This is a genomic window from Candidatus Zixiibacteriota bacterium (genome assembly GCA_034003725.1).
Lineage (GTDB): Bacteria > Zixibacteria > MSB-5A5 > GN15 > FEB-12 > WJMS01.
In genome coordinates this window covers 1-57,401 of record JAVEYB010000008.1, presented here as the reverse complement: position 1 = coordinate 57,401, position 57,401 = coordinate 1, and the positions used below count along the sequence as shown (strand labels likewise).

The window sequence follows — 57,401 nt, the reverse complement described above, 5'->3', positions numbered from 1 at the left end:
CTCCGCGAGGTAACAGGCACGGATGTAGGCACATCGGCTGATTTTCTGCGAGTCTTTGACCTGGTTCATGTTGCATTCATCGGCAGATTCCGCCGCAAAGTGAATGAATTCCGGAGTGTTCGTCACCAAAACCCGAGAGTGATGAGGCGCCCCTGTGCTCCCCGCCGTCCTCTCCGGCTGCACCGGCTTGCGCAGTTACCGCGACTCAGCCAAAAAGACGTTGGCGTCCGGGGATGGCTGCATTATATTGTTGAAAAGCTGATCCGTTCGGACAGAAGAAGTTACAGCCGCGCGCCAACTGCCGCGGCGCCGAACTGGATCCTCTCATGCCGTCTCCATGTGTTCTGCACGCTGTTTGCTGATCATGAGGGAAAACAGTACCATCATAAGCCCTGGAAAAGTGTCTATGGCCAGACATTCGCGTGTTCTGATACTGATTGTCGCGCTGATCATTCTTGCCGCGATGACCTCGCGGGCCCAAGTCGACCCCGGCGTTGCCGATACCGTCCGCGTCGATTCGGTCGTCACCTATACGATCAGCGGAGGAGTGATCCTTCCCGTCTACCTCACCAACGATCAACCGGTTTCAATCGTCGAAGTGACGCTGCTCCACAGCTCCGATGACGTGGTACTGGATTCGATTTCGTTTGTCGGTACACGTCTGCAATCGGCGTCGTTTCCCACCCGCCGCAAGCTCAGTGACACCACCCTCACGTTTGGCGCGGCTCCCTCGGTGGAACTCCCCGCCGGGTCCGGATTGATCGGAAAGCTCTTTTTCTCCTTCGGCCCTTCCACCATGCCGCAGCTGGTAACCTTTGATACCGTCACCGTCACGACGCCTACCAACATCGTGTATTCAAACACTCTCAAAAGCGGCAACGACCCGGTCTACGTCCCGCAGTTCGTGCCCGGTTACATAGAAATACAGGACCCGCCCCCGTCGCTCGACTCGTTGTGGGTCGACGATGCCACGGGGGTGCCGGGACAGACTTTCTTCACCGACCTGTATCTCTACAACGAACGAAACGTGCTGGACTTGACTGTTACCCTCGACTATGGCTCTGACTATATCAAGATCGACTCGATGGTCTACACCGGCACGCGGGGCGCCACCGCGATCGAGAAGCTGTTCACGCCGGTATCGTCGCTGCACCGACTTCGCCTCGATCTCGGCTGGACCGAAGGCACTCCCCTGGCCCCCGGCGCCGGACCGATCGGCCGGATGTTTTTCACCGTGGACTCCGCCGCCGTTGACACCAGCCTCAGGATCGACACCGCACAGGGACAGCCGACACTGCTGACCTTTACGGCCTCCGCGGGAGGCGAACAGATTATCCCGATCTATCATCATGGAACGGTAACCCTTCAGGTCCCAACCGATGTCGGCGACGAACCGCCGAGTGTCCTGCCCGCGCATTTCTCGCTCGAGCAGAACTACCCGAACCCGTTCAACCCGAGCACGTACATCGAATTCAGCCTCCCCCGGGCCGGCCATGTCTCGCTTGACGTCTTCAACATCCTCGGCCAGCGCGTTCGCACGCTGCTTGACCAGGCCATGCCCGCCGGCTTCCATCGCGTTGTCTTCGACGGCCGCTCGTCATCGGGTGACGAGTTGTCTACGGGCGTCTACCTGTACCGGCTGAAAACCGACGATAACGTCGCCAGCCGCAAGATGATCCTTATGAAATGATGCCGGTCGCGCTGACCGCTGCATGACCTATGAAGAAGGCCTCCCGGATCGGAAGGCCTTCTTCGTTTGGGTGAGATAGAGGGGTGTATATCAGGTCTGCTGGTTGAGACGAAAACTGTTCAAAGCTATCTCATCATTCTCTTTATTCTCACGCCGATCGGCTTCCTTATAGAACCGATCTTTCTGCCTCTCCTTGAGCTTCTCGTATATCTGGCGTTCCTGCGATGCCTTGACGAGACGCTGCCGCCGTTTCTCCGCCTCGACTTCGTATGCCCGAAGCGTCTCCCGTCCGACCAGCGTGTCGCGTTTGAGCTTCACGAGGTATCGAGAGCACAGCTGCAGATACGTCAAAGACAGATTCCCCACCTGCCGGTCGCGCTGACTGTCCAACATGGTCGAGCGGGAATCGTCGATCCGGCGAAGCTGCTCCTGCTGATCGAACACCTTCTGCAGCGCCTCGGCGTGTTCCTTCTGCCGCTCCCGCTCGCGGTGCCGCTTGATCTTCAAGAGCGACTCCATCCGATAGCGGAATCTTTTCACTTCTTCTCCTCCGCCACCGCCAGCAGGTGCGATAGGTCGGCGACGCTGCGTTCGTGATCGGTCGCTTCCATCATATCCTGCCGAAGAAACGTATTGAGATCATCGATTTTGGCAATCGCCCGGTCGATCTTCTTACTCGATCCCTTGACGTACGCGCCGACATTGATAAGGTCCTCGGATTCACGATAGGTCGCGATTATCCTGCGAACTTCAGCCGCCAGTTCCTTTTCCTGCTCCGTCGCAACCTCGGGTGCAAGGCGACTGACCGAGTCGAGGACGTCGATCGCCGGGTACTGGTTCATGGCCGCGAGCCGCCGCGACAAGGACACGTGTCCGTCGAGTATCGACCGTACCGCGTCGGAGATCGGCTCGTTCATATCGTCTCCCTCCACCAGCACCGTGTACAGGCCGGTGATCGAGCCGTGTTCCGTCATCCCGGCGCGTTCCAGAAGCACCGGCAGCATGGCGAACACCGATGGCGTGTACCCCTTGGACGCAGGAGGTTCACCGATAGCCAGTCCGACCTCCCGCTGCGCCATCGCGATACGCGTCACTGAATCGAGCAGCAACAGCACGTTTTTCCCCTGGTCCCGGAAGTACTCCGCAATCGTGGTCGCCGTCATCGCGCCCTTGATGCGCAATAAAGCGGGCTCATCGGAACTGACCGCCACCACCACTGAACGCTTCAGCCCTTCAGGTCCGAGATCACGCTCGATGAACTCACGAACCTCGCGTCCCCGTTCGCCGACCAGGGCGATAACGTTGACGTCGGCCGATGTTCCCCGGGACATCATCCCGAGCAGGACCGACTTGCCGACACCGGAGCCGGCAAATATGCCCATGCGCTGTCCGCGACCGACCGGCGTGAGCAAATCGATAGCCTTGATCCCGGTCCGCAATGGCTCTGTAATGCGCCGCCGCGCCAGGACCGGTATTGACCGCGCGCTGATCGGCCGCGTGCGCGTGCAGTTGTGCGGACCTTTGCCATCGATCGGCTGTCCAAGCCCGCCGAGCACCCGCCCGATCAACTCGTCGCCGACCGGCACGCGAAGCTGCTCGCTGGTGGACGTCACGATCGCCCCGGGCGTGATGCCCGTCAACGGCCCGTACGGCATCAGTAGTATCCGGTTGTCCCGGAACCCCACCACCTCCGCCTTGATACGGCTGCCGTCATCGCGGTTCTCGATCTGACAGAGCCGACCGATTGACACCGATGGTCCGGCGGATTCCACCACCAGCCCAACCACCTGCGTCACTTTGCCGAATTGCCGGATCGTGCTCGCCCGCGCAATCCGTTCCGCGTACATGTCGTAGGCAATGGGGTTCACGACTGATCCTCGGCCGCACGAACGGACTCCGCGATAACTTCGAACTGCGACTCCAGCCGCGCGTCGACATCGCCGTTCGGCGTCTCGATGAAACAACCGCCGAATCGAACCCGCGGATCGGGCTCGATCGTCAGTTCCTTGATCGCTGTCGAGTTCACGAGAAACCGGTCGATATTCTGCTCGACCACCGGCAGATGGTCCGGGTGAACCTTGATTTTCAATTTAGAGCGGTCGACAAGCGTGTCGATCACGCCGGCGATCAATTGCGCTGTGGATTCGCGGTCTATATCGATCGCCTCAAAGGTCACTTTCCTGCTGATCTGCACGACCAGCTCCAGAATCTTCTGCTTGGCTTCCTGCAGTATCGACTCGCGCTGGGACACCGTGTCCTTGATGGCCGCGTCGAACGTCGCAAGCACTTTGCGTGCTTCGTCCCGCCCCAGTTCGAGCCCCTCCCGGTAGCCCCGTTTGTGTCCCTCGGCGAATCCCTCCTTCCGCGCGCGCTGCAGTTCCCGCTGATACACATCCTCGATCTTGAACACCTGTTCGATCGGAATCAGCTTGGAACCGTCGACCGCGGTCATAACCGAAACCATCGGGAACAGCGCTCCCAGGGTCTTCTCGGCTTTGGCCTCCGCCACCGCGTCGCGTTGTTGCTCGCCGATCAAAATGGTCGGGGCGCTGCGGACATGTCGAATGATACTAGACAATAATATCCTCTTTGCCGCCGCGGCCGGCGATGATTATCTGTCCCTCTTCCTCGAGCCGTCTCACCGACTCCACGATACGCGACTGCGCCGCCTCGACGTCCGATAGGCGGGTCGGGCCCATAAACTCCATCTCTTCCTTGATAAGCGTGGCCACACGCTCGGAAACGTTCGAGAAGATTTTCTTCTTGACCTCTTCCGACGTTGCCTTGAGCGCCAGCGAGAGATCCTTGGTCTCCACTTCCTTGAGCAGGCGCTGAATCGACCGGTCGTCCAGCAACACGATGTCGTCGAATACGAACATCATGTTTTTGACTTCCGCGGCCAGGTCCGGATCTTCCGCCTCCAGCGACTGCAGGATATTCTTCTCCGCGCTCGTCTCGATCAGGTTCAGTATTTCGGCGATCGCCTTGGCGCCGCCCGACGCCGACAGGTCTCGTACCGCCGACGCTTCGAAATGCCCCTCGAGCGTCGCTTCTATTTCCTTGAGAATCTCGGGCGAAATCTTCTCCATCGTGGCGATTCGCAGCGCCACCTCCGCCTGCAGTTCCGGCGTCAGTTCGGAGATTACCGCCGCCGCCTGTTGCGTCGCCAGCTGCGTCAGGATAAGCGCGATTGTCTGCGGATGTTCGTTGGCGAAAAAGCCCGATAGCTGCTTGGGATCGATATCCTTCAACAGCGAAAACCCGCGCGATGCCAGCGATGATTCCAGCCGCTTCATGATCTCGTGCGCCTTGCGCGCACCAACCGCCTTTTCGAGAATCTGCGATGCGAAGTCCACGCCGCCCTGCGATATGTACTGACGCGCCATGAAGATCTGGTAACACTCGTCGATTACCCTATCCTCGATATCCGGCGGAACATCACGAAGATTGGCGATCTCGATCGTGATCCGCTCCAGTTCGTGCTCGTTCATCCCCTTGAGCACCAATGACGCCACTTCGGGACCAAACGCCACCAGGGCGATCGCCGCTTTCTGCTGCGCTGTAAGTGATTCGTATTCCATATCGCCGCCTAGTCAATCATCATGGTTTTGATGACTTTTGCGATTTCCTCTGGCCGCTCTTCGGCCGTCTTCTGCATCTGGTCCACAAGACGCGGTTTCCGCTTCTCGGCCTCGATTATGATCGGCGGCTCTTCCTCGTCCTGGATCGCCTGTACCGTCACCGGCTGAGGCTTGGGTGCCGGCGGCGGGGGCGGCGGCAGGATCGCCGCAAGCGCCTTGAAAAGCTTCGAGGACTTCTTCTTCAGGTACAACAATCCGAATATCAGTAACAGGACCAGGCCAACCTTCTTGGCGATCTCCCAGTAAAACTCACGCACGTACATCGAGTCGAGCGCCTGCTGGTCGTTTTCCAGATTCTGCCGGTCAAATGCGATGTTGACCATCTCGATCTGGTCGTTCCGGGTCTGGTCGAATCCTACCGCGTTCCGTACAATCGACGCCAGCCGGTCAAGCTCATCCTGTGACCGAGGCTGGTATATCTGCTCTGCGGTACCGCCGGACCCCTCGACCGCTGAATAGGTGCCGTCCACCAGCACCGCGACCGACAGCCGGTCGATCGTCCCGACCGCATTGATAATGTGCTCAACCGTCTTGTTTAATTCATAGTTTGTGATCGTCGTTTCCGTGCCCTCGTCGGACGTGCTCTCCGACGCCTCCTCGGCCTTGTCCGAGGATGTCGCCGTCTGCCGGGTCCGTTCCTCGGATCGAATCGACGGTGCGTTGGGGTCGTACGACTCGGCCGTGCGCTCCAGTTGCTGGAAATTCAGGTCGGCCGTGACGCGAATGATCGCGTTCCCCGGTCCCAGCACGCCGTCCAGCATCGACTGCGCCTTGTCCTCGAGATAATCTTCCACCTGCTGGCGCACTTCGAGCTGCGATGACGACAACCCCGCCAGCCGATCGTCCTCCTGCCCGGAGGAAAGCAGATTGCCGTCATAATCGACTATGGTGATGTTGCCGGGCTTGAGACCCTCCACCGATGACGCCACCAGGTGCGAGATCCCCTGCAGCTGACGCTTCGACAGGCCGCTCACACCGGACAGCTTCAGCACCACCGACGCGGTCGGCTCTTTCTGATCCTGCCGGAACAGACGTTCCTTCGGCATCACGATATGGACACGGGCCGCCTTCACCTCGTTCATCTGCGTGATCGTGCGCGTCAATTCTCCCTCGAGCGCCCTGCGAAAATTGAGATTCTGAAGGAAATCCGTCATACCGAGGTTGTTCTGGTCGAATATGGAATACCCGACCGTGCCCGCGCTGGGAAGTCCTTCCGACGCCAGCGCCAGACGTACCCGGTACACCTCTCCCGACGGCACTTCGATCGTCCCGCCGTTGTCCTTCAACTGGTAAGGGATCTTCTGCTCGGTTAAATAGGTGACGATGTCGCCCGCTTCCTTCTGGTCGAGATCCGTATACAGCCGGGCATACGTCACCGACCCCAGCCACCCGGCCAGCAGGATACCGCCGACAATCGTACCCGCGACAATGCCCAGCAACAACATCACCTGGCTGGGCGTCATCCGGGAGGTGAACTCTCCGAGATTCTTGAACAGACTCTTGAGGTATTCCATAGTACTTCCTATTTACAGTCCCGACGACAGTCCCTTGCCGCCGTTCGCCCGTGACCTTTTACATCGGCATACTCATCACTTCGTTGAAACCGGTCAGCAGCCGGTTTCGAATCTCCAGCAGCAAATCCATCGCGACGCCGGCCTGCTCGAGCTTGATCATCACGTCATGCAGTTCGACCGGATCGCCGTTGAGCAGCGCTTCCTGCACCGCGCCGGCGTCGACCTGCAAATCGTTGACGTTGTGAAGCAATTGTCCGAGCAGGTCGGTGAACTTTCCCTCTTTCGGCGGCGCCACCTCGGACGGAGTCACGATAACCGGCTTGACGCCCGCCTGCTCGATCAGCCCCGGCACCAGCCGGTTGATCGGATTTATACCGCTGCTCATGATCAGACCTTTACGTCTACCAGTCGACCCACCGTCGGCCGTGCATTGCCGCCCGATCCCGTGAAACGACCGGTCTCCTGGAACCGCGCAAACAACAACTCCATCGCCTTGCGCTCGGCCTCACTCAAATACTCGGCATAACTGCCCGACGGCCCCTGGACCGCGAGCTTCGAACCGAGCGACTGCTGCGGCTCGATCGCCAGCTCGGCGCGCGCGGCCGCCTGCGGCGTCGATGTCGCGGGCTGCTGCGACGCGCTGTCGCGACGTGTCAGATGCTGGTACGTCTGAATACCAAGCGGATTAACCTTCATTTCCTTATCCCCTTCTCACTATATGTCGAGAGCGTCCTGCGCCATCTTCTTGGCGGTCGAAATCGCCACCGTGTTGGCCTCGTACGCTCGCGAGGCAGACATCATATCTACCATTTCATTGATGATCTCGATATCCGGCATCTTCACGAACCCCTCCTCGTCCGCCTGCGGATGCGACGGGTCGTACACGAGACGGAAACTCGACGCCGGGTCGCGCACTTCTTCCATCTCCGCGGTCGACAGCTCCAGCCGGTCGCCCGTCTTCAGGACGTGCCCCGGACGGTGCGCCGTGTTGGTGCGAACGAGTTTGGTATCGGGACGTTTCAAAGCGTTGTTGAAGCTGTCCTGGAATGTTTCTTCCTTGACAAGCACACGCTTGCGCCGGTACGGCCCGCCTTCCCGCGTTTCGGTCGTCTCGGCGTTGGCCAGATTCTGCGCCGTAACGTCCATCTTGGCGCGCTGTATCGTCAAGCCTCGGGCGGAAATATCGAATGATGTCAGCACCGATCCCATGACGCCTCCTTTACCTGCTGGTGATCGCCTTCCGCAGACCGTCAAACTTCTTTTGCAGCAGCCGCGCTGCCACCGTAAACATCAGCTCGTTCTCGGCCATGCGCGTGACTTCCTGATCGATGTCGACCGAGTTCATCTCGCCGACCTCGACATTCGTGCTGTGCACTCTGGGAGATTTCTGCGGATGCTGACCCAGCGGCAGATGACCGGCGTCGGTGGTGTATCCAACCAGGTGCGACGTATTGCCGTTCGCTCGCTGGATTTCCTTCTGAAAATCAATTCCCTGCGATTCGTAGCCGGGCGTCGACACATTGGCCACGTTGCTCGATATCAGCTTGTGGCGGAGCGACGTCAGATTGAGAAAATTGCGGTACTGCGGCACCCCGACCTTGCTGAAAATCATCTGTGTCAGCTTGTTTTCCATAATTCACCCAAAAAAGCCACACGACTTCAACGGCGAATTAAGCAAGCCCCGTGCCAGAGCCCCGGGCGTCTCGTCTAACGCCTTAACACCAAACGAATTACGGATAGATTGCGATAACCGGCCCGGCGGGTGAATAACGTGCCGGCGGAAAGAAACTCCCGCCCGATGGGAAGATTTTACTTCTGCGCCGTCATCTCGTATAACGACGACGATGGTTCCTTGAGGGTCAGTTCCATGGTCAACACGACAATGTCGACACGACGGTTACGGGCCCGGTTCTCAACCGAGTTGTTCGGCGCCACCGGCCGAAACTGACCATACCCGAGCGCGGAAATCCGACTCGGTGGTATCCCGTGAACATCCGTAAAATAACGGACCACTTCCGTCGCCCGCGCCGACGACAACTCCCAGTTGGACGGGTACACCGCCGTGTTGATCGGCGTGTCATCGGTATGCCCCTCGATCCGAAGGTGATTCGGAAGCGGTTTGGCCATGTCGGCGACTACATCAAGCACCCGCCGCGCCTTGGGCTCCAGCGACGACGACCCCGGTTTGAACAGGGCCGACTCCATGACATGGACCACCAGCCCGCGCTCGGTGACCTCGGTGGCAATCTCCAACTCCTCGTTGGCGGACTTGAAACGCGCCTCCACATGCCGCTGAATCATCTTCAGATCGCCGATATTCAGCAAACCGTGACCGGTCTTCGTCGCATTCGCCTGCTCCTTCAGAATGCTCTCCCCGCCGCGCAGTACCCCCGTCAGCGCCTCGGTCATCTTTCCGAATTTCTTGGCGTCCAGCTGCGACATCGAGTACATCACGATGAAAAATGCCAGTAGGAGCGTGATCAGATCGGCGTACGTCAGAAGCCACCGATCGAGATTCTCGTCGTCCTCTTCTCCGGAACGATACTTGCGCTTCATGTTACTCGTTGTCCTTCCGCTCGACCGGCTCGATGAACGACAGAAGTCGGCGGCGGATATTCCGCGGATTCTCACCGGACTGGATCGCGACAGCGCCCTCGGTGATCAGTTCCAGATGCGCGGATTCCTCGTCGAGTCGCAAGCGAAGTTTGTCGGACACGGGCAGAAAGAAGATGTTGGCCAGACCCACTCCCCAAAGGGTGGCGATGAAAGCGGCCGCGATTGCCGCCGCCATACGCGATGCGTCGCTGGTGTTGCTCAGTGTGTGCACCAGACCCAGCACGGTGCCGAGTATCCCCATCGTCGGCGAAAACCCGCCCGCCTTGCGAAAGAAGTAAATCCCTTTCTTCTCCCGCTCGGCCGCGTACGCGCTCTCGATTTCCAGTATGTCTCGAAGCGTGTTTACTTCCGTGCCGTCGACCACGAGCTGCAACGCTTTCTTGAGAAACGGATCGCGCTCCCGCCTCAGATCGTTCTCGAGCCCCAGTATTCCCTCCCGCCGCGCTTTCTCGGCGAGATGGACGATCCGTTCAATCGTGTCAGTGAAGCGATAGCTCGTTCCGGACAGCGCGCGACGCAGATACCCCGGAACCTGGCGGACCGTGTCCATCGAGGTCGTCACGATCGTCGCGCCAAGCGTCCCCCCGATCACGATCAGCATGGGTGCACCGAGAAAGATGGTGGCGAAGTTGCCGCCCTCCAGGTGGTACGCGCCGCCGATGGCGGCCACCGCCAGCAACATCCCGATAATCGTTGCGAAATCCATGCGTATTTTATCCGGTGCCGGTGTCCAGAATTCGCACATCCATCCAGTTGGCTGTACGTACCCCTTTTATCGGCATGATGTAAGGTTTCTGTACCGGGGAGTGAGAGCCGCCGGCGGACCCGAAAGCCCGCCGGGGATAATCAGTTGGTGCCGGACTCGACCATGTCGGCCGGCTCGCCGTCGAAATCCTTGAGAATATTGCGTATCGTTCGCGTCGTGATACCCAGCATCTCCGCCGCCCGCGTCTTGTTCCCCTGACACTTCTCAAGCGTCTTGAGAATCAGGTAGCGCTTGCCGTCCTCGAGCGTCATCGGAACCTGCAGCCCCGCGCCGTTTCCGGCCTCGCCGTACGCCAGACTGGCCGGAAAATCGTCTTCGGTCAAATAGTCCTCGCGGCACGTTATGACCGCCCGTTCGATATAGTTCTCCAGCTGCCGGACATTGCCCGGCCAGTTGTATTTCATCAGCAGCTTGAGCGCATTGTCGTCGATCCCCTTGACCGACCGCCCGTTCTGCTCGTTGCTTTTCTGGACAAAGTGAGTCGCCAGAAGCGGAATGTCCTCTTTCCGCTCTGCCAGCGTCGGGATATGGATCGGCACCACATCCAGCCGGTAGAACAAGTCCTCGCGGAACCGGCCCGACGCTATCTCTTCCTTCAGGTTGCGGTTCGAGGTCGCTACCAGCCGCACGTCCACCTGGATCGTCTGCGACGACCCCACCCGCTCGAACTCACGCTCCTGGATTACGCGCAAAAGCTTCGCCTGCAGATTGAGCGGCATCTCCGAAATCTCGTCCAGCAACAGCGTGCCGCCGTCCGCCAGCTCGAACCGACCACGGGTCGTCTTCTTCGCATCCGTAAACGCGCCTTTCTCGTACCCGAACAACTCGGATTCCACCAGATTCTCCGGCAGCACGGCGCAGTTCAATCGGATAAACGGCATCTCCCGACGGTTGGAGGTGTAATGTATCGCTCTGGCCACCATCTCCTTGCCGGTTCCGGAATCGCCCGTAATCAACACCGTTGCCCGCGCGTCGGCGATCGTCTGGATGCGGTCGAATATCTCCTTCATCGCCCCGGACTTACCGATAATGTTCTGGAATCGATACGCCAGGTCACGCTTCAGGACCGCGTTCTCCGCCTTCAAATTGAGCATCTCGGTGATTCGCTGAAGAATGTGTTCCAGCGTATCCGGCAGGACCGGCTTCAGCAGAAAGTCGTGCGCGCCCTTCTTGATCGCGTCCACCGCCGTCTCCACCGACCCGTACGCGGTCATCATCACCACCACTGCCTCCGGCGTGTGCTGACGAATGTGCTCTAATAGCGTGATGCCGTCCATCTGCTTCATCTTCAGATCCGTCAGGACGATATCATACGGCTGTTCCCTGATCGCATCGAGTGCCTCTTCACCGGACAACACCGACCGGCAGGCGTACCCCGCCCGCTGGATCGTCTCCACGAGAAACTCGTTGACCAGGCTGTCGTCGTCGACTACCAGAACCGAATACGTCATCCGCAACACTCCCTATGCTTCGTGAGACCAGGTCGGCGTCGCCGAGGGTGTTTCGATCCGTACAGGCAGCAATAAGGTGAACACCGCGCCGCCCGACGCGCCGTTATCTGCAAATATGTCACCACCGTGTGCTTTCATGATCTTCCAGGCCATCGCCAGGCCCAGGCCGTTGCCGCCCGGCTTGGTCGTGAAAAACGGCGCAAACAGCTTCTCCCGCTGTCCCTCGGGCACCCCCGGGCCGTTGTCCGCAACCGTGACCTCTACCGCCGTCTGGTCCTGCGCCAGTATCAGCCGGCCGCCGTAATCACGCGCCGCTGTCGTGCGTGGCAGCTTCCGGAATCGGATCGTGATGACCGGCTTGTCGTCGTGCGCCTCTATGGCGTTCGTGAACAGGTTGAACATCATCTGCCGCAGGAGCATCGGGTCGCACGTCACCAGCACGGCGGCTCCGTCGTCGGCGACCTGCGAGCGAATGTCAAATTTCACCCCCCGCGCCAGCTCCGGCTGATCGTAGCGAAACTGCTCCACCGTGCGGCGGACAAACGTCCCGAAATCGACCGGCTCGCTGTTGACCTCGTCGAATCGCGTGTAATTCAGAAGCGATGTCACCGTCTGGTTGAGCGATTCCACCCCCCGCGATATCTTCGCCACCAGCTTCTGGCGCGGATCGTCCGGCGCCAGATCCCGCTTCAAAAATGCCGCGAAACCGCTGATCCCCGTCAGCGGATTCCGAACCTCATGCGCGATCGTCGCCGCCATCTCCCCCAGCGCCGCCAGCGTGTTCAACCGCGCCAGCTCCTGTTCCATCTGCTTCATCTTCGTCAGGTCATGAAAGACTTCGATCGCCCCGGTGGGCCGATCGTCGTCGTCATGCAGGATCGCCGTCGATACCGATACCATCAGTCGTCCCCCGTCGGCCGACTGCCACACCTTGTCGATTCCGGACACCGCCTTCCCGGATTCGGCCGCCCGCAATGCATTGGCATCGCTCGGCTGGCCCGGTGGCAACAGCTCGCGGTACTGCCGGCCAACCACATCACGGGCGCTCAGGCCAAGCAGCCGCTCCGCCGCCGGATTGAAATGCGTCACCCGGCCGTCCATATCGACCGCCACCACTCCCGCCGTGATTGCATCAAGGATGTTGTGAAGAAACGACGTCGCCTTCAGATTGCGCTGTGTCGCATCCAGCAACTTCCCGTTGGTCTCGGCGAGCAGACGGTTCTGTGCGGCGAACTCGTCCTTCAGGGTTATGTATTGACGCTGCAATGAGTTAACGACACGACTGAACGATGCGTAGGACTCGGTGAAACGGCTGATCTCGTCGCCCTCCATGGCAGGAAATGCAGCCGGGCTGTAGCGCTCTTCCATGTACTTCCTCATCCAGTTGGCTGAGTGCATGGTGGGCGCGAGCGCCCGCGGATTCAACAAAAACTTTAGCTAAAAATAGCTTAGCAGCTCGTCGGACACCGTATCAATCGAGGTGATGTGATCGGCAAGGTTGGCTTCGATTACCGCCCGCGGCATCCCGTACACCACGCACGATTCCTCGTTCTGCGCTATCAGGACGCCGCCTCGTTCCTTCAGATTGCGCGCGCCGACCAGCCCGTTTGAACCCATGCCGGTGAGCATCACACCCATCGTCGCACGTGCGAATTCGTCGGCCACGGAATTGAAAAGCACGTCGACACACGGATGATACAGTGTCTCCTTCGGCTCCGGAGACACCCGAATCAGGGCCTTCGTCCCGCGCTTTTTCACTGTCAGGTGCTGACCGCCCGGCGCAATCAACACGGTCGCCGGCTCCAGTGTCTCACCGTCGACCGCCTCGCGAACGCTCACCTTGGACAAACCGTTCAATCGGTCCGCAAGAGACTTCGTGAACATCGGCGGCATGTGCTGTGCAATCACAACCCCTACCGGCAGATTCCCCGGCAGGGCCGGAATCACCTTCTGCAGCGCCGGCGGCCCGCCGGTCGATGAACCGATCGCAATTATATCGATCGGATGCTGCCGCTTGCCGACCACCCGGGGCCTGTCGATCGACACATGCGTATAACTGCGCGTCGCCGGGGGCGCTGCAACCGGGGCGGCGGTCGATGATGCCAGCCGCGAAAACTGGCGCTGGCGGTACATCGCCATCAGGCGGTGCTTCCGTTTGACGATGTCCTTGATCTTCGTCAGAAGATCGTCCCGAATCTTGACGATATCCAGACTGACATACGAACTTTGCTTGGGGATGAAGTCAACCGCTCCGAGCTCCAGCGCCTCCAGCGTCGCCTCGGCCCCCTCGGTTGTAATCGACGAGATCATCATCACCGGCGTGGGACACTTGAGCATGATTTCGCGAAGCGCCGCCAGCCCGTCCATGCGCGGCATCTCGATATCCATCGTTACCAGATCGGGCTTGAGCAGGCGGACCTTCTCCACCCCCTCTTCCCCGTCACGTGCCGTGCCGACCACCTTCAACGCCGGGTCGGACTCCAGCATCATGCTGATCGCTTTGCGCATGAACGCGGAATCGTCCACGACCAGTATGCGGATGGTTTCGATCGGTTTGTCGATGCTCACGCCGGTAGCTCCCGTCCGCCTCAGTTGACTTTCCGGGCCAGATTGAACAGCCCGATCAGATCGACAATCAGCCGAATGCGTCCGTCACCGAGGATCGTCGCCCCCGCGATTCCCTCGGCCCCGCCCAAATAGTCTCCGAGCGACTTGATCACCACCTCTTCCTGACCGAGGAAGCGATCGATATTGATACCGAGCTTCTTCTCGGCCAGGCCGACCACCACGATATACGGCTTTTCGGTCAGGGTGAAACCCGATGCCTGCGTCCGAAGGATGCCGCCCATATTGACCACCGGAATGATTTCGTCGCGCAGCCGGAATACCGGCCGCTGGTTGACATAGTAAATCTGCGCGTGGTCCGTTTTGACCGTCTCGTGCACCGACGAGAGCGGCAGTATGTATACCTCGCCGTCGGATTCAACCAGAAGCCCCTGGATAATCGCCAGGGTGAGCGGCAGCTTGATCGAAATCGTCGTCCCTTCACCCCGCGCCGACTCCAGCTCGATCATGCCGTTGAGCTTCTCGATATTGGTCCGAACGACGTCCATCCCGACCCCCCGTCCGGACACATCCGTTATCTTCTTCGCCGTGGAGAAACCCGCCTCGAAGATGTAAGAGAACACCTCCCGGTCGGCCATCCTGTCCACCTCCGCGCGACCGGCGAGACCGCGCTCGACCGCCTTCGTGCGGATCGCATCAACATCCAGCCCGCGACCGTCGTCACGGATCTTGATCACGATATTGGAGCCTTCCTGACTCGCGCTGAGCCAGACCGTGCCCTTCGCCGGCTTGCCGGCGGCGACACGCTCCTCGGGCGGCTCGATCCCGTGATCGCACGAATTCCGGATCAGGTGCACCAGCGGGTCACCAATCTCCTCGATCACGGACTTGTCCAGTTCGGTGTCCTCTCCGGACATGATCAGTTCGATCTGCTTGCCCGCGTCGCGGGACAGGTCCCGAACCTGCCGCGGAAACCGGCTGAAGACCTTTCCCACCGGCTGCATGCGCATCTTCATGACGGCCAACTGCAGTTCCGTGGTGATATAGTTCACCGCCGCCGCCGACTGGTTAACACGCTCGAAATCTTCAACCCCGGCCTCCGGGCCAAGCTTGCTTACCGTCTGCATCAGCGAATTCCGGCCCAGCACCAGTTCGCCCATGAGGTTCATCAGCGAATCGAGCCGGTTGACATCCACCCGAATCGTCTGGTCGCCGGTCGCCTTGCGCTCGTGACCAACCCTGCGCGCCGGTGACGTGCCCGGCTCGCTCGCGGACGCCTCACTGACAACCTCGGGCTCGGAGTACGATTCCGTGTGCTCTATTACCGGCGCGACCGGCGCAACCTCCGCGGTCCGGACCGCCGTCGGCGCGGCCTTCGATGCCGCCTGCCCGCCGATCGCAGCTTCCAGACGCTGTGTTATCTCGGTCAGATCGATCGTCTCGCCGTTGCCTTCTCGCACGTTGCCCAGCAGCTGCTTCAGAATGTCCACCGACGCCAGCAGCAGGTCCATGATTTCCGCCGTCACTACCATCTCGGACTTGCGCAGCTTGTTGAGAACGTCTTCCATCCTGTGCGTCAGGCTTGACACCTGGTCGAATCCGAGAAAGCTCGACGTTCCCTTGATCGTGTGGGCGGCGCGGAATATCTCGTTGAGCAGATCCAGGTCGTGCGGCGACGTCTCCAGTGTCACGAGATTGGTATCCAGCGAATTGATCAGTTCGTCCGCCTCGACCATAAACTCGTCGATTATCTCCTTCATGTCGTCGAGACCGATATCCATATCGCTGCTCATATATATCTCCTGGACGGCTCAGCGCCGTTTCTTCTCACGCTCGAACAGTGAATCGATATCTTCCTGCTCGGTCCGTTTGTCCGCAAAATCGGCGTGGGGATCGAACACCCGCAGCCGCTTCTCTCTGACGTCGCCCTGGTCGTCGCCGATCTCTGCACCCTGACCGTTGAGCGCCGCGACTATCCGCTTGAGCTTCTCCTCGATATCTTCCAGCAGCGATGCCGCGTGGTTCATCTGCTGGGCCGTGATATCCTGAAACTGCAGGGCGTCCATGATCATGTATGCGTCGTTCAAATTCGTTTCCGCCTTGCTCCGGATGGCGTCGATCACCCCGACTACCTGTTCGTGGCTCCCCCCGTCGACCCCCTTGCGGATCTCGCCGAGACCCGCGATGATCTCCTCCTCGCGCTGGGTGATACGCTCCACCCTGTCGAGCATCTGGTGCGCCGCCGCCTCGGTCTGCTCGCTGATCTTGTCGAGTTGGTCCGTGGCCATCGGCACCTTTTCCTGCGACTCGACCAGCGGGTTTTTCACCTGCCGGAAACTGTCGACTACCTTGATGACGGCTTCGGATAGCTCGCTGATCTCGCGCTGTATCTTGGCCTGAAGCGTTTCTGGGCCGGACATAGTTCTCCTCCTCGAATCCGTGCTGCCTTATCCTGCCAGGATGGACTCAATTTTCTCTTTGAGTGTGTCCGGCGTGAACGGTTTGACGATATAATTGTTGACCCCCGCCTTCATGGCTTCCAGTATGTCGTCCTTGACCGAACGGGTCGTCACCATCAGAATGGGAAGGTTCTTGTATTCTTCCATCGACCGCAGCGTCGTCACGAACGTCAGTCCGTCCATCTCCGGCATGTTCCAGTCGGTGATCACGAAATTCACCGGCTCGACCTTCATCTTGGCCAGCGCATCCTTGCCGTCGTTGGCCTCGACCACGTTCTGAAACCCGGCACGCTTGAGCGTGTTGATTATGATGCGCCGCATGGTAGGGCTGTCATCAACCGCAAGTATCTTGAGGTCCGCCACGCTTCCTCCTTACCAAACGCTGATTGTTCTCTCACTTCAGGTACTTCGAAACCTCGGACAACAGCAACTGCGACTTGAACGGCTTCACCAGATACGAAGTCGCGCCCACCTCGATGCCCCGCTGCCGATCCGCTTCGCCCTCTTCCGAAGACAATATGATGATCGGCGTCTCGCGGTGCTGATCGTTGCTCCGAAGAGTCTCGATCAGCCCGTACCCGTCGAGGTTCGGCATATTCAGGTCGGTTATCACGAGATCTACGCTCTCCGCCAGGTTCGACAGCTTCTCGATTGCGTCCATGCCGTCGCAGGCGGTCACCACGTTGTAACCGCCGCTCTTCAGGGAGAAACTCACGAACTTCACGACAGTCGGAGAATCATCGACGACGAGAATTGTCTGACTCATTGCATCAGTCCTGTATGTTTAGCCCGTATCTTCATTTTCCCGCGGCCGCCGGCTGCTTGATCTTGCTCAACAGGTCCAGCGCCCGGCTCGCGCCGCCCCCCTCGCCCCGAGGCGCCGCCGCCGTGCGCGCCGTTGATACCGCGCCAGATTTGGTCGCGGCCGATTCGGACGCCTCTTTCTGGTACACTAGCGCGTTCTTGAAATACACCAGCTTGAACGCTTTCGATATGCCGTGCAGCGTCTCGGAATGCCCGATATACAGGTAACCGCCCGGACGAAGGTTGTTGAAAAAGCCCCGCACGAGCTGCTTTTTCACCTCGTCGGAAAAGTAAATCATCACGTTCCGACAAAATATCGCGTCCATGTTGTTCATGAACGACACCTTGCGCTGGTCATTCAGGTTCAACTGCGAATACTTCACCAGCGCCTTCACCTCCGGATTGACCCGGTAGCTCTCCCCCGATTTCGTGAAGTGCTTCGCCAGAAGATATGACGGCACGTTCCGTAGCGTCAGCCCCTGGTACTCCCCGTGACGCGCCTTCTGCAGAATCTCCTCGGAAATGTCCGATGCGAAAATCTCGACATTCCAGCCCGCCAGAAGCGGCTTCTCCTTGATCATGATCGCCAGCGTGTACGGCTCCTCGCCCGACGAACACCCGGCCGACCAGATCCGAATCGAACGACTCCCCTCCGCCGTCTTGTCCTTCACGATCAGCGGCAGTGCTTCCTCCGAAAACGACAGCAACTGCGGCTCGTTGCGATAGAAACTGGTCTCGTTGGTCGTGACCAGGTCCATCAAAATATTGAATTCCTTGAGCGACAGGTCGTACTTGACGTGATAGAAATAGTCGCGCACGGATTTGATGTCGAGTTGCTCCATCCGCTTCTGCAGACGGTTCTTCACGAGATACATCTTGTTCTCTGCGAAGAAGATGCCGCTGCGCTCGTGAATGAAATCACGAATCATCGTGAATTCTTCCGGCGTCATCTGAAGGTCTGGCGTCTGACCGGTAATCATGTGTCCGCCCTCTGTCCCTCTTTCCCGGTGTAATGCCTCTACCGGCCGTCTTTGTGGACGGTCGCTTCGATCAGCTTGAACAGCTGATTGATATTGAACGGCTTGATGACATAATCCTCCACCCGCGCGCGAAGCGCCGATACCGCCGAGTCCACCGACGGATACCCGGTCATCAACACGACCGGCATACCGGGATAGGCGCGCCGAAGTTCACCTGCCAGCTGCAGACCGTCCATCTGCGGCATCTTAATATCGCTCAGGACCAGGTCTGCCGGCTTCTGCCGGAGCATCTCCAGCGCTTTCGCGCCGCTCTCGGCCACCGTGATCTCCCAGCCCTGGCCAGTGAAAAAGTCGTATAACAGGTCGCGAATCAGCAACTCGTCATCGACGACCATGATTGACGGCCGGCTCATGTACGGCCTCCCAGCTGATCGACCGCCATCTGCGCCGCGGCGGCGAGATCCGGATTCCGCTCGTCCCGCAAACGCTCCAGCGCCGGCAGCGCCGACCGGTTGCCCAGCTGCGCCAGCGCCTTGGCGGCGGCGATCCGTATAATGTCCTGGTCGTCGTCCAGGTACGGCATCACGTACTCGCCCAGCCGACGCGTCCCCAGCTCTCCGATCGTGCTGATCACGTGATACTTCACCCACACGTCCTCGTCTTCGAGCAGCAGGCGTACGTCGTTGATCGCCTCCTCGCCGCGAAGCGTCAGAAGCGCCGTCACCGCCGCCTTGCGTACGGCGGAATTCTCGTCCGACAACGCCGTCACGATCGGTCCGATATTCTCCACGTCGCCGATCCGCGTCAGCGAATTGAGCGCCGAACGCCGGATCGCCGGATCCGCATTGTTGATCGCCGACAACAGCGGCTCCACGACGTCCGCCTCGCCTATCCAGCCCAGCGCCGTCACCGCCAGTCGCTGCCGTTCCGGATCGTCGTGGTTCAAATCACGCGTAAAACGCTTCACCACCGACCGGCCCCCGATCACGATCAACGCGCCCATCGCGGAATCGCGTACGTCGGGATACCGATCGTCAAGTCCCGCAAACAAAAGGTCCGCCTGCGACTCCGTGCATAACCATCCGAGAGCGGAGTACGCCGCGGAACGGACATGACCGATCGGATCACTGGTCAGCCGCGCAAGTGTCGTCACGGCCTCGGTATGGCCGGATATCCCCAGCACGTGCGCCACCCGCTGTCGTACCTCCGGGTCGGGATCGCTCGCCAGCGGCATCAATTCCACCGCCAGATTTTCGTCCGCGAACTGCTTGATCACGTCCAGCAGCTTCAGCTTCAGGCCCGTCGAGGCCGTTTTCAGCTTCTCGGTCATGAATCGCGCCGCACTCGGCCCGACCTGTCCGAGAATCGTCGTCACCTCCGTCAGCGTCTCTTCGTCCACGTAGTCTACCACGTCAAGCAGACCCTTGATAACGTCGCTGCCGTACCAGTGCGTCAGGCGACCCAGTGTAAATCGCGTGACATCCTCGTTGCGGTTGCGTATCCCGTCGAACAGGAACTGCTGAAACTCGTTGAGCGGCAGATCGACCTCCATCCGCCCGTTGTGCCGTTCGCTGATCCGGATTATCGCCATCATCGTCGCTTCCGCAATGAGTCGGTCGGCGTTGTTCAACATGGGCATAAGCTGCTCAACCGAATCCATCGCGCCGATCGCGCCGATCGCTTCCACCGCCGCGTACGTAATCATCGGATCGGATGAACGCATGCAGGTATACAACGACTCCAGCGCCGACTGATCGCCGATCTTGCCGAGCGCCTCGACCGCCTGCAGGCGAACGTCCTCGATCTTCTCGTACACCGCCAGCAGGTGCCTGACGGCCCGCGGCGAACCGATCTCGCCCAGCGCCTCGGCTGCCGAACAGACCACGTTCCCGTTGTCGTCCCACAACCGCTCACACAACGCCTCCACCGCCCGCTCGTCGCCGATCAGACCGAGGATATCGCAGATGAACTTGCGAACGTCGTGATCGTCCGCCGTGAGATGATCGATCAGCGGCAGCACCGCGTCCTCACCGATCTTCACGAGAATCTCCGACGCGAGGTTGCGGGTGCCGATATCGTCGTGACCTAAAAACCTGATGAGAAGCTGTACGGCCGTCGCGCCGTTAAGCCGCGACAGAAAATCCGCCGCCAGCTCGCGAATACCGAGATCAGGGTCTTCCATCGCGATCACCAGCCCGGCGACCGCCTCATCCTCGGTATAGGTCCCCAGCTCCTTGACGGCTTCTTCGCGCTCGAAGTAATCGGGCGACTGCAATTGCGACAGCAGCTCCCCGATCCGGTCTATGACTGTACTCATCGATGTACCCCTCCGGTTGCGGGTGCGCTCATATCAGGAGGGGGTTACCGACGGCTGATACGAGGCCAGCGCCTCTCCCTCCGTCGCATAAATCTCGAAAATATGCGACAACTGCGTAATCTCGAATATCTCCCGGACATAGCTGGCAAGATCCGACATCGTGAACCGACCCTTCAACAGCCTGATCTCCTTCATGATTGACACCAGCGATCCCAGCCCGGAGCTGTTGATAAACTCCACCTTGGCGAGCGTCAGGTGAATCGATGTCACGTTGCGGTCCAGGTACCGCTTGATCTCCTGCTTCAACTGCGTGCCGCTGGCCAAATCCAGCCTGCCGTTGAGATTCAGGACGACGATGCCGTTCTGTTCGTGCGCCGAGATATCCATGCTTTCCTCCAGACGGATTTATGTCGATATCACTTTCTCGTTCTTCCGGTCAAACTCGATATGCACGTGGAGCCCCCCCGAGGATGTTTCCATCAGTTCGACACGGTCCGAATAGTGCCGAATCAGGCCCATCCCGCGTCCACTCTCCGACAGCTGATCCGGAGGCTGCTGGCGGTCGATGCCCGCCAGCCCTCCGCGACCCTGATCCTTTATATCGGCTATGACCTGCGAATCATTCACTGACAATTCGATCCAGATTCGCTTGAGCGGATCGTACCGGTTGCCGTGCGTCAACGCGTTCGTGAACGCCTCGGAAACCGCCACCAGGACCGCCTGCCGAAGACCCGCCGACAGCCCCTCGCCCTCCACGGCCGACGTCAGCTCATCCATCATCCTGCCTTCCGATTCGGGCACGGAGGCATAGGTAAACGCATACCTCGCCATCGTCACTCCACCTTCAACTGAAGAATCGTAAAATCGTCGTGTGTCTCCTCACCGGTCCCCTCCTGATAGCGGTCGACCCACTCCTTTACCCGAAGGCAGAACTCGTGAGGCGGCAGACCGATCTCAGCCGAAAACACCTGTTCGGCACGCTCGCGTCCAAACAGGTTGCCCGAAGAATCCTCGGCTTCGGTCAAACCGTCGGTGAACAAAAACAACCGGTCGCCCGAACCTAACGGCCGGCTCCCCTCCTTGAACGATATCCCCTCAAACTGACCGACTATCGGCCCCCCTTCGGACAGCTCGCATATCGCTGTCTCCGCATTATCCCAGTACAGCCCCGGAAGATGACCCGCGTTGCAGTAGGTCAGCCTCTGGGCTTCGAGATCAAACCGGCAGAAAAACAGCGTGACGAACATCTCCCGCTCGCCGATCACGACGGTTGCGAGAATGTCATTCAGCTTCGCCGCCAGGGCCGAGACGGTGATGTCGGGATGACCGTCGATAATGGTATTTATGATTCCCGAACAAGCCGACATCACCAGCGCTGCCGGTACTCCCTTGTTGGAAACGTCGCCGATTACCGCGATAAACCGCGAATCGTCGATCGGGATGATGTCGTAGAAGTCCCCCCCGACCTCCCGCGCCGGAAAATATACCGCCCCTATCTCCATTCCCGGGATCTTCCACGATCCGTGTGGAAGAATCGTCTCCTGTACCTGCCGCGCTATCGCCATCTCCTGCTCGCGCCGCTGCTGCTTGAGCTGCTCTTTGATCAGCAGCGAATTGTCGAGCGCAACCGCCACGAAATTCAGCAGCATCTCCAGCGCCTCGCGGTCGTTCTCATCGAAATTCCCGCCGAACGACTTGTTGACGATCGCCATGACGCCCAGACATTTGCCGCTCGTCTTGATCGGCAGCGCTATCAGCGACTCCAGCCGCATCCCCTCTTCAGACACGAGATCCAGATCCGACAGCACCACCGCCTCGCGGCGCGTGAATACCCACGTCGGCAAATCAAGCTCGTCACGGTACATCAGTGTCTTCAGGAACTGCTCCCCCACCCCCCACGCCACCTTCTGCCTGAGCGAGCCCGTCTCGTCCGTCATGACAAGCCCCACCTCGCCGTCGACCAGCCGCAGTGCCATATCCATCACCACCGACAGCACCGCATCCGTCTCGTGGATCGATGTGATGACCGTGCCCATCATGGCGAGATCGCGAAGCTGCGCCTTTTGCGCCGCCAGCCGATCTTCAAGCTGCTCTATTATATGGCGACTGTCGGCCGTCGTCTTCATACGAAGGCTATCGGCGTAAACGTCAAAGGGGTTGAGCCAACAGGGATCTCGACCACCTGTTTCAAAGTGAAACAGCGCCGGCAACCACCGCCCCAAACCGCGCCACCCCCGCTTTTGTGCGTGGCGACAAGTCCTGTCCTATTTGTGCGTGGCGTACGTCCCCGTGCGCCGCGCCACCCCCCGCGCTCGTGCGCGGCGTACGTCCCCATACACCGCGCAACCTTTCGTCTCTCTCGTCCCACCACCGAGTCGCCCACCCCTCCGGGGTGGGTTGTAGAGCTGTTGCCGTAGAGTGTGCCTCCTGATCGAGTCGCCCACCCCTCCGGGGTGGGTTGATCCGGGTACAAACCGGCGACATAGCTAACAGGTTAGATTGGGAACTGAGCCCAGGGAGGTGATCCGTGCCCCGAAAACAAGGCGCCCTCTGCACGACGCCTCATCCGCTCCCCGCCAGCCGAACATCGACCGACCGGTGCCCGGCGCAACCGTGCCCCGCGGTCGTACTCCGCCCGGCTCTTACTTCTGGCGGAACTTCAACCGAATCGGCACGCCCTCGAATCCGAACCGCTGGCGAAGCTGATTGATCAGATAGGCGATATAAGACTTGTCGACCAGCTCGGGATGATTGGTGAAAATGACGAACGTCGGCGGAGCCGTCTCCGTCTGCGTTATGTATTTCATCTGGATAAACCGCCGCTGCTTTGCGGGCGGCTTGCGGTGCGCAAACGCCGCCTGAAGGAAATCGTTCAACTCAGTGGTCGAAATTGTCCGATTGTGCTGCTCGTAAACCTTGTCCACGAGGTCGAGCACTTTGAACACGCGCTGGCCCGTCAGCGCTGAGATGAATATGATCGGCAGAAAGTCGTACTTGGCAATCCGCTCGCGGATCGTCTTCTCGAACCGCACCGCCGTCATGTCGTCCTTCTCGATCACGTCCCACTTGTTCACCGCCAGTATCCCCGCCCGGCGCGTCTCGATTATCTGCTCGATTATGTGCTGGTCCTGAACCCCGATCCCGGCGTCGGCGTCGGTCAGTACGATCGAGACGTCGCTGTTCTCGATCGCCCGCGTGGTGCGAAGCGTCGTGAAAAACTCCAGCGACTCCTTGACCTTGTATTTCTTCCGAAGGCCCGCGGTGTCGATAAACACGTACCGGTACGCTCGCCCCTCTATCTCCACCGGCGTATCGACCGCGTCGCGCGTCGTCCCGGCGATCGGCGACACGATAAGCCGATCCTGCCCGATAAGCTTGTTTATGAACGACGATTTGCCCACGTTCGGCCGGCCCACCAGCGCCACCCGAATCACCCCCTCCTCTGATTTTTCGTCCTCATCCGGCACAGGCAGGCGCGCCACGATCGCATCCAGCATCTCGCCGATCCCCCGCCCCACCGTGGCCGAAACAGGCAAAGGCTCACCCAGGCCGAGACTCAGAAAATCGTAAATGTCGTTCTGCAGGATATCGTTGTCGGACTTGTTGGCGATCAAAAGACACGGACGGCCGGTCTGGTGAAGCCGCGATGCGATCTGCCGCTCCGTCGGATCTACCCCCACTTGCGTGTCGACAACCAGCAGCACCAGGTCACATTCGCTCAGCGCAAACTCCACCTGGTCCGCGATCAGCTTCTCCATCAGATCGGCGCTCCCCGGCACGATTCCCCCCGTATCGACCAGCCGAAACTCCCTCCCCGCCCAGTCGCACACCGCATAATTCCGGTCGCGAGTAACCCCCGGCTGTGAATCAACCACCGCCAGCCGCTGCCGGATACAGCGGTTGAACAGCGATGACTTGCCGACATTGGGCCGGCCGACAATTGCGACCGTGGACAGTCTCATTGGAACGCTTCTCTGAGGGTCGCCGCCAGATCGTACTGGCCGACATGCACGGGCTTCTGAATAGCCCGTTCGAACTGCTCGAGCGAAAGATTGTCCAGGAACAGATCGTCGTGATTGAGGCAGTTGGGAGGCAACACAACCGCGTCGTACTCGTACTCCCGGCTCCGGGCATGCCGAAGCAGATCCTGCCCCGTCAAAAGGCCGGACACCGTCACCCCCTCCCCCCAGAAGTGGTTGTCAACCGCTTCGAGTCGCGCATCGAACCCGAGCTCCTTCTCGACAAACGGCCAAACGTCGCGCCGAAGAAACGCGTACGCCGACCGCCCCGTCAGAAACAAGACGCGCCGGGTCGAGCGCAGGTCGCGAAGTCGGTGTCGCCGACGGTTGAAGCCGGTGATGAACTCGCGGCACATGCCGATGCCGTTCTCGAACTGACTCATCTCCTCGTAGTCCGCACGCGCCGGAAATGCGCGTTCCGCGATCACGTAAAACTCGTCCGCCGCCCATACGAAACGGGTGCCGAGGTCCGAATGGAACTCCCGCTGCCGCGACTCGATATAGTCGATTATCTCCCCCGCCTCCTCCGCACCGTACGTCCGAAGCTTCGCCAGCCCCTCACGGAACCTGGTCAAACCGACCGGCACCACCGCGAGAGTCTCGACACCGGGACACAACTCTGCGAGTTGGTCGATCGTGTTGTCCAGCTGCCCGCCGTCGTTCACCCCCGGACAGAGCACCACCTGCGTGTGGATCGTGATTCCGTTCTCGGACAGTTCCTTCAGCCGGGGAATGATCGGCGCGAGCTTCTCGTTGCGAAGCATACAGCGGCGCAGCTTGTCGTCGGTCGCGTGAACCGACACGTAGATCGGAGACAGCCGCTGCTCGATTATCCGCCTGATGTCGTCATCGGTCGTGTTGGACAGCGTGATGAAATTGCCGTGCGTAAAGGAAAGTCGATAGTCCTCGTCCTTGAGATACAACGACCGCCGCATCCCCTGCGGCTGCTGCAGCACGAAACAAAAGATACAGTCGTTCTTGCACAGCTTGATCTTGCGGTCGTCCAGCGTAATGCCCAGTTCATACGCCGAATAATCGTCGAACTGAAACCGAACCTCTGCCCCGCTGGGATCCGCAAAAACAATATCAACGCGCTCGTCGGTCGTCTTGAACCGAAAGTCGATCTCGTCGCGGATCGAACTTCCGTTCACCGACAGCACGGTGTAACCCGGACGGACATAGCCGAACAACGGGGATTCGGGGTCTATACTGAGTACTTTCATATTCTCTGCGTCGTTTTTCGGCATGTAAAAAAGCGGGCGATGGGAGTCGAACCCACGACGTCAAGCTTGGGAAGCTTGCATTCTACCGCTGAATTACGCCCGCTTCGTACCGTATAATCAGATAATCTATTCCGGGGTGCGGGCCTTGTCAACAGCCTTCTAATGACGCCGTCCCGAGACCCGGACCACCACGATCGAGATCTCGTAGAGGACATACAGCGGAACCGCCAGCAACAATTGCGTGAAGACGTCGGGCGTCGGTGTCAATATCGCCGCTACGATCAGAATGACCACAATAGCATACCGTCGAAACCGCCCCAGCGCCCGCGAAGATATCAGGCCCATCTTGCCCATAAAGTAGGCCAGGATCGGCAGTTCGAACCCGAATCCGAACGACAAGAGCAGCATCCCCGCAAACCCGAGATAACTGCTCACCGTGATGATCGGGCTGAGAATGTCGCCCCCGAAACCGATCAGAAACTCCAGCGCAAACGGCAGCACAACGAGGTAACAGAAACCCGCTCCGATCAGAAACAGTAGAACGGACAGCAGGATCAACGGCAGCACCATGGCGCGCTCGCGCCGGTACAGCCCCGGCGAAATGAACATCCACAACTGGTAGAAGATCACCGGCAGCGATCCGCCGATACCGAATATGAGCGCTACCTTGATATACGCGTAAAACGACCCGGACACTTCCGTCACATGCAGCTTCACCTCCCCCAGCGGACGGATCAGAAAGCGCATGAGATCTTCGGCAAAATAAAACGCGACCCCGGAAAGGATCACCACGGCAAGTATCGATTTCAGGATTCGCCGACGGAGTTCTTCGAGATGATCCAGAAACGGCATCGCGTTGCCTGCCGGGTTGTCGCTGCCCGGATCGGGTTGGTCACGTGGGGTCATACGGGGAAGAAACGTTTGTGCGGCGCGGCCTGTCAACCTGAATGTCTCGACCGACATCCGGCGAACCATCAGTCCATCAGGCGCTTCAACTCTTCGAGGAATTCTTCTTTGTCCTTGAACTTGCGGTAGACCGAGGCAAAACGCACGTAGGCGATCTCGTCGAGCACCTTGAGCTTCGCCATGACCATCTCCCCGATCTCCTGGCTCGAAATCTCGGGCTTGCCGCGCGTGCTGATCTCCGCCTCGATCTCGTCGACCGCCTGCTCCATCTGCCGGCTGTCGACCGGCCGCTTGTTGCAGGCCAGTTTTATCCCCTGCATCAGCTTCGTTCGGTCGAACTTCTCCCGGCGATTGTCGAACTTCACCACCGTCATCCCGGAACGCTCGACATATTCGTAGGTGGTATACCGCTCCCTGCAGCCGAGACACTCGCGGCGACGACGGATCGCCCAGCCGTCCTGCGACGGACGGCTGTCAACCACCCGGTTCTCTTCATGTCCGCAGTGGGGACAGCGCATGGCAACCCGCTGAGTTTACGACTCCGCTGATAGGATTACTTCGACGTCTCGTCCTTGACCCACGCGACATACTCGGGCAACCCGCCGGCCAGCGGCACCGAGATGACTTCGGGGACGTCGTACGGATGATTCTCTTTGACCCACGCCATTAGTTCGGGGAATCGGTCCTGGGTAGTCTTGACGAGCAGCAATGACTCCTCGTCCTTCTCGACCTCGCCGTCCCACCAGAAGTACGATTCTATCTTCGGGACAACATTCACACACGCGCAGAGCCGGTTCGCCACGAGTTGCCGGCCGAACTGGCCGGCCTCGTCGCGCGGTATGGATATGAATACGACGCGAATGTTCTCCATCACTTGTTTACCTCCCGGCCGAGCCGTGTTTCGATCGACCGCACCTTGCCGGTCAGTCGGTTGCGCGCCCCTTTACGATCGTCAATTGTCATGACGATGTAGATGCGACTGTGTTTTCGACGGAGCATCTTGCGAGCCCGGTTGATTAGCGGCATAATCTCGTCCCACTCCCCCTCTATCGCCGTCGCCATCGCTCCCAGCCTGTATGGCAGACCCGACCGGTCGATCAAGTCGATCACCTTGGCGACATCGGTCGAGGCCGAGTCGGTCCCTTTCGACGTCGGGAACATGGCGAGACTGACTATCATGCCCTCACCTCGTGCGGCCGCTCGGGATAGAGCGGGAAGCGGTCACAAAACGCAGCCACTTCCTCCGCTATGGCGCCGAGCGCCTGCTCGTCCTTGCGGGCCTTGATGCCCCGGTCCATAAACTCGGCGATTTTGCGCATCTCGTTCGCACCCATCCCCCGCGTGGTCACCGCCGGCGTCCCCACCCGGATACCCGAGGTGACAAACGGCTTCTCCGGATCGAACGGCACCGTGTTCTTATTGACCGTAATACCGGCCAGGTCGAGCGCCTTTTCCACCTTCTTCCCGGTGACATTCGGAACGTCGATAAAGTTCAGCAGGAACAAATGCGTGTCGGTCCCCCCGGCGACCAGCCGGTAACCGTGTGACTTCATCGCCTCAGCCAGCGTGCGGGCGTTGTCGATAACCCGCTTCTGATACTGCTTGAACTCCGGCGTCAGCGCCTCCTTCAACGCTACCGCCTTGGCCGCGATAATATGCATCAGCGGCCCGCCCTGCAGCCCCGGCATCACCGTCCTGTCGAGATCGGCGGCGTACTTCTCCTTGCACATGACCATGCCGCCGCGCGGACCGCGAAGGGTCTTATGCGTGGTGGTGGTCACGAAATCGGCGATCGGAACCGGCGACGGGTGCAGGCCCGCCGCCACGAGCCCCGCGATATGCGCAATATCCACCATCATATACGCGCCGACCTCGTCACACGCGGCACGGATACGTTCAAAGTCCCAGAATCGCGGATACGCCGACGCCCCCGCCACGATCATCTTCGGTTTCACCTGCCGTGCTTGCTCCAGCAGGCTGTCGTAATCCACCGTCTCCGTCTCGCGATCCACCTGGTAACCGATAAAATTGTACAGGATGCCGGAGAAATTGATCGGGTGACCGTGCGTCAAATGGCCGCCGTGTGACAAATCCAGTCCCATCACCGTGTCGCCCGGTTTCAGGACCGTGAAATAGACTGCCATGTTGGCCGATGAACCCGAGTGCGGCTGGACATTGGCGTGCTCGGCGCCGAAAAGCTGCTTCGCCCGCTCTCGAGCCAAATCTTCGGCCACGTCCACAAACTCGCAACCCCCGTAGTACCGCTTGCTTGGATAACCTTCGGCGTACTTGTTCGTCATCACCCCGCCGCAGGCCTCCATCACCGCCTCGGAGGTGAAATTCTCCGATGCGATAAGTTCGAGCTTGGACGACTGGCGGTTGGTCTCCTTGACCATCGCCTCATATATCTCAGGATCTACCTTCTGCAAGTACGACATACGTTCCCTCCGAATCTCCATTGTTGCAGCTAATCTATGCAAAAGCCGATGCCGGGTCAAACGGATACGGACAACCCCCGTTCAACCCGATTGCGGCCCAACAGGAACACGTCTTCGAAATGGATATTACGCCCCGCCCGCCTTACGGAGTCCGCGTGACTTCTCGAAGGTCATTCCGGCACAAATACCCGGCAGTTTCGCTGTCAAATCGATGGAAATACTGGAGCCGGCCCCTTTATAGACTGAAGGAGGCGATATGCGGAATTGCTCTGTGACACAATCCAATTCCACCCTAAGAAACGGCCCGTGGGAGAGAGAAGATAACAAGGGAACCCCAAAAATGACAAAACAAAGCCATTTCGCTCTAAGCCGAACGCGGATACACTTGTACGACGAAGTTTTGGTCTGTGGAGCGATCTCAGGTCGGGTAGGTCAGGCGGCGTGCCCGCCCGACAAATTGCCTGGTAGGTCAGCTCCGGTCGCGATTGCAGATCAGAACGAGTTTTCAGGTGCACTGCGAGCGACCGGTGCTGACGGCGCTTGTCTGACCTGCAATCAACTAAGATACACGCGGATACACTTGAACGACGAAGTTCTGGTTTCGGAGAGGTATCAGGGAGGACCCACAGAGCTTGTCATTCCCTCGAAAGCCGCTGGGTGCGCCTGTGGCGTACGGGCTGGGAATGACAGAATTGAAGTGTTCGTCGATGCCGGTCTCAGCAGCCTTCCCGCTCGGCGGCTTTAATCTTGTCGAGCCGGGCCACGTGCCGCCCGCCCTCGAACTCCGTCTCGAGGAACAAGCGCACTATCTCGTCGAGTTTGTCGAGTTGCGAATACTTGGCGGCCAGACTCATCACGTTGGCGTCATTGTGCCGCCGGGTGAGGTACGCCATCTCCGGTTCGATCACCAGGCCGGAGCGCACGCCTTTGACTTTGTTGGCGGCCATGTTCATGCCGTTGCCGGTCCAGCAAATATTGATTCCGCGATCGACCGTGTGATCCGCGACTGCATGAGCGACCTTGAGTCCGAAATCGGGATAGTCGACCGACTCCGTGCCGTCGGTGCCAAAATCGGTCACCTCGTGCCCCAGAGACACGAGGATCTGTTTGACCTTCTCCTTGACCTCCACCCCTTTGTGGTCGGCGCCGACCGCAACTCTCATCGTGCCGTTACCTTACTCGGTTTGGGGATCGGAGTCAGCCACCCGTACCGGTCGTCGACTCGTCCCTCGATAATATCGAAAAACGCCTCCTGGAGACGCCGCGTAATCGGCCCCGCCTTCCCTTCGCCGATCTGGATGTTGTCGACGAACGAGATCGGCGTAATCTCCGCGGCGGAGCCGGTGAAAAACACCTCATCGGCCAGATACACCGCTTCACGGGGAACGTTTTGTTCGATCACCTTCAACCCCATGTCCTCGGCCAGCCGCATGACCGAACTCCGGGTGATACCCGGAAGGATCGAGGCCGTAAAGGTCGGCGTGATCAGCGCGCCCTTGCGCACGAGAAAGATGTTCTCGCCGGAGCCTTCGGAAACATGCCCGGAAACATCGAGCGCGATCCCCTCGACATAACCGTGATTCAGCGCTTCCATCTTGATCAACTGGCTGTTCATGTAGTTGGCGCCGGTCTTTGCCATCGCCGGAAGAGTGTTCGGGGCCATCCGGTTCCACGACGAGAAACAAACGGAAACGCCTTTCTCCAGGGCCTCGTCGCCGAGATACTTCCCCCACGGCCAGGCCGCAATCGCCACCTCAATCGGGCACTTCGCCGGATCCACCCCCAGCGTATCGTACCCGCGGTACACCACCGGTCTCACGTAACACGCCTCGAGCCTGTTCATCGCCACCAGATCCAGTATCGCCCGATCGATCTGGTCGGGTGTAAAGGGGATCTTCATGCGATAGATCTTGGCGGAATTGAACAACCGCTCGGTGTGCTCGCCGAGCCGGAACGCGCGCGGACCGTCGGGGCCTTTGTATACACGCATGCCCTCGAACACCGATGATCCGTAATGCACGACATGGGAAAGAACATGAATTCTGGCGTCGGCCCACTTGACGAATTCGCCGTTCATCCAGATGTATTCGGTCTGCGGAATAGACATGAATTACTCCTGCACTGGTACGCAACCGGACTCATTTCGGCACAAAATAGGCGACTGACTCGGACAGAACAACGGAAATCGTCGACCCGCCCCGCCTCGAGTACACGCTGAAGAACCGACCGCCCCTAATGATCAGTGCGGACGAACCGCCAGACCGCCGGCAGCAGGACCGACGCGAGTGCGACTTTCACCAGCGCTCCGGGAATAAACGGCGTCAGCCCGGCCGTCAGCAGAGCGTCGCCCGGCACAAAGCGCGCAAGCCAGGCCAGCCCGCATATGAAAATGATCGCGGTTCCGATTGACATCGCAAAAACCGAACGAATGACCGTCCGGTCCCAGGCATGGTCGGCCAGATAGCCAACCGTCCAGGCTGCGGTCACGAAACCAAGCAGGTATCCGCCTGTCGGTCCTGCAATCACGCCGATACCGGCGCTGCCGCCCGCAAACACGGGCAGTCCCGCGGCCCCTTCCAGCAGATACGCCAGCACCACGACCGTACCTCGCACTCTGCCGAGTGCCATCGCGATCAAAAGCACTCCGAACGTCTGTCCCGTAATCGGCACGGGCGAAAACGGAAGGGAAATCGAGATGTACGCGCACGCAACCAGCAGGAGGTTAAACCCGAGCAGGAGAGGAACTTCCATCCACCGGGATTTGGGCTGAATGAGCGAATATGCGGTACCGGGTACGGAAATCTGCATGGCGCCTGTCCTTGTGCTGAATCTGTCCGTGTATTGACCGGCAATGCCGGTCACGCGTCAAGAATCGACCAATCTGATCCAATATAACGGCCGGGGCCGCTTCCGTCAAAGCCGTTTTCTCGCCCCGTGCTAGGTATGCTGGACCGACTTGATCAAATGACGGGCTATCACCAGGCGCTGGATTTCCGACGTTCCTTCGCCAATTTCGCAGAGCTTGACGTCGCGCCAGATACGCTCGGCAGGATATCTCCCCGTGTCGTAACCAACCGCCCCGAGAATTCCGACTGCTTTGGCGGCGACACGTGTCCCCACTTCCGAGGCATACAGCTTGGCCATGGCCGAGTAATGCCCGAACGGCACGCCGGCGTCCTTCATCCGGCTGGCCTCATAACACAGCAGACGGGCCGCCTCCAACTCCGTCGCCATATCGGCCAGCTTATGCTGGATACCCTGGTTGTATGCGATCGGTTTTCCAAACTGCACGCGCTCCGCGGCGTACTTGAGCGCACATTCATACGCCCCCTGTCCCAAGCCGAGCGCCATCGCGCCGATCGAGATTCGCCCGCCGTCGAGCGTGATCAGCATCTGCTTGAACCCTTCGCCAATCTCCCCAAGCTGGTTCTCGAGAGGAACTTTTAGATCGTCGAAATGAAGGAACGCCGTGTCGGACCCGCGCAGGCCCAGCTTGTTCTCCTTCTTGCCCACCGCATACCCCGGCCAGTCCTTCTCCAGTATGAAGCAGGTTATCTCGCGATCCTCCGGATCGTCCGACGTGCGCGACGATGCTATGGTGGCGAACGCCTTGGTGGCCGATGTGATCCAGCATTTGCTGCCGTTCATCAGCCAGTGATCGTCCTTCTTGTACGCGATCGTCCGCGTTCCCCCGGCATCCGAGCCCGCATCCGGCTCCGAGAGCCCGAACGCGAGCAATTCACCCTGCGCGGCGCGCGGGAGATACCGGCGACGCTGGTCTTCCGTACCGAACTTGAGAATGGGAAAACAACCGAGTGAATTGTGCGCCGCTAACATGATACCGGTAGATCCGCAAACCCGCGAGGCCTCTTCGACCGCAATCGTGTACGAGAGCGTATCGGTCGGCTTGCCGCCGTATTCCTCGGGAATAAGCATACTCAGATAGCCTTCGCGCGTAAGCGGCCCCATATGCTCGTCGGGGAACCGCTGCTCCAGATCGAGTCGGGCGGCCAGCGGCGCTATCGTCTGCTCCATGAAGGCGCGTGTCTTTTCCCGGAATTCGAGATGCTTTTTCTCCAGCACGGCTTACTCCCTCAGCAGGTCTCTGGAAATTACCATACGCTGGGCCTCGGAGGTCCCTTCGTACAACTCCGTCACCCGGGCGTCGCGGAAATACCGCTCCACCGGGTACTCCTTGATGTACCCGTAGCCTCCATGAATCTGCACCGCTTCGTTGCAGACGAAATTGGCCATCTCGGAGCAGTACAGCTTGGACATCGATGCTTCCCGATGACAGGGTTCGCCCGCATCCTTCAGCCGCGCCGCCCGGTAAGCCAGCAGTCGGCCGGCGTCGATTCGCGTCGCCATGTCGGCCAGCTTGAACTGGATCGCCTGAAAATTGCTGATCGGCTGGTTGAACTGCCGACGCTCCTTCGAGTACCGTAACGCCTCGTTGAGCGCCGACTGAGCGATACCGATTGCCTGGAACGACACCCCGATTCGCCCCGAGTTGAGAATAGTCACCGCCATCCGGAAACCGTCGCGGTCGTGACCGAGCATGTTGCTTTTCGGTATGCGAACGTCCGCGAAACTTACCTCACGCGTATCCGACGCCTTGATGCCGCACTTCCTTTCGGCCTTGCCGATCGTCATGCCCGGCGTGCCCGCATCGACGACAAAACACGAAATGCCGTTACGGCCCTCGTCGGGATGGGTCTTCGCAAACACGATGAACACCCCGGCGTATTTGGCGTTCGTTACGTAAGTCTTGGTTCCGTTTATGACCCACTGGTCACCGTCGAGCACGGCGTTGGTCGACAAGGACGCGACATCGGTCCCCGCGTTTGGCTCCGTGACACAATACGAACCGATCTTCTCCCCTGCCGCCATGACCGGCAGATACGTCTGCTTGAGTTCCTCGGAACCGAACAACCTGATGATCTCGCAGGCAAGCGAATTGTGTACCGACAGCATTATCCCGAAACCGGCCGATGCAGCGCAGATCTCTTCGAGCACGCCCATGAAAGACGTCGCACTCATGCCCAGACCGCCGTACTCCTCCGGAACGGTGAAACCGAAATAGCCCAACTCCGCGCACTCTTTGATAAGCGCCTCCGGAGTCTCTTCATTTTCATCCATCTCCAGCGCGATCGGGTAAATTCGCTTCTCGGCCAGATCGCGGGCCATCTTCTTGAGTTCGAGGTCCTCTTCGGACAACTTGAAGTCCATCCGATATCTCCTCATTTGCTGTAGTCGTAAAAGCCGCGGCCCGATTTCCGGCCGAGATACCCGCCCTGGACCATCTTGCGAAGCAGCGGGCAGGGACGGTACTTCGGATCGCCCAGCCCCTCATGCATCACCTCGAGAATGGCCAGACACACGTCCAGTCCGATAAAATCAGCAAGGAACAGCGGACCCATCGGGTGACCCATCCCCAGCTTCATGACCTCGTCGATCGCTTCAACCGTCCCCACGCCTTCCATGTGCGCGTAGATCGCCTCGTTGATCATCGGCATCAGGATGCGGTTCGCGATAAACCCCGGATAGTCCTGTACTTCGACGGGAACTTTGTCCAGTTTCTTCGCCAGCTCGCTGACCAGCGCCGTCGTCTGGTCCGACGTCGCTATGCCGCGAATCATCTCCACCAGTTTCATCATCGGAACCGGATTCATGAAATGCATCCCGATAAACTTGTCCGGGCGTTTCGTGGACGCGGCAAGCTGCGTGATCGGAAGCGACGACGTATTTGACGCGAATATCGTTTCCGGCGGACAGGCCTCTTCGAGCTGCCTCCAGACTTTGAGCTTGATGTCGAGATTCTCGGTGATGGCCTCGATCACGATCTGGCAATCTTTGGCCGCACCGAGATCGGTCGATGTCTTGATTCGGGACATCGCCGCGGACTTCTGGTCCTCGGTCATCTTTTCCTTCTTCACGAAACGATCGAGACTGCCCCCGATCGTAGATACGGCCTTGTCGAGAAACTCCTGCTTCACGTCAATCAGTACGACACCGTAGCCGGTCGTCGCAAAGACCTGCGCGATGCCGTTGCCCATGGTACCGCAGCCGATCACGGCCGCTTTTTTGATATCATCCACTTTCATACTGTGACACTCCCGGACCAGTTAGACGATTTCAATTGCCAGCGCGACCGCATTGCCGCCGCCCAGACACAGAGTCGCAAGACCGTTTTTCTTGCCGCGATCTTTCAGCGCGTAAATCAAGGTCGCCAGTATGCGCGTGCCCGAAGCCCCAATCGGATGCCCCAGGCCAACCGCGCCACCATGAACATTGACCCGATCCCAGTCCCATCCCAGTCCCTTACCGTCGGCCAGCGCCTGTGCCGAAAATGCCTCGTTGGCCTCAATCAGATCCCAGTGGTCGATCTTCACGTTCATCTTCTTCATCAGGTTCTGCACGGCGTAAATCGGGGAGAAAAACAGCTCGATCGGCTCGGTGCCCGCAACCGCATAGTCCACCACCCGCGCAATCGGCTTCAGGTTGTTGGCCTTCAGGAATGACTCGGACACTACCACCGACGCGGCGGAACCGTCGTTCAGCCCCGGCGCATTACCGGCGGTAACCGTCCCCTCCTTCTCAAACGCCGGGCGAAGCTTCGCCAGCCCCTCTACGGAGATTTCCGGACGCGGGTTTTCGTCTTTCTGGAAAATGACCGGCGCTCCCTTGCGCTGGGGAATCTCGATCGGAAAGATTTCGGCCCCGAACTTGCCCGCAGCCCACGCCTCGTTGGCCTTGCGGTGTGAGTGGAACGCAAACTCGTCCTGCATCTCACGCGTGATTTTGGCTTTCCGGGCGGTATACTCGGCTGCCGAGCCCATGTGGAAGTTGTTGAAGCTGTCCCACAGACCGTCCGAAACCATGATATCATCAAGCTTCTGATGGCCAAACTTGGTGCCGGTTTTGGCGCCCCGAATCACGTACGGCGTCTGCGACATCGACTCCATCCCGCCCGCCACGACTGCGTGCTGATCGCCGGCCCGAATGGACTGCGCAGCCAGCATTACCGCCTTCAGCCCCGAACCGCATACCTTATTGATCGTCAGCGCAGGCACGGTCGCGGGAATCCCCCCGTGAATCGCCGCCTGCCGCGCCGGGGCCTGCCCCGCGCCGCCCTGAACCACTTGCCCCATAATCACTTCATCCAGCTTCGCCGAATCTACTCCGGCACGCTTCACGGCTTCTTTGATCGCCAGGGCGCCCAACTGGGTCGCGCTGAGACTTCCGATTCCCCCATGCAACACACCAATCGCCGAACGGCAGATTGATACGATATACGCGTCTTCACGCTGCGCCATACAAATTCCTCCAAAGTCCTATGCTCATGCTGCGTAATTCGATTATGCCATTGTACGCAAAACCGCCCCCAAGCGCAAGTGACACCGTTCACATGCGACGACAAACAAGCAGAATTGAACTGCGACCGCCTCGACCTCACGCCACTGTCCCGTTCGCTTCTGACCGCCGCAATCGTTCACCCCGATCGCCGTCAGAGAGTCACACGAAGAGGCTTGATTGATGGTCGTTATGGACCTATCTTGACGCGTTAGTTCACTTCCGCAGCAGCGAGGAATACCGTGAAAACACTCTTCTGCACTTTCATTGCATGTGCCGCGCTGATCGCCGGCGCAACCGCACAGACACCGAACCCGGTCCCGTTCTCGCTCTACGCGGGCGGCGGAATCGGCTTCCCCCTCGAACCCGATACCGCCTTCTCTCAGGCAAACAAAATGGGGTTCTCCCTCCTCGGCGGACTCGGCTACCGGTTTATGCCGGCGCTCGAGGGTATGATAAAGGGAGAATACAACTCCTTCCCGAATGACCTCGGCGCCGGCGTCGACGGCGGCACCGTGCAGATTTCCATGATCGGCGCGGCCGTGCGGGCGGGCCTCGGCGTTCCGACCGCTTCCTTCCGACCGTTCGCCCTCGCCGGATTCGGCGCGGCCTTCACGGAACGAACCGAGGCGACTCTCGAAGACTCCCTCCTGTTTCCGGAATGGGAACGCGAAACCAGCGTCTACTTCGACGTTGGCGGCGGGCTTGAGTTCTCGCTCGCGCCGAAAGTGTCGGCTTTCCTGATGGGACGCTACGTCTACATCAGCACCGAAGGAGAACCCACCAGTTTCCTGCCGGTGACTCTCGGCCTGAAGTTTTTTTAATCGTACCCCGGACTTGCAGGCGTTCCGTGCTCTGCCGAGCCCTTCGGGCCGGCAGAGCGCTCTCCCCGCTTACTGACGCCACCCATTCCACATCCGCGCGTACAGCCGACCTTTACGTCGATTATTAATCCCCTGAACCGCAACGAATTAGCGTTTTCGCCCTCCGCCCCCCGCCAGACTGTCTAAAGTCTCTCGGCCGGATAACCGATTTACGGAGAAACCGGAATCATCACCCATTAGAGGAGGTTTGTGATGAAGAGATTCCTTCTGGCTGTTTCCCTGGTGTTCGTGGTCGCGGCCGCTGTTTCAGCGCAGGTGCCGTCGTCCCCGTTCAGCCTCTACGTCGGCGGGGCGGTATCGATGCCGCAGTCGCCGGACGGATTCAAGGAAACATACAAAACTGGCTACCATGGTTTCGCTGGTGTCGGCTACAGCTTCGTCCCCAAAATGCAGCTTGTCGGAAAGATCGAGTACAACACGTTTTCCTTCGACTGGGACAACACTGAGTACCCGGGCCTCGACGACGGCGGAAACCAGAATATCTTGATGTTTGGCGCCGATGCGCGGTTCTCGTTCGGAGTCCCGGCGGCCCCGTTTAAGCCGTTCCTGTTCGGCGGCGGTGGATTCGCCAATATCAAGACCGATGAGTTCTCCGGTACCGATTTGGTCCTCGCGACCGCTGTGAACAGCTCGCTCGAAGACCAGACCAAGGCCTACTTCAACGTTGGCGCCGGCGCCGACTTCAAGATGGGCCCCGCCATGAGCTTCTTCGCTCAGGTGCGCTATGTCAGCGTCGCCACCGAAGGCGATGCGGCCACCTTCATCCCGCTCTCACTCGGGCTGAAGTTCTTCTAATCTCTTTCAGCGGATCATCAGAAACGGCCGGAACCCCGAGGTTCCGGCCGTTTTTATTCCACTCAACAAATCCCGCTCATTCCTCTCCGGATTTTACATTAGCACATCCACATCCGTCGCTCTATATTACTCCTGTATCACCCTGTCGCCGTATCAAAGGCTGACAAAGCCACCGGCGCAGAGGAGCGACAATGTGCGGATCCTGATCTCAGTATTGATATCACTTTTGATACTAGCAGCCTCGGCTCACTCACGACACCCGATCGTAGGTGCCCGCGCTGCCGGCGGCTTCGGAAGCGCCTCGGGCGAATTGCTGGGAACGGCTGACTTCGGTGCGTGCGCCGAACTGGGACTGCGACTGACGCCCGCCCCGGTGTCTTCCCGTGAGCTCGATGTGCTGCTGGTCGGTAGTCTTGGCGGCTTTGCCGCGACGGCATCCACGAAACCGGACGTCCGGCTTCTATCCGCGGGCGCTCACCTTCGCTTGAACCTTCGGCCGCAGTCCGCGCCCCATCTCTACCTGATCGGGGGCGGCGGATTCACCCACGTCTCTCGCTCCGCCTACGATTTGGAGCGACGGTCGGCATCGGGTGATATCGTCGTACGAGCCGTTGGCGAACGTACCGAAACCGGGCCCTATCTTACCGCAGGAGCCGGTATCGTCGTCTTCTCCAGACCGAACGTTCACGTGTTCATCGAAGCGCGCGTGGTGAACGTCTCTGGCTCAATCGTCAAAAACTACACCTACATCCCGTTCATGCTGGGCGTCGGATTGTAGCACGCGGCAAGACCACGCTCATCCCGGGCTCGGGTCGATTCTACCTACACCCCTTCAGGTATCTCCAATTCGATTATCGGCGTCTCCGTATCGACCTGGTCTCCGGCCTTGAAGTTGACCGCCTTCACTCTCCCTGCAGCCCTGCAGTTTACCTGGTTCTCCATCTTCATCGCCTCGACGATCACCAGGGGCTGCTTCTCTTTCACTTCGTCGCCGACGTTTGCCATGATCTTGACGATCTTGCCGGGCATGGGCGCGAATACCTTGTCTTTCACCGCCGCGTGATCGCCGGCCGAACCGGCGAACCCTTCGTCGGACGCTTCCCGGATCTCCAGAAGGTGTGATTCGATATCGATAAAACACGCATCCTTGCCGAACGCGGCCGCAACCACCACCCGCCGTCCGTCGACGTCAACGGCATACAGATCACGGCTCAGCGGACGAAAGCGATACGTATGGTTCTCGACCGTCACGACGAAGTTCTCTCCCTCGCGATCCACCGTCGTCTCCACCGGGGCGCCGTCATACAGCATCTCATACCTGTTCATGGATGCGATCTCCAATCTGCCAGCTGCCGATCGTCTGCCACGGGCTGACCGTATCTCTCGGCGCGATGCCGTCGCCTCCGACCCCGGCAGGTGCCGTCCGACTCGCCGCCGCCACCGACGCCGCCGCAACCGCGATCGCGCGAATCTCTCCGGAACGGTCTGGACGGTCCGCCATGTGCGTCTCGATGAAGTTCGTGTACGTCCGACCGGCGGCGAACTCCGGATGCGACAGGCAGTCGATCATGAATCGTTTCGACGTCTTCACGCCGAGGATCTTGTAGTTGTTGAGTGCCGCGATCATCTTGCGAATCGCCAGATCGCGGGTCGGCGCGTGGACGATCAGCTTCGCCATGATCGGGTCGTAGTTGATCGTGATCTCGCTGCCCGGCTGCACACCGGAGTCCACACGAACCCCGGGACCGATCGGTTCGGTATAATGCACGATCTTCCCCGTCGACGGCATGAAGTTGTTCTCGCCGTCCTCCGCGTAGATACGGCACTCGATCGCATGCCCTCGCTGGGAGAGACTTCGGAAGCCGTCCGAAAGCGGTAGCCCGGCCGCGATGCGAATCTGCTCCACGACGAGATCGGTGCCGGTTACCATCTCCGTGATCGGGTGCTCCACCTGTATCCGGGTGTTCATTTCGAGGAAGTAGTAATTGCCGGACTGGTCGAACAGAAACTCCACCGTGCCCGCGTTGACATAACCGGCGGCTTTCGCCACTTTCACGGCGTCGGCGCCCATTTTCGCTCGAATCTCCGGGGTCAGCGCAACCGACGGCGTTTCCTCGATGATCTTCTGGTGCCGACGCTGGATCGAGCATTCGCGCTCGAAAACATGCACGCAGGTACCGTGCATATCCGCAATCACCTGAAACTCGATATGGCGGGGATTACTGACGTATTTCTCCAGGTACACGGTATCGTCGCCGAACGCATTGGCCGCCTCGCGCTTCGCAGCCTCAACCGCATCGGCAAGCTGCGAGCGCTCGTGTACGACCCGCATGCCCTTCCCCCCGCCTCCCGCCGCCGCTTTGATGATCACCGGGAATCCGGCCTCGTCGGCGGCACGTTCAAACGCGGCCGTGTCCGCGCCGCTGCCTTTCATGCCGGGGATCAGCGGCACACCCGCATCCGCCATGCGCATGCGTGACTCCACCTTGTTGCCCATCAGCAACATGGCATCGGGCGGCGGCCCGATGAAAACAAGTCCCTCCTCCGCGCACCTGCGCGGGAAAAGCGAATTCTCCGACAAGAATCCGTACCCCGGATGGATCGCGTCGCACCCGCTTTCCTTGGCGGCACTGATAATCTTCTCGATATCGAGATACGACTCTCGCGGCGGCGCCTCGCCGATAAACACCGATTCGTCGGCCTCCCGGCGATGACGGCTGTCGACGTCCGCCTTGGAGTACACCGCCACGCATGGAATCGCCAGCGTGTGACAGGCATTCATCACGCGAACGGCAATCTCGGATCGATTGGCGACGAGTATCTTCTTGAACAGCGTATTCATATCCTTCCGTTGTCACTCCTTCTCGGAAAGGGTCCACGAGGGACGCCGCTTGTTCAGAAACGCGTTCATCCCCTCCTGCCCTTCTTCGGAGATTCTCAACCGTGCTATCATCTCGGCCGTATACGGTTTGAACTGCTCGGGTGTCATCATCGGCACCGTGCTGACCAGCTGCTTGGCCATCGCTATCGCGTTGGGCCCCGACGACAGGATCGAGTCAACCAGGTTGTCAACCTCGTCGTCTAAACGATCGTCGTCGACCACCTTGTTCACCAACCCGACTTCGAGCGCCCGCGTGGCCCGCATCCGCTCACCGGTAATGAAAAGCTCGCGGGCCTTGCCTTCGCCGATCTTCCGTATCACGTACGGCCCGATACAGGCGGGCACCACCCCGATCTTCACTTCCGAAAAAGAAAATTTGGCGGAATTGGCGGCGATGGCGATGTCGCATACGGCGACAAAACCCGTACCGCCTCCGATTGCTGCGCCGTTGATCTGCCCCACTATCGGTCGCGGACACGTGTACATCTGGTAGAACAAATCCGCGAGCCCGCTGGACTCGGCCAGATTCTGCTCGTACGATTGATCGACCACCGCCTTCATCCAGTTGAGATCCGCTCCCGCGCAGAAAGACTTGCCTTCGCCGGTCAACAGGACCACACGGATGGAATCATCGGCGTTGATCTTCTCGAAAACATCCGACATCTCGCTGATCACCGTCGCGTTGAACGCGTTGTGGATCTCGGGCCGGCAGAAACTGACCCGCGCGATATGCGGACTCTTGTCGTACCTAATCGTCGTATACGCCATAACCCTCACCTACATTCTGAAAACGCCGTACTTCTGGTCCGGAATTGGTGCGTTCAGCGACATCGCTATCCCCAGCGCAAGCGCCTCTCGTGTCTCCGTCATCCCGACTATCCCGTCATCCCACAACCGCGCGCCGGAATGATAGGCGCTTGAGTCGTGCTCGTATTTCTCGATGATCGGCTGACGAATGGCCTTGATTTCCCCCTCGCTGAGCTTCTTCCCCTCGCTCTCGAGCTGCTTGATTTTTACGGTGGCGAGAACGTCGGCCGCCTGCTCGCCGCCCATCACGCAGATCTTGGCGTGGGGCCACATCCACATCAGCCGTGGAAAATAGCCGCGACCGCACATGGCATAGTTGCCCGCGCCATACGATCCGCCGACCACGACCGTGAACTTGGGCACATCGGCATTGGCGACGGCATGAACCAGCTTCGCCCCGTCGCGGGCGATCCCTCCCGCCTCGTATTGACGACCGACAATGAAACCGGAAATGTTCTGGAGGAAAAGTAGCGGAATCTTTCGCTGCGTGCATAGTTCGATAAAGTGTGCGCCCTTCAGCGATGACTCCGAAAACAACACGCCGTTGTTACCGAGAATACCCACCGGGTATCCCATTATACGCGCGAACCCGCACACCAGGGTCGAACCGTACAGTTCCTTGAACTCGTGGAATCGCGATCCATCCACTATCCGCGCGATCACCTCACGGATGTCGAACGGCTTGCGAAGGTCGTTGGAGACCACGCCGTACAGCTCCTCCGGATCGTAATACGGGTCCTCCGGCGCGTCGCGCTGGATTTCGGTTCTCGCCCCCCGGTTCAGATTCTGAATGATATTGCGCGTAATCGCCAGGGCGTGAGCGTCATCCTGCGCATAATGGTCGGTCACTCCCGATGTGCGGCAGTGGACATCGGCCCCGCCCAGCTCCTCCGCCGTGACAACTTCGCCTGTCGCCGCCTTCACCAATGGCGGACCACCGATAAAAATCGTCCCCTGCTTCCGCACGATAACACACTCGTCGGACATCGCCGGAAGATACGCGCCGCCGGCCGTACACGAACCGAGCACGACCGAAATCTGCGCGATCCCCTTCGCCGACATGCGCGCCTCGTTGTAAAAAATCCGGCCGAAGTGGTCTTTGTCGGGGAACGTGCCTTCCTGCAGCGGCAGAAAAATCCCGCCCGAATCGACAAGATACACGCACGGCAAATGATTCTCCTCCGCAACCCGCTGAGCGCGCGAATGCTTCAGAATCGTCATGGGATAATACGTGCCACCCTTGACCGTGGCGTCGTTCGCGATCACCATGACCTCCCGACCGTGCACGACCCCGATTCCGCAGATAATACCCGCCGCCGGGGCGTCGTTGTCGTACATGTCGTATGCGGCAAGCGGACTCAACTCGAGAAAAGGCGTGTTCTTATCCAGCAGGCGGGCCACACGCTCGCGGGGCAGAAGCTTGCCGCGTTCAACATGACGCTGACGGGCCCGCTCCGGGCCGCCCAGTTTCACCTGTTCCAGCCGCTCCTTGAACAGGCGATGCGCCTCCCGATTCGATCGGTCGTTTTCCTTGTACAGCTCGCTGTTCTTGTCAACCTTACTCTCAATCCGATACATGGTTGCTACTTCCGCGTTATAGTCTTGAGCAGCCCCGAAGGAACCACCAGCTCCATTTGCAGAAGCGCCTGGGCTAGTGTCTTCCCCTGCGGGTCAATCATCAACGATTTTGTCCCACCGCCGCCGAGCGTCTCCTCCAAAAGAAAATTCAGCCCGTGAAGATTCTCCAGCTCGTACCGGATAACCGCACCGTGCGTGATACCGGCAAAAAAACGCTTCACTCTATCGGTGGTGAGGTGTTCGACAATCCAATCGTAGATCTCCGGCGAGCGCGCCAGCACCCCTATGTTGCACGTATCCCCCTTATCGCCGGAACGTGCATAGCAGATGTCCTGCAGCCGGATCCGCGTCGGCTTGCCCGACGGCTTTTTCGCCCTGCGCTGACGCGCCTGCTCGACCGTACCGCCGGGCGCCGGCGCATGCGTGCGAAGCGGAAACGTTATCTCGTAAAACTCCTCGCGACGGTCGGTGCCGATCGCCAGCACGCGCGCCTTGACCCGGCTGCGATGTATCAGGGCCGGCCAGTACGCGATCACCTGTTTGGGCTTGGGACGCCCCTGCCCGGTCACCGCCATGCCGGGCGGCCCGGAAAGTATCAACGTCGATAACGCCTTCCCGAAATCCTTGATCTTGTTTTTGTCCCGATCGCGCACGCTGAAGCGCAGCAATATCTCGCTGGTCTCGCAACGCGACAGCGCCGACGGCCAGATCGTGCCCGACCCGAGCATTTCGGTGCGGGTCGATTCAAAATCGTGCCGAAGCTTCTTCCAGAAAATATCGGCGATCTTCTCCGCCTTCCGGTACGTGTCCGGCCCGGAAACAAGCACTTCGCCCGAGGCTTTCCACCCGTCCTCGTACGCCATCGAAACTTTCAACTGCTCCGGCTCCGGCTTCCCCGTGATCCCGAATACACGCACGCGGTCTTTCCCCTCGGCCCGGAGCTGTATCGTGTCGAAGCGCGCGATACCGTCGGGAGAAATGTAGTTCGCCGGGTCACCCATCTCGTACACGAGCTGCTCCTTGACGGTCTTCTCTGAGACCAGTCCGCCCGTATTCTTGTGCTTGGTAACCACAAACTCCCCCGTATGCTCCATCTCGATGATCGGGTAGCCGATATTGTCGAACGACGCCACATCCTGCCAGTCGGTGATGTTGCCGCCCGATGCCTGGCAGCCGCACTCGATAATATGCCCCGCCACCACACCGGCCGCCATCTTGTCCCAGTCGTCCATCGACCAGTTGAACTCGTGAATCATCGGCGCAAGCGTGATCCCCGTATCCGTTACGCGGCCGGTCACCACAATGTGACAACCCGCCTCGAGTGCCTTGACAACCGGCTCCGCGCCGAGATAAATATTCGCCGCCACAATGCGCGATCGGTACGGCAAAAACTGCTCGCCCGTCTCCAGATTGCTGAATTTCTCTCCTGCCGCCGTCAGCTCGTACAACTGGTTGACAATATCATCTCCGTAGACGATGCCAACCTTGATATCCAGACCCATTGAGCGCGCCATCTGGATAATCCGACGTCCCATTCCGATCGGGTTGATGCCCCCGGCATTGGAGATAACACGGACCTTCTTTTTGACAATCAGCGGGAGACATTCCTCCAGCTGATCGATAAAATCCACCGCATACCCAAGGTCGGGCTGCGTCTTCTGCTGGCGCTGCAGAATCGACATGGTGATTTCCGCCAGGAAATCCATAGTAATGTAGTCGAGCGGCCCCCCCGTGAGCTGACGTTTGAGAGCGGATAGGTCGTCCCCCCAGTATCCCCCGGCGTTACCGATGCGAATCTTGCGTTTGTTTCCCACGCCGTCCTCTTACTCCGAATGTGCGCGATTCCACCCAGCGTTTTCCTGACCGGAAAGCCCGAATATACCCTATCACCACTGGCTTGTAAAGCAAAACGGGATGGCCGGTTGCCTGAAAACGATTCCTATTGTTCGCGCGCCGACGCCGTGCTACCTTGATGGCGTCCGCGTCGGCGGCAGGAGGACGGCGTTTGCGCGATTTCCCAAAACCTATTGTCATCATCAGCAAGTGTCTCGAGTTTGATGCCTGCCGCTACAACGGGGCACGACTGTCGGACAAGTTCGTACAAAAACTGCAGCCGCATGTGACCTTTCTTCCCGTGTGTCCCGAAGTCGAGATCGGACTGGGCACGCCCCGACCCGCAATCCACTTGGTACGGGAGGGTCGGCGGATCGCGCTGTACCAGCCGTCGACCGGCCGCGACGTCACCGACGACATGAATGAGTTCTCGTCGCGATGGTTGTCCGGTGTGCGGGAGGTCGACGGGTTCATTCTCAAACGCAAGTCCCCCTCGTGCGGCGTGATGAGCGCCAAACTCCGCTCCAGCGCGGACAACCCGATGACCGTAACACACAAGGAGTCCGGGCTGTTTGCGGCCGAGGTGCTGAAACGATTCGGCGGCAAAGCGATCGAGGACGAAGGTCGGCTTAACGACATCCAAATCCGCCACCACTGGCTGACCAGGCTCTACGCGCTGGCATTGTTTCGTGAATCGATGAAAAAACCGAGCGCGCGAAAACTGGTCGACTTCCACTCGCGGAACAAATTGCTGCTCATGGCATACAGTCAGACGAAACTACGCGAGATGGGCAAGCTCGTCGCTGCGCTCAAAGCTGCGCCTATTGCCGACATCGTCGCCCGATACGAAGCGCTGTTGGAGTCGGCGCTCTCGCGTCAGGCCCGCATCAAACAAAACATCAATGTCGCCCACCACGCCTTCGGATATTTCAAAAATGACCTGACCGCTCGCGAGAAACAGCAGTTTCTGAATACGGTCGAGTCTTACCGTGAAGAACTCGTGCCGCTGTCGACCGTCCTGGCCGTCCTCAGGGCATGGGAAGCGCGATACGAAAAACCGTATCTGACAGAGCAGACCTTTTTTGAGCCGTATCCTGAGGCCCTGACCCAGGTGCCGGTGATGTAGAAACCGGTCCCACCGAGTCCCGTGCGTGGCGTACGTCCCCGTGCGCCGCGCCCCCGTCGAGTCCCGTGCGTGGCGTACGTCCCCGTGCGCCGCGCCCCCTTCGAGTCCCGTGCGTGGCGTACGTCCCCATGCACTGCGCCCCCTTCGAGTCCCGTGCGTGGCGTACGTCCCCGTGCGCCGCGCCCCCCTGCAACAGCAACTTTGACCCTGCCCTCCGACGGACCCTGCAATCGCCCGCGTGGATCGCAAATCGGTAGATCGGACCTGTTACCGGGATAGTACTATCGGATATGGGCGTTTTTGCGCGGTCGCTTTTTCAGGTCGTACAGCAGCCAGACGATCAGCCCGGGCGCAAACAGCGCGATACCGAGGCGGAATCGGACCGTGAAGTACGCAAACACGAACAGCAGAATGACGGTGACGGCGAACGTCCAGACCGGCGAAGACTCATCGCGGACGAACCGTCGCACGATCGATCCGACGGCTCTCGTGAGGACGAAGGTTATGGCAAAGCCGACCAGAATGTATCCAAGGGTGATTAGCATGGTTTTCCTCGTGTATAGGCAGGATACGTACTCCGGGGGTGCGAATCAAATTCAAAAAGGGGTTGCGGCGTAGCGCACGAAGATGTACGCCACGGACCGGATCAGCCGAGTAGCCCACCCCTCCGCGGTGGGTTCAATGAGACCGTGGTCGCCCATAACTTGCCATGGGATCCTTGAATTCTCCGTCTCCCGCGTGCTCTCTCGTTGAATCACCCCCGGTCCACGTCCCCACTTTCGCTGCAACACCGATGGCACAAATGGCGCCGTCCTGTCCAGTCGCTGTAGGGCATGTCTGTCCCCAGACGTGCCATTCCCACGGGATCTATCATTGAGTAGTCTGAGTAAAACAGTTCCGTCTTCGAAACCGCAATGAGAGCCGTAGGTCAGCTCCGTTTGCACATCCACCAACTCAACAATCGAAACATATCTCTCCCGCAAGCGGTGCTGACATCCACCACCACTTCCCCGCCGCGGCGCAGTTCGGACAACGCGCACCATGTCACCACACATCCTGCTTCCACCTGTGGCCTACCCAGAGTTCGCCCGCGGCGAACGTCGGGTGGGACATCGGAAATGATACAAGTCATCGCAGGGCATGTCTGTCCCCAGACGTGCCATTCCCACGGGATCTATCATTGAGTAGTCTGAGTAAAACAGTTCCGTCTTCGAAACCGCAATGAGAGCCGTAGGTCAGCTCCGTTTGCACATCCACCAACTCAACAATCGAAACAAATCTCTCCCGCAAACGGTGCTGACATCCACCACCACCTCCCCGCCGCGGCCCAGTTCGGACAACGCGCACTATGTCACCACACATCCTGCCTCCACCTGTGGCCCACCCAGAGTTCGCCCGCGGCGAACGTCGGGTGGGACTTCGGAAATGATACAAGTCACTGTAGGGCATGTCTGTCCCCAGACGTGCCATTCCCACAGATTCTATCGTTGAGTAGTCTGAGCAGCGCGGTTCCGTCCTCGAAACCGCCAGCCGCGACTCGTGTCTGCCGTACACCCCCTCCGCCCCCACACGGTTTCCCGATCAAGTCGATGGGAAAAATGGCGCACCCCCTCTAGTAAACACAGGAGCCGAACGACATGCCGACGAACCGACCGAAAACCGACCAATGTTCACCTGACTCGCACACCTCAAGATGCGATCAATCAACGCAATACGTCCATTCAGGTCCAGGAAAACGAAAAATGGGGGCCCACTAAAAATGACAAAACAAAGCCATTTCGCCGTAACGTGCACGCAATCACGCTTGTACAACGATTTTTTTCTTTCTCGGCACCGCTGCGACCGGCACAGGCAAGACCACTCCCCCCGGCAAAAGCAGGTCACAGCAAGGCTCATATCTCTGGCGCAGCACCAGAGTGCGGGAGTGCTCTATGTTCTCTGCGATTACAGATCGTCCCTTTTCCACGGCCCGCACAGCCGGACTTGACACCACGCGCAATCGACGGTATCATAGATTGTATTGACCCATGTTAAAACGGTGCAGTATGGCCTCTGAAAAATCCCGTTCGTCGAACACGACCACTAAAAAGACTCGCTCCGCGCGAAGCAGCGCCGAGGTGCCCCTCCTGTCGGGCGGAAACCCCCAGATCGCCAAAGGGTACGGCGATAAACCCGTGCAGGCCTATATCGCGGCCATGCCGGGATGGAAATCCGAGACCGGCAGTCGTCTCGACAGTCTGATCGAGCGTGCGGCGCCACACATCATCAAAGCGGTTAAATGGAACTCGCCGTTTTATGGGATCGAAGGAAGCGGCTGGATCGTGAGTTTTCATTGCTACGCGCGATACATCAAAGTCGCGTTTTTCAACGGCGCTTCACTGAAACCCCTTCCCCCGGGTGAATCAAAAAGCAAAGCCACCCGGTACCTGGACATCTACGAAGGGGACACAGTTAACGAAACGCAGTTCATGCGGTGGGTCCGACAGGCGAGCAAACTTCCCGGCTGGGGGACCCTCTGACACTCGCGGCGAATCACCCGGAATCAACAAACCTTATCATTGACCGAGACCGTTAACATGAAAACCAATAATGGCGATTCGACCCCCCTGCCCGCCGGGAACTCTCCCTCGCAGCTGATCGATACCCGGATCCGCGAGCTGGATGACTGGCGCGGAGAGATGCTGGCACGAATACGGAAAATCATCAGGCAGGCCGACCCGGATGTGATCGAAGAGTGGAAGTGGCGGGTGCCGGTGTGGTCGCACGACGGAATCATCTGCACCGGCGAAACGTATAAGAATGCCGTCAAGTTGACGTTTGCGAAAGGTGCGTCGTTGCCGGACCCTTCGGGGCTGTTCAATTCAAGCCTCGAAGGCAACACCCGCCGTGCGATTGACATCCACGAGGGCGACAAAATCAACGAAAAAGCGTTGAAAGCCCTTATCCGCGCGGCAGTGGAGTTGAACAGATCGCTGAAGCCGAGTGGATCGCGCAAGCGGGCCTGAGAGGCACGTGTGGGGCAAAGCCCCAGTCCGCCGCGGCGCCTGCGCGCCGAAGCGACGGACGATGCGGTTCTACCATTCACTCACGACCATCAAAAATCAATGCCGCCGTGCGGGGTCGCACGGCGGCACGAGAGATGTCATATTGGTTATTGGCGGGTCCGACAGCGGACACGCCCTGCTGAATCAATACCACTTCGGGACGAACTTGTAACCGTAGCTCAAGACGCCCTCGTGGCTCTCGGTCTGGATGCGGCGGAACTCGACCCGCACTTCCATCCCGATCTTGACTTCGTCGACGTCGCAGTCCGTCACCTGCGCGGTCACCAGGGTACCGTCGGTCAGTTTCGCGATCGCCAGCGCGTAGGGAGACATGTCCCCCCACATCGACGGCGCCACGCGGATCACGGTGTAGGTGACTATCGTGCCGGTATCGGGCAGCCGGACGATTTCCTGTTCGGTGTCGCCCGTTTCCGGATCGATTTCGCGGGGCGGGAAGTAGGTCTTGCCGCTCTTTTTGAACTTCGACGCCTCCAGGCGATAGCGCTGGGGGTACTCGCGCCAGTTGCGGGAGCTGAACATCGTCATGATCCCACCTCCATGATGTGGACGACCGATGATGCGCCGGAGCCGCCCATGTTCTGGGCCATGCCGACTTTCGGTCTATTCGGGATCTGGCGGCCGTTTTCCGCCTGACCGGTGAGTTGCTTGTAGACCTCGATGATCTGCGCGACACCGGTAGCGCCGACTGGATGGCCTTTCGACTTCAGGCCGCCGGACGGATTGACCGGGAACGTGCCGTCGAGAGCAGTCTCCCCTGCCACAGTCGCGGGACCGGCCTGACCGGGCTTGTACTTGCCGATCGACTCGAGCACGACCAGTTCGGCAATCGTGAAGCAGTCGTGCACCTCGGTGAACTGGATGTCGCCGAGCTTCTTGCCGGACATCTTCAGCGCCCGCTCGAACGCCAGCGTGGTCGCTTTGATGGTTGTCATGTCGTCACGCTGACAGAGCTGGATCGTGTCGGTGCCGACACCGGAGCCGATAATCCTGATGTACGGCCTGCCGAGTTTCTTCGCGATCTCGGTCGTCGTAACGATTACGGCAGCGGCGCCGTCGGTGATCGGCGAACAGTCCATGATGCGGAGCGGATCGGCGACCATGACGGAAGATTCCACCGTCTCCGCGGAAACCGCAAACGGATACTGCGCAACCGGGTTTTTCGCCCCGTTGGCATGGTTTTTCACGGACACGGCGGTCAGCATCTGGCGGGTCGTCCCGTACTTCGCCATGTGGGCGTGGGCCATCATGGCGTACAGTCCTGGGAACGTGGCGCCGTTGAAAACTTCGTACTCCTGGTCGGCGGCGGTCGCCAGCGCAAACGTAGCATCATCGCCGGAGCAGTCGGTCATCTTCTCGACACCGGCTGCCATGACGATATCGGCGAGTCCGGAGGCAACTTCGACAAAAGCCGCGCGCACGGCCATGCCGCCGGATGCGCAGGCAGACTCGACGCGCATAGCGGGAATGCCCTTCATGCCGAGGTAATCGGCCATGAGCGCGCCGAGGTGCTCCTGTCCGACAAATAAACCGCCGGACATGCAGCCGACATAAAGCCCGTCGAGGTGATCGACTCCGGCGTTCTTGATTGCACCGGTCGCGGCATCGACAAACAACTGCCGGAGGGAGCGCCGCCAGACTTCACCCCATTGGCTCAAGCCGACACCAACTACACATACGTCTCTCATAGTTGTGTCCCTCCTAGTAGTTCTTCTTGATCTTCCGCCGGTACTTGGCGTAGGTGCCGTAGTCGACGTAGATGAGGTTTTCGTGGAGCAGCTTGGCGGTCCTGACCGCCTTGTCGCGGACTTCGTCGATGCGTTTGGTCACTTTCCAGACAAACGAGTCCGAACCTGCCCCGGAACCGTAGGAGCACATGAAGATCATGTCACCCGGCTTGGCGACATCAAGGGTGGCGGTCAGGCCGATCGGCGACGCCCCGGAGTAGGTGTTGCCGAGGGCCGGAGCCAACAGGCCGGGTTCGATCTGGGCTTTGGTGAAACCGAGCTCCTGGGCCACACGGGAGGGAAACTTGCCGTTGGGCTGGTGGAAAACGGCCCATTGAAAATCCTTGGGCTTCATGCCCGATTTTTCGAGAAGCGCCGTCGAGGCACCTTTGGTGTGGGCGAAGTACGCTTCTTCACCGGTGAACCGGCCGGCATGCTGAGGATAAAACTCGTGTTCGCGGCGCCAGAAGTCGGGCATGTCAGTCATGTACGAATGAGTGAACAAACACTCCGCGATGAGATTGTCTTTGCCCATGATAAATGCGCCGGCGCCGGCGGCGGCCGAAAACTCCAACGCGTCAGAGGGCGCGCCCTGTGAGGTATCGGCGGCGATGGCAAGGGCGTATTTCATAGCGCCGGCGTCGATATGTGAAAGCGCGACAAACATGGCCTCAGAGCCGGCCTTGCAGGCGAACTCGAAGTCGGCGCAGTGGATGTGCGGCGTGGCGCCGATCGCTTCGGCGACGACGGTCCCCGACGGTTTCACGGCGTACGGATGCGATTCAGAACCGATATAAATAGCGCCGATATCGGCGGGATTGACTCCGCCGGAGCGTTTCAGCGCGTTTTTGGCAGCCTCGACAGCCAGGGTAATGGTGTCCATATCCGGGGGCGGAACCGACTTTTCGCGAAGCATCAGCCCCTTTTTGTAACTGGGAGCGTCGGCGCCCCAGGTTTTGGCGATTTCTTCCGCTTTGATCCGATGTCGCGGAAGGTGAGCGCCATACCCAACAATTCCTGCCATGGTGTACCTCTATTGCTACCGGTTTGGGTTACTGTCGTGATCCGCAGCAGTGCCGGTTTCAGACACACAACGTGCTATTATAAACCGCAGTATCCACGAATACAAGCGGGAAAGCTTCTCCCCGGAACCGTAAGGGGCGTGGCGGCTTAGAACTGGCGAGACGGCTCCCCGAACGAGGTTAACGGGCGCCTGGCTCCTGCCGATAACAGTAACATATGAAACCACTGCTCTATGTGCTCCTGGTGGGCGCGTTGTTCGCGCCCGGCGTGGTCGCCACGCCCACGGTCGATAATCCGGTGGACTCGAATGCCGCGTTTTACGAAGGCGAGTCGTTGAACTACGTATTCAACCCGCCACCTCACTTCAGGATGATCGGCCGGGAAGCGGTCAACGACGGGTACTCATTCGCGTTTATTCCGGACGCCGCCCGCTACGACAGCACCGACATCCTGATCGGGATCAACATATACAAGATCCGCGAGCTTGATGTCGACGACGTGATTGCATCGGACACGGCCAGTCTTCGCAAACATTACGGTCCGGATGTCATCATGAACGAAGTGGACTCGATTTCGAGCTACAGCGGAGAATATGCTCGAACGTTCTACATCAACTCACCCGAACGTTTCTTGCCGAACGTGATGATTGCCTATATCGATGGTGGTACGGAGCTGATTATCTTCGAGTTGGTCATTTCCGAGCGGGCACTTCGGTTTGCCGCAGAAGAGAAGTTTGTCTCGGCGGTACGCAATCTTGAGATTATGCAAAAGGGGCGTCTGGATTACGGGCAGCGGTGACGACTGTGACGTCAGTCGATAGAACGTGCTGCCGTCGGGCAAATTCGCTCGGCGGCTTTCTTATTGCCGGACAGTGACAATCGTTGGAACAGTCGAGTTGCGAGAACCCTGAAGCTACGGTGCGCTGTCAGACGAGTCGTCCGACAGCACAGATCGATCGGTATTTGTGTGCTCGGACTCGTGGCGGCGGGAATGCATCAGGGATGCGACGACTGAGATGGCAAGAAGGCCGCCGACAACCCCCAGCGATAGACCGATCGGCACATGCAAAAACTTCGCCACAACCATTTTGATTCCCACAAACACAAGTACGGCAGAGAGACCGTACCGCAGGTAGTGGAACTTCTCTACCGAGCCGGCGAGCAGGAAATACAGGGCACGCAGGCCGAGTATGGCGAAAATGTTCGAGGTGTAGACGATAAAGGGATCCTGAGTAATCGCAAAGATGGCCGGGATTGAGTCGACGGCGAAGACCACATCAGTTGATTCAACAACCGCCAGCACAACGAGCATCGGGGTTGCCGCACGCCGCAGCTTGCCCTTGATCGGTCGTTTGGTGGAAAACCTCGGCCCGTGGTACTCGTCGGTGACAGGCATAATTCTCCGAATGAGCCTGAGCACGGGGTTGTGCGATGGATCGACGGAATGCTCGGATTGGAAAGCCATTTTTATGCCGGTGAAAATCAAGAACGCGCCAAAGACATACAATATCCACGAAAACTCGCGAATCAGGACAACGCCGGCGGCGATCATAATACCGCGCATGACAAGCGCCCCGAGCACGCCCCAGAACAGGACTCGGTGCTGGTATTCCGGCGGGACTTTGAAGTAGCTAAAAATGACTACAAAAACAAAAATGTTGTCGACGGAGAGCGCTTTCTCGATCAGGTAGCCGGTGAAGTACTCGAGGCCGGCGCGCGGACCGATGAAATGGTGCACGCCTATGCCGAAGATAATCGCGAGCGTAACCCAGACCGCGGACCATACAGCCGCTTCCGACATCTTCACCCGATGGGCGGTACGATGAAACAGGCCCAGGTCGACCGCCAGCATCAGGATGACAAACAGGTTGAAGCCTATCCAGGCCCAGATTGAGTGCATGGCGATAGAGTATCGACGCACTCACGTTGACGCAAGAAAAAGAATAGTGAACCGGCGGGGCGGAAACAGCCCCGCCGGGGAGTCAGGGGTGTGACACGAAGCACCGACTACGTATCACAGGTTATACGTCGACAGCCCGCGCCTGCGTTGGTCCGCCCGTTGCGGAAAAGATCAAGTTCTCACCTGCAACGTCGACCGTAAGTGCCTGACCGACTCTCAACTCGCCGGATAACAGCAGCTTCGCGACTTTCTGGCTGAGTTCTTTGTTGACAAATCGTTTAATCGGCCGAGCGCCAAAAGTCTGGTCGAATGCCGTGTCAGCGATAAAGCCCACCGCCCGATCACTAACCTGCAGCGAAACGTCTTTCTCGGCCAACAGCTTCGACAGATTAGCGAGCTGCAGGCGAACGATGTCTTTGATCTGCTCTTTCGACAGCGACGTAAACACGATCGTCTCGTCGATCCGGTTCAGGAACTCCGGTCGCAAGGTGCTGCGGAGCGTTTCCAGCACCGAGCGGCGGATGTTGTCGTAAATCACGTCGCGGTTAAACTCGCCCATAGAGCCGGTTTCACGCTGGATAAATTCCGCGGCGATATTCGACGTCATGATCAGGATTGCGTTCTTGAACGAAACGGTCCGTCCCTTATTGTCAGTCAGCCGCCCGTCATCGAGAATCTGCAACAGAATATTGAAGACTTCGGGATGCGCTTTCTCGATCTCGTCCAACAGCACGACAGCGTACGGTCGACGTCGGACCGCTTCGGTCAACTGCCCTCCCTCATCGTAACCGACATACCCGGGTGGGGCGCCGACCAGACGCGAGACAGCGTGCCGCTCCATATACTCCGACATATCAAGCCGGATCATCGCGTCCTCGGTACCGTAGAGATATTCGGCAAGCGCGCGGGCAAGTTCGGTTTTACCGACGCCGGTCGGGCCAAGGAAAATAAAAGAACCGATTGGGCGTTTCGGGTCGGACAACCCCGCACGGGACTGGCGCACGGCATTTGACACGGCGGTTACCGCTTCGTCCTGCCCGACCACTCGCTTATGCAACTCATCCTCGAGATGGAGTAACCTGGCAGACTCGGATTCGGTCAGACGGGTTACCGGGATACCCGACCACTTGGAGACGATCTCTGCAATATCCTGATCATCGACCACTTCCTTGAGAAGCTGCCGTTTCTCCTGAATGACTTGCAGCGAGTGTGTCAGCAAGTCGAGTTTCTTCTGTGCATCGGCGATCTCACCGTATCGGATTCGAGCCGCCTCCTCGTATCGGGCGGTGCGCTCGGCATCGTCGGCCCGGCGCCTGAGTTCCTCGATCTCGGACTTGATCTCCCGAATCGTTTCAACCGTGTTTTTCTCTTTCTCCCACTGCGAGCGAAGATCATCGCGCTGAGCATACAGATCGGATAGTTCTTCCTCAATCGGTCTGAGGCGCTCGGGCGCGTCTTTCTCACGCTTGATTCCTTCCTTCTCGATCTCGAGTTGGCGTATGCGTTTCTCTATCGTATCGAGTTCTTCCGGCATGGAATCGATAGATATGCGAAGTTCCGCTGCAGCTTCGTCGATCAAGTCAATCGCCTTGTCGGGCAGGAAGCGGTCGGCGATGTAGCGATCCGAGAGTTTCGCCGCAGCCACGATGGCGCCGTCGGATATCTTGATGCCGTGGTAGACCTCGTAGCGTTCGCGAAGACCGCGGAGGATAGAGACAGTGTCCTCGGCTGAAGGCGGTTCGATCAGCACCGGCGCGAAGCGGCGTTCGAGAGCAGCGTCTTTTTCGATGTGTTTGCGGTATTCGTCGAGCGTGGTCGCGCCTATACAGCGGAGTTGCCCACGGGAAAGGGCCGGCTTGAGCATATTGGAGGCGTCCATAGCGCCTTCGACCGCGCCCGCGCCGACAATCGTATGCATCTCGTCGATGAACATCACGATGCGGCCATCGGAGCTCTCGACTTCTTTAAGGATCGCTTTGAGGCGTTCCTCAAACTCACCGCGGAACTTGGAGCCGGCGATCAGCGCGCCCATATCCAGCGCCACAAGTTTGCGGTCTTTGAGTGTTTCGGGGACTTCCCCGCGCGCAATCTTCTGAGCAAGTCCTTCGGCAACGGCGGTCTTCCCAGTCCCCGGTTCACCGATCAGCACCGGGTTGTTTTTGGTGCGACGCGAGAGGATTTTGATCACGCGGCGGATTTCATCTTCGCGGCCGATTACCGGATCGAGTTTGCCTTCGCGGGCGGCGGCGGTGAGGTCGCGCGAGTACTTCTCGAGAACCTGGTATTTCGATTCAGGATTGTCATCGGTCACCCGCGAGGCGCCGCGAATCGAATGCAAGGCGTCAAGGACTTTGTCACGGCGGACGCCGTGCGCTTTGAGGATTTCCTGCGCCTTGCTCTTGACCTCGAGCAGGGCCAGCAGCAGATGCTCGACCGAGACGTACTCGTCGTTGAACTGCTTCAGCTCCGACTCGGCCTTGAAAAAGACCTGGGTCAGTTCGTTCGATGGGTAGAGCTGGCCGCCGGACTGGCGGGGCAGCATCTTGAGGGTGTCATCGACCTCGCGTGTGATGGCCTCAATATCTACCTCGAGTTTCTTCAGTACCTGACCGACGAGGCCTTCGTCCTGATGGAGCAGCGATGCGAGCAAATGTTCGGGGTTAACCTGCGGGTGCCCCTCAGCCTGGGCCATTTGCTGGGCATAGGCGATGGCATCGATCGACCGTTGGGTGAATTTGTTCAGGTTCATATATGTTAAGTTCCTTTCTTTCCTTGTTCTGACGGATGCTCACATCCGACAGCGGCGACGCGCCGGAGGCGTGTCATGCCGGCCCGCCGCGGCGGGGCATCCATCCGGAAGTAGGTCAGGTCGCTTGCGACCTGACTGAGCCGGGCTGCATGCAGCCTCGGCCTGCGCGTGGCGGGTTCGAAGACGGTGTACGGTGTCAAGACATGTGTTACATATTGTGTCAGGACATTGGTTACAGTTTCTGTTTCTGCACCGGTTGGAGGAGTGTCACCGATGCTCCCGTTGTGAGATCGAT

General features: G+C 59.3%; 58 protein-coding genes and 1 tRNA gene (1 of these 59 running past the window's edge). 8 read left to right on the top strand and 51 right to left on the bottom strand.

The genetic code is table 11. The annotated features are described in order from the left end of the window. Positions 1-69: the beginning of a hypothetical protein gene (locus RBT76_10250; GenBank protein ID MDX9858163.1), read on the bottom strand. 144 nt of this gene lie to the left of the window's left edge; the window shows 69 of its 213 coding nt (coding positions 1-69); its start codon is at positions 67-69; its stop codon lies beyond the left edge, outside the window. A 337-nt stretch (positions 70-406) separates the two neighbouring features. Between RBT76_10250 and RBT76_10245 the strand changes: the two genes are divergently transcribed. Beyond that, positions 407-1,690, top strand: a complete 1,284-nt coding sequence (locus tag RBT76_10245; GenBank protein ID MDX9858162.1) for a T9SS type A sorting domain-containing protein — start codon at positions 407-409, stop codon at positions 1,688-1,690. 90 nt (positions 1,691-1,780) lie between these two features. Here the strand turns inward: RBT76_10245 and fliJ are convergent, their stop codons facing one another. From fliJ to RBT76_10050, 39 genes are all read right to left on the bottom strand, one after another. Then, positions 1,781-2,230, bottom strand: coding sequence for a flagellar export protein FliJ (gene fliJ, locus RBT76_10240; GenBank protein ID MDX9858161.1), 450 nt, complete (start codon positions 2,228-2,230; stop codon positions 1,781-1,783). Continuing rightward, complete coding sequence (locus RBT76_10235) at positions 2,227-3,537, bottom strand: FliI/YscN family ATPase (GenBank protein MDX9858160.1); 1,311 nt, start codon at positions 3,535-3,537, stop codon at positions 2,227-2,229. Before RBT76_10235 ends, fliJ begins: the two co-directional genes overlap by 4 nt. A gap of 17 nt (positions 3,538-3,554) precedes the next feature. After that, positions 3,555-4,268 (bottom strand): FliH/SctL family protein, encoded by a 714-nt coding sequence (locus RBT76_10230; GenBank protein ID MDX9858159.1) that lies wholly within the window; start codon positions 4,266-4,268, stop codon positions 3,555-3,557. Next, positions 4,261-5,271: a flagellar motor switch protein FliG gene (fliG, locus tag RBT76_10225; protein ID MDX9858158.1), complete on the bottom strand. Its 1,011-nt coding sequence runs from the start codon at positions 5,269-5,271 to the stop codon at positions 4,261-4,263. Before fliG ends, RBT76_10230 begins: the two co-directional genes overlap by 8 nt. Positions 5,272-5,279: 8 nt before the next feature. Then, complete coding sequence (fliF, locus tag RBT76_10220) at positions 5,280-6,845, bottom strand: flagellar basal-body MS-ring/collar protein FliF (GenBank protein ID MDX9858157.1); 1,566 nt, start codon at positions 6,843-6,845, stop codon at positions 5,280-5,282. Positions 6,846-6,903: 58 nt separating this feature from the next. Then, positions 6,904-7,230 carry a flagellar hook-basal body complex protein FliE gene (gene fliE / locus RBT76_10215; protein ID MDX9858156.1) on the bottom strand — a complete coding sequence of 109 codons (327 nt, stop codon included), beginning with the start codon at positions 7,228-7,230 and terminating at the stop codon, positions 6,904-6,906. A gap of 2 nt (positions 7,231-7,232) precedes the next feature. Next, entirely contained in the window at positions 7,233-7,541 is a 309-nt protein-coding gene (locus RBT76_10210; GenBank protein ID MDX9858155.1) for a hypothetical protein, read from the bottom strand. A gap of 18 nt (positions 7,542-7,559) precedes the next feature. Next, positions 7,560-8,054 (bottom strand): flagellar basal body rod protein FlgC, encoded by a 495-nt coding sequence (gene flgC / locus RBT76_10205; protein MDX9858154.1) that lies wholly within the window; start codon positions 8,052-8,054, stop codon positions 7,560-7,562. Positions 8,055-8,064: 10 nt separating this feature from the next. Next, positions 8,065-8,478 (bottom strand): flagellar basal body rod protein FlgB, encoded by a 414-nt coding sequence (gene flgB / locus RBT76_10200; GenBank protein ID MDX9858153.1) that lies wholly within the window; start codon positions 8,476-8,478, stop codon positions 8,065-8,067. Between the two features lie 176 nt (positions 8,479-8,654). Continuing rightward, entirely contained in the window at positions 8,655-9,401 is a 747-nt protein-coding gene (locus RBT76_10195) for an OmpA family protein (GenBank protein ID MDX9858152.1), read from the bottom strand. 1 nt (position 9,402) lies between these two features. After that, positions 9,403-10,167 (bottom strand): flagellar motor protein, encoded by a 765-nt coding sequence (locus RBT76_10190; GenBank protein ID MDX9858151.1) that lies wholly within the window; start codon positions 10,165-10,167, stop codon positions 9,403-9,405. A 140-nt stretch (positions 10,168-10,307) separates the two neighbouring features. Continuing rightward, positions 10,308-11,678, bottom strand: coding sequence for a sigma-54 dependent transcriptional regulator (locus RBT76_10185; GenBank protein MDX9858150.1), 1,371 nt, complete (start codon positions 11,676-11,678; stop codon positions 10,308-10,310). Positions 11,679-11,690: 12 nt separating this feature from the next. Then, positions 11,691-13,046 carry an ATP-binding protein gene (locus tag RBT76_10180; protein MDX9858149.1) on the bottom strand — a complete coding sequence of 452 codons (1,356 nt, stop codon included), beginning with the start codon at positions 13,044-13,046 and terminating at the stop codon, positions 11,691-11,693. A gap of 69 nt (positions 13,047-13,115) precedes the next feature. Continuing rightward, complete coding sequence (locus RBT76_10175) at positions 13,116-14,246, bottom strand: chemotaxis response regulator protein-glutamate methylesterase (protein MDX9858148.1); 1,131 nt, start codon at positions 14,244-14,246, stop codon at positions 13,116-13,118. Positions 14,247-14,266: 20 nt separating this feature from the next. Further along, positions 14,267-16,036 (bottom strand): chemotaxis protein CheA, encoded by a 1,770-nt coding sequence (locus tag RBT76_10170; protein ID MDX9858147.1) that lies wholly within the window; start codon positions 16,034-16,036, stop codon positions 14,267-14,269. Between the two features lie 18 nt (positions 16,037-16,054). Next, positions 16,055-16,663 (bottom strand): protein phosphatase CheZ, encoded by a 609-nt coding sequence (locus tag RBT76_10165; GenBank protein ID MDX9858146.1) that lies wholly within the window; start codon positions 16,661-16,663, stop codon positions 16,055-16,057. 27 nt (positions 16,664-16,690) lie between these two features. Beyond that, positions 16,691-17,065, bottom strand: coding sequence for a response regulator (locus RBT76_10160; GenBank protein MDX9858145.1), 375 nt, complete (start codon positions 17,063-17,065; stop codon positions 16,691-16,693). A gap of 31 nt (positions 17,066-17,096) precedes the next feature. Then, positions 17,097-17,468 (bottom strand): response regulator, encoded by a 372-nt coding sequence (locus tag RBT76_10155; protein ID MDX9858144.1) that lies wholly within the window; start codon positions 17,466-17,468, stop codon positions 17,097-17,099. Positions 17,469-17,499: 31 nt separating this feature from the next. After that, positions 17,500-18,486 carry a protein-glutamate O-methyltransferase CheR gene (locus RBT76_10150; protein ID MDX9858143.1) on the bottom strand — a complete coding sequence of 329 codons (987 nt, stop codon included), beginning with the start codon at positions 18,484-18,486 and terminating at the stop codon, positions 17,500-17,502. Positions 18,487-18,524: 38 nt separating this feature from the next. Continuing rightward, positions 18,525-18,899: a response regulator gene (locus RBT76_10145; GenBank protein MDX9858142.1), complete on the bottom strand. Its 375-nt coding sequence runs from the start codon at positions 18,897-18,899 to the stop codon at positions 18,525-18,527. Beyond that, entirely contained in the window at positions 18,896-20,803 is a 1,908-nt protein-coding gene (locus RBT76_10140; GenBank protein MDX9858141.1) for a HEAT repeat domain-containing protein, read from the bottom strand. The genes RBT76_10145 and RBT76_10140 overlap by 4 nt, the downstream gene beginning before the upstream one ends. 33 nt (positions 20,804-20,836) lie before the next feature. Beyond that, entirely contained in the window at positions 20,837-21,190 is a 354-nt protein-coding gene (locus tag RBT76_10135) for an STAS domain-containing protein (protein MDX9858140.1), read from the bottom strand. A gap of 18 nt (positions 21,191-21,208) precedes the next feature. Next, positions 21,209-21,634, bottom strand: coding sequence for an ATP-binding protein (locus RBT76_10130; GenBank protein MDX9858139.1), 426 nt, complete (start codon positions 21,632-21,634; stop codon positions 21,209-21,211). Positions 21,635-21,636: 2 nt separating this feature from the next. After that, positions 21,637-22,929: a PP2C family protein-serine/threonine phosphatase gene (locus RBT76_10125; GenBank protein ID MDX9858138.1), complete on the bottom strand. Its 1,293-nt coding sequence runs from the start codon at positions 22,927-22,929 to the stop codon at positions 21,637-21,639. Positions 22,930-23,445: 516 nt separating this feature from the next. Further along, positions 23,446-24,765, bottom strand: a complete 1,320-nt coding sequence (gene der, locus RBT76_10120; GenBank protein MDX9858137.1) for a ribosome biogenesis GTPase Der — start codon at positions 24,763-24,765, stop codon at positions 23,446-23,448. Further along, positions 24,762-26,045 (bottom strand): DUF512 domain-containing protein, encoded by a 1,284-nt coding sequence (locus tag RBT76_10115; GenBank protein MDX9858136.1) that lies wholly within the window; start codon positions 26,043-26,045, stop codon positions 24,762-24,764. Before RBT76_10115 ends, der begins: the two co-directional genes overlap by 4 nt. Before the next feature lie 31 nt (positions 26,046-26,076). Then, positions 26,077-26,148: transfer RNA gene (locus RBT76_10110), tRNA-Gly, on the bottom strand. A 56-nt stretch (positions 26,149-26,204) separates the two neighbouring features. Then, positions 26,205-26,951 carry a twin-arginine translocase subunit TatC gene (gene tatC, locus RBT76_10105; GenBank protein MDX9858135.1) on the bottom strand — a complete coding sequence of 249 codons (747 nt, stop codon included), beginning with the start codon at positions 26,949-26,951 and terminating at the stop codon, positions 26,205-26,207. A gap of 68 nt (positions 26,952-27,019) precedes the next feature. Further along, positions 27,020-27,469 carry a transcriptional regulator NrdR gene (nrdR, locus tag RBT76_10100; GenBank protein MDX9858134.1) on the bottom strand — a complete coding sequence of 150 codons (450 nt, stop codon included), beginning with the start codon at positions 27,467-27,469 and terminating at the stop codon, positions 27,020-27,022. A gap of 35 nt (positions 27,470-27,504) precedes the next feature. Further along, a complete protein-coding gene (gene cutA, locus RBT76_10095; GenBank protein MDX9858133.1) occupies positions 27,505-27,822 on the bottom strand; it encodes a divalent-cation tolerance protein CutA in 318 nt (105 codons plus the stop codon). After that, positions 27,822-28,130 (bottom strand): MTH1187 family thiamine-binding protein, encoded by a 309-nt coding sequence (locus tag RBT76_10090; protein ID MDX9858132.1) that lies wholly within the window; start codon positions 28,128-28,130, stop codon positions 27,822-27,824. The genes cutA and RBT76_10090 overlap by 1 nt, the downstream gene beginning before the upstream one ends. Further along, positions 28,127-29,389, bottom strand: coding sequence for a serine hydroxymethyltransferase (glyA, locus tag RBT76_10085; GenBank protein ID MDX9858131.1), 1,263 nt, complete (start codon positions 29,387-29,389; stop codon positions 28,127-28,129). The genes RBT76_10090 and glyA overlap by 4 nt, the downstream gene beginning before the upstream one ends. A 716-nt stretch (positions 29,390-30,105) precedes the next feature. Further along, on the bottom strand, positions 30,106-30,552 hold the full coding sequence (rpiB, locus tag RBT76_10080) for a ribose 5-phosphate isomerase B (GenBank protein MDX9858130.1): 447 nt from the start codon (positions 30,550-30,552) through the stop codon (positions 30,106-30,108). Further along, complete coding sequence (locus tag RBT76_10075; GenBank protein ID MDX9858129.1) at positions 30,549-31,496, bottom strand: branched-chain amino acid transaminase; 948 nt, start codon at positions 31,494-31,496, stop codon at positions 30,549-30,551. Before RBT76_10075 ends, rpiB begins: the two co-directional genes overlap by 4 nt. A gap of 125 nt (positions 31,497-31,621) precedes the next feature. Beyond that, the gene (locus RBT76_10070) at positions 31,622-32,197 is read right to left on the bottom strand and encodes a biotin transporter BioY (protein MDX9858128.1); all 576 of its coding nucleotides are present in this window, start codon (positions 32,195-32,197) and stop codon (positions 31,622-31,624) included. A gap of 129 nt (positions 32,198-32,326) precedes the next feature. After that, on the bottom strand, positions 32,327-33,472 hold the full coding sequence (locus RBT76_10065) for an acyl-CoA dehydrogenase family protein (protein ID MDX9858127.1): 1,146 nt from the start codon (positions 33,470-33,472) through the stop codon (positions 32,327-32,329). 3 nt (positions 33,473-33,475) lie between these two features. After that, positions 33,476-34,618: an acyl-CoA dehydrogenase family protein gene (locus RBT76_10060; protein MDX9858126.1), complete on the bottom strand. Its 1,143-nt coding sequence runs from the start codon at positions 34,616-34,618 to the stop codon at positions 33,476-33,478. Between the two features lie 11 nt (positions 34,619-34,629). After that, on the bottom strand, positions 34,630-35,493 hold the full coding sequence (locus tag RBT76_10055; protein MDX9858125.1) for a 3-hydroxybutyryl-CoA dehydrogenase: 864 nt from the start codon (positions 35,491-35,493) through the stop codon (positions 34,630-34,632). A 21-nt stretch (positions 35,494-35,514) separates the two neighbouring features. After that, positions 35,515-36,705 carry an acetyl-CoA C-acetyltransferase gene (locus RBT76_10050; GenBank protein ID MDX9858124.1) on the bottom strand — a complete coding sequence of 397 codons (1,191 nt, stop codon included), beginning with the start codon at positions 36,703-36,705 and terminating at the stop codon, positions 35,515-35,517. Between the two features lie 279 nt (positions 36,706-36,984). On the opposite strand from RBT76_10050, the gene RBT76_10045 reads away from it, so the two are divergent. From RBT76_10045 to RBT76_10035, 3 genes are all read left to right on the top strand, one after another. Next, positions 36,985-37,566 carry an outer membrane beta-barrel protein gene (locus RBT76_10045; protein MDX9858123.1) on the top strand — a complete coding sequence of 194 codons (582 nt, stop codon included), beginning with the start codon at positions 36,985-36,987 and terminating at the stop codon, positions 37,564-37,566. Between the two features lie 252 nt (positions 37,567-37,818). Next, positions 37,819-38,421 (top strand): outer membrane beta-barrel protein, encoded by a 603-nt coding sequence (locus tag RBT76_10040; protein ID MDX9858122.1) that lies wholly within the window; start codon positions 37,819-37,821, stop codon positions 38,419-38,421. Positions 38,422-38,614: 193 nt separating this feature from the next. Next, on the top strand, positions 38,615-39,199 hold the full coding sequence (locus RBT76_10035) for a hypothetical protein (GenBank protein ID MDX9858121.1): 585 nt from the start codon (positions 38,615-38,617) through the stop codon (positions 39,197-39,199). 44 nt (positions 39,200-39,243) lie between these two features. Here RBT76_10035 and RBT76_10030 read toward each other — a convergent pair whose 3' ends face one another. Genes RBT76_10030 through RBT76_10010 form a run of 5 tightly spaced genes read right to left on the bottom strand, consistent with a single transcriptional unit; the run spans position 39,244 to position 45,501 of the window. Further along, complete coding sequence (locus RBT76_10030) at positions 39,244-39,747, bottom strand: biotin/lipoyl-containing protein (protein MDX9858120.1); 504 nt, start codon at positions 39,745-39,747, stop codon at positions 39,244-39,246. Next, complete coding sequence (locus RBT76_10025; GenBank protein MDX9858119.1) at positions 39,734-41,263, bottom strand: acetyl-CoA carboxylase biotin carboxylase subunit; 1,530 nt, start codon at positions 41,261-41,263, stop codon at positions 39,734-39,736. The genes RBT76_10030 and RBT76_10025 overlap by 14 nt, the downstream gene beginning before the upstream one ends. A 12-nt stretch (positions 41,264-41,275) precedes the next feature. Continuing rightward, positions 41,276-42,070 (bottom strand): enoyl-CoA hydratase-related protein, encoded by a 795-nt coding sequence (locus RBT76_10020; protein ID MDX9858118.1) that lies wholly within the window; start codon positions 42,068-42,070, stop codon positions 41,276-41,278. Positions 42,071-42,079: 9 nt separating this feature from the next. Then, a complete protein-coding gene (locus RBT76_10015; GenBank protein ID MDX9858117.1) occupies positions 42,080-43,687 on the bottom strand; it encodes a carboxyl transferase domain-containing protein in 1,608 nt (535 codons plus the stop codon). 5 nt (positions 43,688-43,692) lie between these two features. Beyond that, the gene (locus RBT76_10010) at positions 43,693-45,501 is read right to left on the bottom strand and encodes an acyclic terpene utilization AtuA family protein (protein ID MDX9858116.1); all 1,809 of its coding nucleotides are present in this window, start codon (positions 45,499-45,501) and stop codon (positions 43,693-43,695) included. Between the two features lie 191 nt (positions 45,502-45,692). Here RBT76_10010 and RBT76_10005 point away from each other — a divergent pair, with 191 nt between their 5' ends. Next, positions 45,693-46,646: a DUF523 and DUF1722 domain-containing protein gene (locus RBT76_10005; protein ID MDX9858115.1), complete on the top strand. Its 954-nt coding sequence runs from the start codon at positions 45,693-45,695 to the stop codon at positions 46,644-46,646. 281 nt (positions 46,647-46,927) lie between these two features. On the opposite strand, the gene RBT76_10000 is transcribed toward RBT76_10005, so the two are convergent. Continuing rightward, positions 46,928-47,191, bottom strand: coding sequence for a hypothetical protein (locus RBT76_10000; protein MDX9858114.1), 264 nt, complete (start codon positions 47,189-47,191; stop codon positions 46,928-46,930). A gap of 1,500 nt (positions 47,192-48,691) precedes the next feature. Between RBT76_10000 and RBT76_09995 the strand changes: the two genes are divergently transcribed. Continuing rightward, on the top strand, positions 48,692-49,165 hold the full coding sequence (locus tag RBT76_09995; protein ID MDX9858113.1) for a DUF1801 domain-containing protein: 474 nt from the start codon (positions 48,692-48,694) through the stop codon (positions 49,163-49,165). A 57-nt stretch (positions 49,166-49,222) separates the two neighbouring features. Beyond that, on the top strand, positions 49,223-49,651 hold the full coding sequence (locus tag RBT76_09990) for a DUF1801 domain-containing protein (protein MDX9858112.1): 429 nt from the start codon (positions 49,223-49,225) through the stop codon (positions 49,649-49,651). Between the two features lie 183 nt (positions 49,652-49,834). On the opposite strand, the gene RBT76_09985 is transcribed toward RBT76_09990, so the two are convergent. Genes RBT76_09985 through RBT76_09975 form a run of 3 tightly spaced genes read right to left on the bottom strand, consistent with a single transcriptional unit; the run spans position 49,835 to position 52,459 of the window. After that, positions 49,835-50,236 (bottom strand): Zn-ribbon domain-containing OB-fold protein, encoded by a 402-nt coding sequence (locus RBT76_09985; GenBank protein ID MDX9858111.1) that lies wholly within the window; start codon positions 50,234-50,236, stop codon positions 49,835-49,837. Then, a complete protein-coding gene (locus tag RBT76_09980; protein ID MDX9858110.1) occupies positions 50,233-51,396 on the bottom strand; it encodes a thiolase domain-containing protein in 1,164 nt (387 codons plus the stop codon). Before RBT76_09980 ends, RBT76_09985 begins: the two co-directional genes overlap by 4 nt. 13 nt (positions 51,397-51,409) lie before the next feature. Continuing rightward, a complete protein-coding gene (locus RBT76_09975; GenBank protein ID MDX9858109.1) occupies positions 51,410-52,459 on the bottom strand; it encodes a hydroxymethylglutaryl-CoA synthase in 1,050 nt (349 codons plus the stop codon). A gap of 215 nt (positions 52,460-52,674) precedes the next feature. Between RBT76_09975 and RBT76_09970 the strand changes: the two genes are divergently transcribed. Next, positions 52,675-53,256 (top strand): hypothetical protein, encoded by a 582-nt coding sequence (locus RBT76_09970; GenBank protein MDX9858108.1) that lies wholly within the window; start codon positions 52,675-52,677, stop codon positions 53,254-53,256. A 114-nt stretch (positions 53,257-53,370) separates the two neighbouring features. On the opposite strand, the gene RBT76_09965 is transcribed toward RBT76_09970, so the two are convergent. Continuing rightward, on the bottom strand, positions 53,371-54,357 hold the full coding sequence (locus tag RBT76_09965) for a TerC family protein (GenBank protein MDX9858107.1): 987 nt from the start codon (positions 54,355-54,357) through the stop codon (positions 53,371-53,373). Positions 54,358-54,478: 121 nt separating this feature from the next. After that, on the bottom strand, positions 54,479-57,106 hold the full coding sequence (gene clpB / locus RBT76_09960) for an ATP-dependent chaperone ClpB (protein ID MDX9858106.1): 2,628 nt from the start codon (positions 57,104-57,106) through the stop codon (positions 54,479-54,481). Positions 57,107-57,401 lie beyond the last annotated feature (295 nt).

What these genes read in the sequence shown, in the direction of transcription:
- RBT76_10245 (MDX9858162.1), top strand. Translation starts at nt 407, where the DNA reads ATGGCCAGACATTCGCGTGTTCTGATACTGATTGTCGCGCTGATCATT.
- RBT76_10235 (MDX9858160.1), bottom strand. Translation starts at nt 3,537, where the DNA reads ATGTACGCGGAACGGATTGCGCGGGCGAGCACGATCCGGCAATTCGGC.
- fliG (MDX9858158.1), bottom strand. Translation starts at nt 5,271, where the DNA reads ATGGAATACGAATCACTTACAGCGCAGCAGAAAGCGGCGATCGCCCTG.
- fliF (MDX9858157.1), bottom strand. Translation starts at nt 6,845, where the DNA reads ATGGAATACCTCAAGAGTCTGTTCAAGAATCTCGGAGAGTTCACCTCC.
- fliE (MDX9858156.1), bottom strand. Translation starts at nt 7,230, where the DNA reads ATGAGCAGCGGTATAAATCCGATCAACCGGCTGGTGCCGGGGCTGATC.
- RBT76_10210 (MDX9858155.1), bottom strand. Translation starts at nt 7,541, where the DNA reads ATGAAGGTTAATCCGCTTGGTATTCAGACGTACCAGCATCTGACACGT.
- flgC (MDX9858154.1), bottom strand. Translation starts at nt 8,054, where the DNA reads ATGGGATCGGTGCTGACATCATTCGATATTTCCGCCCGAGGCTTGACG.
- flgB (MDX9858153.1), bottom strand. Translation starts at nt 8,478, where the DNA reads ATGGAAAACAAGCTGACACAGATGATTTTCAGCAAGGTCGGGGTGCCG.
- RBT76_10195 (MDX9858152.1), bottom strand. Translation starts at nt 9,401, where the DNA reads ATGAAGCGCAAGTATCGTTCCGGAGAAGAGGACGACGAGAATCTCGAT.
- RBT76_10190 (MDX9858151.1), bottom strand. Translation starts at nt 10,167, where the DNA reads ATGGATTTCGCAACGATTATCGGGATGTTGCTGGCGGTGGCCGCCATC.
- RBT76_10185 (MDX9858150.1), bottom strand. Translation starts at nt 11,678, where the DNA reads ATGACGTATTCGGTTCTGGTAGTCGACGACGACAGCCTGGTCAACGAG.
- RBT76_10180 (MDX9858149.1), bottom strand. Translation starts at nt 13,046, where the DNA reads ATGGAAGAGCGCTACAGCCCGGCTGCATTTCCTGCCATGGAGGGCGAC.
- RBT76_10170 (MDX9858147.1), bottom strand. Translation starts at nt 16,036, where the DNA reads ATGAGCAGCGATATGGATATCGGTCTCGACGACATGAAGGAGATAATC.
- RBT76_10165 (MDX9858146.1), bottom strand. Translation starts at nt 16,663, where the DNA reads ATGTCCGGCCCAGAAACGCTTCAGGCCAAGATACAGCGCGAGATCAGC.
- RBT76_10155 (MDX9858144.1), bottom strand. Translation starts at nt 17,468, where the DNA reads ATGAGTCAGACAATTCTCGTCGTCGATGATTCTCCGACTGTCGTGAAG.
- RBT76_10150 (MDX9858143.1), bottom strand. Translation starts at nt 18,486, where the DNA reads ATGATTACCGGTCAGACGCCAGACCTTCAGATGACGCCGGAAGAATTC.
- RBT76_10145 (MDX9858142.1), bottom strand. Translation starts at nt 18,899, where the DNA reads ATGAGCCGGCCGTCAATCATGGTCGTCGATGACGAGTTGCTGATTCGC.
- RBT76_10140 (MDX9858141.1), bottom strand. Translation starts at nt 20,803, where the DNA reads ATGAGTACAGTCATAGACCGGATCGGGGAGCTGCTGTCGCAATTGCAG.
- RBT76_10135 (MDX9858140.1), bottom strand. Translation starts at nt 21,190, where the DNA reads ATGGATATCTCGGCGCACGAACAGAACGGCATCGTCGTCCTGAATCTC.
- RBT76_10130 (MDX9858139.1), bottom strand. Translation starts at nt 21,634, where the DNA reads ATGGCGAGGTATGCGTTTACCTATGCCTCCGTGCCCGAATCGGAAGGC.
- RBT76_10125 (MDX9858138.1), bottom strand. Translation starts at nt 22,929, where the DNA reads ATGAAGACGACGGCCGACAGTCGCCATATAATAGAGCAGCTTGAAGAT.
- der (MDX9858137.1), bottom strand. Translation starts at nt 24,765, where the DNA reads ATGAGACTGTCCACGGTCGCAATTGTCGGCCGGCCCAATGTCGGCAAG.
- RBT76_10115 (MDX9858136.1), bottom strand. Translation starts at nt 26,045, where the DNA reads ATGAAAGTACTCAGTATAGACCCCGAATCCCCGTTGTTCGGCTATGTC.
- tatC (MDX9858135.1), bottom strand. Translation starts at nt 26,951, where the DNA reads ATGACCCCACGTGACCAACCCGATCCGGGCAGCGACAACCCGGCAGGC.
- nrdR (MDX9858134.1), bottom strand. Translation starts at nt 27,469, where the DNA reads ATGCGCTGTCCCCACTGCGGACATGAAGAGAACCGGGTGGTTGACAGC.
- cutA (MDX9858133.1), bottom strand. Translation starts at nt 27,822, where the DNA reads ATGGAGAACATTCGCGTCGTATTCATATCCATACCGCGCGACGAGGCC.
- RBT76_10090 (MDX9858132.1), bottom strand. Translation starts at nt 28,130, where the DNA reads ATGATAGTCAGTCTCGCCATGTTCCCGACGTCGAAAGGGACCGACTCG.
- glyA (MDX9858131.1), bottom strand. Translation starts at nt 29,389, where the DNA reads ATGTCGTACTTGCAGAAGGTAGATCCTGAGATATATGAGGCGATGGTC.
- rpiB (MDX9858130.1), bottom strand. Translation starts at nt 30,552, where the DNA reads ATGAGAGTTGCGGTCGGCGCCGACCACAAAGGGGTGGAGGTCAAGGAG.
- RBT76_10075 (MDX9858129.1), bottom strand. Translation starts at nt 31,496, where the DNA reads ATGTCTATTCCGCAGACCGAATACATCTGGATGAACGGCGAATTCGTC.
- RBT76_10070 (MDX9858128.1), bottom strand. Translation starts at nt 32,197, where the DNA reads ATGCAGATTTCCGTACCCGGTACCGCATATTCGCTCATTCAGCCCAAA.
- RBT76_10060 (MDX9858126.1), bottom strand. Translation starts at nt 34,618, where the DNA reads ATGGACTTCAAGTTGTCCGAAGAGGACCTCGAACTCAAGAAGATGGCC.
- RBT76_10055 (MDX9858125.1), bottom strand. Translation starts at nt 35,493, where the DNA reads ATGAAAGTGGATGATATCAAAAAAGCGGCCGTGATCGGCTGCGGTACC.
- RBT76_10050 (MDX9858124.1), bottom strand. Translation starts at nt 36,705, where the DNA reads ATGGCGCAGCGTGAAGACGCGTATATCGTATCAATCTGCCGTTCGGCG.
- RBT76_10040 (MDX9858122.1), top strand. Translation starts at nt 37,819, where the DNA reads ATGAAGAGATTCCTTCTGGCTGTTTCCCTGGTGTTCGTGGTCGCGGCC.
- RBT76_10030 (MDX9858120.1), bottom strand. Translation starts at nt 39,747, where the DNA reads ATGAACAGGTATGAGATGCTGTATGACGGCGCCCCGGTGGAGACGACG.
- RBT76_10025 (MDX9858119.1), bottom strand. Translation starts at nt 41,263, where the DNA reads ATGAATACGCTGTTCAAGAAGATACTCGTCGCCAATCGATCCGAGATT.
- RBT76_10020 (MDX9858118.1), bottom strand. Translation starts at nt 42,070, where the DNA reads ATGGCGTATACGACGATTAGGTACGACAAGAGTCCGCATATCGCGCGG.
- RBT76_10015 (MDX9858117.1), bottom strand. Translation starts at nt 43,687, where the DNA reads ATGTATCGGATTGAGAGTAAGGTTGACAAGAACAGCGAGCTGTACAAG.
- RBT76_10000 (MDX9858114.1), bottom strand. Translation starts at nt 47,191, where the DNA reads ATGCTAATCACCCTTGGATACATTCTGGTCGGCTTTGCCATAACCTTC.
- RBT76_09995 (MDX9858113.1), top strand. Translation starts at nt 48,692, where the DNA reads ATGGCCTCTGAAAAATCCCGTTCGTCGAACACGACCACTAAAAAGACT.
- RBT76_09990 (MDX9858112.1), top strand. Translation starts at nt 49,223, where the DNA reads ATGAAAACCAATAATGGCGATTCGACCCCCCTGCCCGCCGGGAACTCT.
- RBT76_09985 (MDX9858111.1), bottom strand. Translation starts at nt 50,236, where the DNA reads ATGACGATGTTCAGCTCCCGCAACTGGCGCGAGTACCCCCAGCGCTAT.
- RBT76_09980 (MDX9858110.1), bottom strand. Translation starts at nt 51,396, where the DNA reads ATGAGAGACGTATGTGTAGTTGGTGTCGGCTTGAGCCAATGGGGTGAA.
- RBT76_09975 (MDX9858109.1), bottom strand. Translation starts at nt 52,459, where the DNA reads ATGGCAGGAATTGTTGGGTATGGCGCTCACCTTCCGCGACATCGGATC.
- RBT76_09970 (MDX9858108.1), top strand. Translation starts at nt 52,675, where the DNA reads ATGAAACCACTGCTCTATGTGCTCCTGGTGGGCGCGTTGTTCGCGCCC.
- RBT76_09965 (MDX9858107.1), bottom strand. Translation starts at nt 54,357, where the DNA reads ATGCACTCAATCTGGGCCTGGATAGGCTTCAACCTGTTTGTCATCCTG.
- clpB (MDX9858106.1), bottom strand. Translation starts at nt 57,106, where the DNA reads ATGAACCTGAACAAATTCACCCAACGGTCGATCGATGCCATCGCCTAT.